Source organism: Brevibacillus sp. FSL K6-0770, assembly GCF_038000275.1.
In the GTDB taxonomy this organism is placed as follows: domain Bacteria; phylum Bacillota; class Bacilli; order Brevibacillales; family Brevibacillaceae; genus Brevibacillus; species Brevibacillus parabrevis.
In genome coordinates, this window is record NZ_JBBOBQ010000001.1 from 5618519 (window position 1) to 5675249 (window position 56731).

Here is a 56731-nt window from a genome sequence, read left to right on the forward strand (position 1 = left end):
CATCGCCTTGCGAGTACGGAGTCAAATCTTCCAGCACTTTCGCATCAGCGAAGGCAGCGATCGAAGCGATCTCTACCATCGTTACATCAGGGTTGTTTCCGGCGGCAACCGAAGCCAGAACTTTGGAGTGGTTATCCTGATACGCGCCCTGGTACGCCGCTTTTACCTTAATATCTTTATGTGACTCGTTGAACTTTTTGACCATGTCCTCAATCGTCTTGCCGCGAACACCGCCGAGCGCATACCAGAAATCGATCTCGACAGGCCCGTTGCTTGCTGCTGTTTCCGTTGCCGGCTTCGTTGTGTTTCCTGTGCTTGCAGCCTGTTCCTTGCCTGTAGAACCGCACCCGGCAAGCACTCCTGACAAGCCTAGAGCTAGTGCACATAGAATCGTTCCTGTCTTTTTCATCGCCTTCATGATTTGGTTTCCTCCCACATGGTTATCTATTATTTGGATTGATAGACAAACGCTTTGATAATGTGGCGCTGGGCCACGAAGAAAATAACGAGAATCGGCAGGATGAGGATCATGTTCCCCGCCATCATGACGTTCCAGAGAGTGCCTCCGTCCGACATGCGCAAGCTGGAAATCCCGACAGGCAATGTGCGTACTTCGTCGCTGTTGGTCATGATCAGCGGCCAAAAGTAGTCATTCCAGTGATAAATAAAGCTGAAAAGTCCAAATGTGACCAGCACTGGCTTCGCCATCGGCACCATGATCGTCCACATGATTTTCCACTCTGACGCATTATCCAGTCGCGCTGCTTCAATGACTTCGTCCGGCACCTGCATGAACGCCTGGCGAAGCAGGAATATCCCGAATGCGCTGGCCGCGTACGGCAGAATCAGCGACCAGAGCGTATTGACCAGCCCCCAGCCGCTCAGCTGCACGTAGATCGGCAAAAAGATAATGTATCCCGGAATCATCAAGGCAACCAGCACAAGCCCAAACAGCAGGTTGCGGCCGGGAAACTGGTAGCGGGCAAAAGCGTACGCCGCAGGTACGGCGGTCAAAAACTGCAAGATCAAGATCGCCACGGCAACTACAATGCTGTTCACCGTAAACATCAGGAACGGCCCTGACTCCCAGGCCTGGACAAAATTGCCCCACTCCCACGTCTCAGGCAACAAGGTCGGCGGAAACTGTCTGACTTCCGACATGTCCTTGAACGCTGTGGAAGCCATCCACAAAAAAGGAAAGACGAACAGCAGCGCCACAACCAACAGCCCGGCCCATTCCACTGTTTTCAAAGAAATTGCACCCACTCGTTTCATGTTGCTCCTCCTTTCTTTCGGGAATCGTCATCGGTAGTGGACGCGTTTGGACATGAACAGGAAGTACAACGCAGTCAAAACTCCTACGATGAGCAAAAGAATGACAGAAGCGGCAGCAGCAAATCCCCCGTTGTAGTAGTCCATTCCTTGCTCATAAATGTAGTAGACCAGCATATTGCTGCTGTTGATCGGCCCGCCTTGGGTCATGATGGCAATCGTATCGAAAGCATGGGACGACGAAATCATGTTGATGATGAACAAAAAGAACATGGTGGGCGACAGCATCGGTATGGTAATGCGGGTCAAAGTCCGCCACCACGGCGAACGATCGAGGGCGGCCGCTTCGTAAATATCCCCCGGAATGCTTTGCAGCCCGGCAATGAAAATCAGCGTGTTGTAGCCCACGCCTTTCCAGACGTTCACGAGGATCAGCGACAACAACGCACTGCTCGGGTCTGTCAGCCACGTGTAGCCTGGCAGCCCGACCGCTTCGAGTACAGCGTTCAATAGCCCGAATTGCGGGTCCATCAGCCACATCCACAACATGGAGACAGAAACAAACGAAATAATGTGCGGACTGAATACGGTAGCTTGGATGATCCCGTACATTTTCGCCTTTTTGTTGAGCCAGAGAGCGAGCAAAAAGGAGATTCCCAAACTGATGCCCACGGTTGCAAAAGTGAAAACGAGCGTATTTGTCAGCACCTGCTGAAATTCCTGGTCAGCAACCAGCTCTGTGTAATTTTGCAGCCCGACCCATTCCATCGCTTCCAGATTAATCAGCGACCAGTCTTGAAAGCTCAAATAAATGATCGAGCCAATCGGGTAAAAAAAGAACAAAATGAAGCAGATCATGGCAGGTGTCAAATACAAGTACGGGCGAAGACGCGTCATCATATCCGGGCGAGATGTTGGCCTGGAAGCTGCTTGTGCCCGCACCTGGCCGGCATCCGGCAGCTCGTGGGCAGTTGCCGCCTTTCGCATCAGTTCACCCCTCCTGCAAGTGCGGATACTTGACCTCGTTCAGCCAGTCGACCCACTTTTTTTCCGCTCACGCGATCAAAGATGTACACATGCGGCTTTGCAACCGTTACGGTAACGTTTGAACCATACTGTCCAATTTCCTCGGTTTCCGTTTTGACGATGACTCTGCCTTTTTCCGTCTCCACGTGAAACAGCGTGTCCGAGCCGAGTATTTCCCGGGAGACGATTTGCCCTTTTGCCGTCCACATCTCTCCCGCAGAAACCGGAGAGACGGAGGCTGGCAACAACACGGCCTTTTCCGGGCGGAATCCCCACAGTTGGTCACTTCTGCCCTCTGCCGGCACAATGTTCATCGGGGGAGAACCGATAAACTGGGCGACGAACAGATTTTCCGGCTCCTGGTACAAGTCCATCGGTGCCGCGACCTGCATGATGTTGCCGTCGCTCATCACGACGATCTGATCGCCCATCGTCATCGCTTCCACCTGGTCGTGCGTCACGTAAATAAACGTGCTGCCCAGTTGCTTGTGCAAACTCGTCAGCTCCACGCGCATCTGGTTCCGCAGCTTCGCGTCCAGGTTGGAGAGCGGCTCGTCCATGAGGAACACCTTTGGCTTTTTCACCATGGCCCGCGCTAGGGCGACACGCTGACGTTGACCGCCGGAGAGCTGGGAAGGCTTTCTTTTAAGAAAGTCCGCCAAGCCGACAATCTCGGCAATTTCCTTCACCAGCACGTCGCAGTCTTTTTTCGACGTTCCCCGGTTTCTCAAGCCGTAGGCGATGTTGTCGTAGACGTTCATCGTCGGATAGAGCGCGTAGTTTTGGAACACCATGGCAACATCGCGCTTTCCCGGAGGCAGAGCGTTCACAGACTGGCTCCCGATGAAAATTTCCCCGTCTGTAGCCGTTTCCAGACCGGCAATCATCCGCAAGGTCGTCGATTTTCCGCACCCGGACGGGCCAACCAGCACCGTAAAGGAGCCGTCGGGAATCACGAGATTAAGCCCCTTGACCACTTTCTGGTTCTGAAACGTTTTTGTTATCTGTTGCAGCACCACTCTTGCCATCTTTTTCATCTTCCTCCTTGCGCCTTGGCAGCCATCATGTCGGTGACAAACGATTCGAAATCGGCGTAGCGGTAATCAGGCGTGGCATAGAGCCACTCTTCCTGCCCGTACCACTCCAGCACCACGGACGAGACGCCACCCGCGACTGCCGCGAGCACATCGTAGCGGCTATCGCCGACCATCATCGCCTGCTCGGGACGACTGCCCATACTGGCGAGCGCTTTGCATACAGGCTCGGCTGACGGTTTTCCTTTGGCGACATCGTCCACGGCCACTACGACTTCGAACAGCTTGTCGATCCCCGCCTGCTTCAGTCCGGCCAGCGCAAATTCCCGCTGCTTGTTGGTGACCACCGCCAGCTGATAGCCTGCCTGCTTTAATTTTTCCAGCCCTTCTTTCACATAAGGAAACAGCCGAACATGTCGGGCGTGGTTCTCACGCACGTAGGCAAAATACTTTTCCAGCACCTCTTGCTTGTCGGGCACGCCTGCCGCTTGTGCGACAGCTGCCAAAAAATCGTCGAACGACTCGCCAAAACGCGCGAGCAGCTCTTCCCGGCTGAAGTGACCCGGTGCGTACTCTTCTGCTGTATAGGCGACTGCATCGATGACTGCATCCCGGCTGTCCAGCAGGGTCCCATCCAGATCAAACAGCAACGCTTGAATCATGCAAAAAACTCTCCTTCCACAAAAGGGGGTTACCGACTGACACAGCAGTCGCTCCATGCTGCAATACTTCCTCCATCTGCTCCCGCTTGCGGATCAAACCACCAGCGATGATTGGAATATCAATCACGCGCTTGTACTCTTCGATATACTCTGGCAGCAGTGCCGGCATCAGCTCGACGGCGTCAGGCTGGGTTTCAGCGAGAGACGACAGCCCGGATTTGAGCGAGTCGCTGTCTACGAGGAACAGGCGCTGGATTGTCAGCAAGCCTTGCTTTTTCGCCAGCTTGACCAGCGTGTTGCGCGTGGTCACAATCCCGTCCGGCTTCACGTAATGCGCCAAAAAGGCGATGCCTTCCCGGTCGTAGCTGATTCCCCCGATTCTTTCGAGGTGAAGGAACACCGGAATCTTTCTGTTTTTGAAAAAGTCTACATAGCCTTTGATGACCCCGATGTTGCCGATGGAGAGCACGGCGGCGCTCACATTGGCCTCTGCCGCTTTTTCCAGGTACTTCGCCTCTTTTACAGAAGCAATCAGCTTGTACTCTTCCAACCTGCCGTGAAACTGCTCCTGATTCATTCGTAAGCCTCCTTTGCGAACGACAAAAAAACCCAACGACATGACAATTGCACAAGCATACTTGAGGAAAGTGCTTGGAAAGGCTGTCGGGGGTTTCTCCATGACTCCAACCGAAGGGGAATGTTCACTTGTCATTTTGAATGGTACTCCTTCAGCGTTAAGACAACTTGAAGCAATTGTTAAAAAAGGGCAAAGATCGTGTAAGGATGCAATTGACGAGAATCATGAAACGGGAGTATGATCCATCTATATTCAAATAATCAAATATTCGAATATACGAAAAGAAGGGTTGCTACCATGAAGTGGGCCGCTAGATTTGAGGGCTACAATACGCAAGCATTCAGAAAAGACTGCGTGTCAGGATTAATCGTAGGCATTATCGCTATTCCGCTCGGCATGGCGTTCGCCATCGCTTCCGGTGTCAAGCCGGAGTACGGGATTTACACCACCATCATCGCAGGGACGCTCATCTCGCTGTTCGGCGGTTCCCGCTATCAGATTGGCGGGCCGACTGGCGCCTTTATCCCGATCCTGTTCGCCATCGTCATGCAGTACGGCTACGCGGATTTGCTGCTCGCGGGCTTGATGGCGGGGATTATGCTCGTCCTGATGGGCGTTTTGCGGCTGGGCGGACTGATCAAATTCATTCCTCGCCCGGTCACAATCGGGTTTACAGCAGGGATTGCCGTCATTATTTTTACCGGGCAGATCGCCAATTTCCTCGGTCTATCGGACATACAACGGCACGAGGACTTTTTGTCCAACATGAAAGAAGTCGTCGTCCACCTGCATACAACCAGCTTCTACAGCCTGGCAACCGCCTGCCTCAGTCTGGCGATTATATTGATTACACCGCGTTTTGTGCGCAATGTGCCTGGCTCGCTCGTCGGTCTGGTCATCTCCAGCGTCATTGCCTTTTTCTTTTTCGCAGGAAAGGTCGCGACGATCGGCTCGACCTTCGGCGAAATTCCGAGCACACTGCCTGGCTTCCATTTTCCCGAAATCACGCTGGAGCGCGTCCAAAAATTACTGAGTCCTGCCCTAATCATTGCTATACTAGGAGCAATAGAGTCTTTACTGTCTGCTGTCGTAGCTGATGGCATGACCCGCAGTCGCCACAACAGCAACAAGGAATTGATCGGGCAAGGCATTGCCAACATCGTGACGCCGCTTTTCGGCGGGATTCCCGCTACGGGCGCGATTGCCCGGACCGCGACCAATATTCGCAGCGGCGCTGCCTCGCCCATGTCCGGCATCATCCACGGGATGGTCGTACTGCTCATCCTCGTGCTGCTGGCGCCTTACGCCTCGCACATTCCACTGGCGAGCATGGCTCCGATCTTGATGCTGGTCGCCTGGAACATGAGTGAGCGCAAGGAATTTGCCCACATCCTCAAAGCAAAAACAAGCGATTCGCTCGTGCTTGTGATCACGTTTGTTTTGACCGTCTTCACCAATCTGACTACCGCTGTCGAGGTAGGACTGGTGCTTGCTGTGCTGCTGTTTATCAAAAGGATGCGCGACAGCCTGCAAGTCGCCAAAGTGCTGCCCGACCCTTCTTTGAAGCACGAAAAAGTCATGCCGCATATGGTGTCGTCCCAGCACGATTGCCCGCAAATCAACATCTACACGATTGAAGGGCCGCTGTTTTTCGGGGACGCCGACTTGTTTGAAAGCTCGCTTGCGAACACGTTGCAGCACCGCCCCAAGGTCTTGTTGCTGCGCATGGGCAAAGTGCCATTTTTGGACATGACAGGCGAAGCCAATTTGTCCCGGACGGTAAAGCAAGCCATGAGTCAGGGAACGACCGTGCTGATCTCGGGCATTCAACCTGCTCCCAAACAAATTTTGCAGCGCACGGGTCTGTATGCAAGCATCGGGGAAACGCACTTTTTCGACCACACCGGAGAGGCAATCGAATATGCGCTTCATCGGCTGGATACGAACAAATGCCTGGGCTGCAAGCACTTTGCGTTCCGGGAATGCACGAGCCTGTCCGACACCCGCATACAGCAGAGCTGCGCCCAACAACAAACATCCACTACGTCCACATGACGAAAAGATCGGAGGAACCTGCTATTGAATTTGGAGCTACAGCAATTTAAAGCGAACTTCTTCAAAGCGCTGGGCCATCCCCTGCGGATTCGGATTCTGGAGCTTTTGGCGGAGGGAGACAAAAACGTGAACGAGCTGCAAACGCTGATCGGCAGTGAAGGCTCGGCCGTTTCCCAGCAGCTGGCCATTTTGCGCAACAACAATATCGTGTACGGAACAAAAGACGGCAACAAAGTCACTTATTCTTTGCGCGACCCGATGATTATCGAGCTTTTGGGCGTCGCCCGGCAAATTTTCAACAACCACCTGATCGATACGATCTCGATGCTGGATCGCTTCAACGAAGAATAGCTTTTCACTCCGGAAAAGCTCCAGAAAAAAAGCCCAGGACCATTCACAGTCCTGGGCATGTTTATGTGATTAGATTAGGAAACAGCCACCAAAGCATCCAGCGCAATCAGCGCTTCTGCCTCAATCGCTTTTGCCATCGCATCGGTATGCGGGTTGTACGAAGCAAGCAAATCGGCATCCGCATAGCCGTCAATCGCCAAAATCGCTCCGGCCTTCATTCCGCGCAATGCCGCGATGACGAACAGGGCGGAATTTTCCATCTCGACCGCGAGTACCCCGGCTTTTTGGTACAGCTTGTGCGGAAACTCCAGAACGCCACTGTAGAACACATCCAGCGTCAGCGTAATTCCCTCTGCTACGGGAAGTCCGGCCTCGTTTGCTTCTGCTGCTGCCACCAGTGCATCCGCCACGCGGCGATTGGCGACTGCCGGGAAACCCGGAGGAACGAGCTGGCTGGTCAGTCCGTCCTGACGCACAACAGCCGAGCTGATGACGAGGCTGCCAGGCTCGATTTCTTTTTGGTACGATCCTGCCGTACCTACGCGAATGATGACCTGCACGCCACCTTTTGCCAACTCCTCAAAACATACGGCAGCACCCGGCGAACCGACGCCGTGGCTGACTACGGCAACCTCCGTGCCTTTCCACGTCCCGGCATAGCTGTGATACTCGCGATTTTCTCCGATGGACCGATGGTTGTCCAGCTTGGCGGCAATCAAGGCAGCCCGTTTTGGATCTCCACATACGATGACGCGCTTCGGCAACTGTTCCGGATCTACTTTCAGGTTCGTAAGCATCTCAATCAAACTCCTTTTTCTCCCATTCGTCTTCGGGAATCGGCAGCGCTTCACCGGAGAACCGCTCTTCGCGGAACGGGTCTGCGATCAGGTGAAAGCCGTTTTGCTCCCAAAATCCGGGGGTGTTTTCCGAAATAAACTCAATGCCTCGCAGCCACTTCACGCTTTTCCAGAAGTACAGGTGCGGCACAGTCAGGCGCAAAGGCCAGCCATGCTTGTCCGTCAGCGGCTCTCCGTCGAAGGAGTGGGCCAACAGCACGTCAGGGCGCATCAAGTCAGCGAGCGGCACGTTCGCCGTATAGTCGTGATCTCCGTGCAGCATGACGTACGATGCCTGCGGCACTACCCCGATTGCCTGCAAAAAGTCGCGGAACCGCACGCCTGTAAACGCATTGTCAAAACGCGACCAGCGCGTCACGCAGTGAATATCGCTGGTCACGGTGACTTGCGGCATCTCCATGATTTGCTCGTAGCTCAGTGTAACTTCGCGATCTACCTCGCCAAACACGCGCAATGTCCATTCCTTCATGTCGTAAACCGGGACTTCTCCCTCATGCAAAATCGGAAAGCGCTCGGTCAAAATTTGTCCTGGCGGAAGCCTTTTTGCCAGTGCCGGGTCGACTGCGGGCACTTTCATCCGTTTGATCCGATCTGCCTTGTTCATGTTGCGTACCCCCTTTTCTTCGCTGACTGTTCTTTGTTAACGGGTGCTCTGCTGATTGTTGCTCGCCGCCTGCATGCGCTCTTTCAGGAAGAACATCGCGGCAACCGTGAGCAAATACGGCAGCATGGAAGTGAATTGCGTTGGCAGCGAGAAGCCTTGCAGACGAATGCTCAGCGCATCCATCAAGCCAAACAAAAAGCTCGACGCCAGTATTCCGATTGGATGGGACTGCCCCATCATCATCGCCACCAAAGCGATAAAGCCGCGTCCGGCGGTCATGCCCTCGGAGAACATCGTCACCTGGCCCAACGAAAGCTGTGCTCCTGCAAGCCCGCACAAAGCGCCGCAGATGACGATAGCCAGCACCTGCAAGCCCGTTACTTTCAACCCGAGGCTGCGAGCCGCAACCGGATTCGATCCGACGGCAAGAACCCGAAAACCAGTGACAGTCTTGTAAAAGAACACATAAAGCGCAATCGCAGCCAAAAACGCGAAATAAACAAGCGGAGAATGCCCGGAAAATACCTCGCCGACACCCGGAATATCTTTGATCACAGGGATGTCCCACTTCGGCAAGCCCGCCATATCTTTATCGTAAAAAGCCCCTTTGACGCCAAAAATCGCCCGCAGCGCAAACGTCGTCAGACCGAGCGCGAGGAAATTGATCGCTACCCCGACGACGATCTCGTTTGCTTTGAGCTTGATCGTCATATAGGCAAACAACAGAGCGAACAAAACACTCGTCGCCGCCGCAATCAAGATCGCCAGAAACAAATTCCCGGTAAAGTGATTGCCAACGATCGCGGAAAAGGCTCCGGCCAGCACCATGCCTTCCAGCCCCACATTAAAAATGCCTACACGCGAGCACAGCGCTCCGCCCAAAGCAGCCAGCAATATCGGTGTCACCATGCGAATGGTAGAACTGACGAGGGACCAATCAAGCAGCTCCATGCGATTCTCCCCCTTTTGCTTTCCGCTGTTTCCACCAGTCGTAGCTGAATTTTGCCGAAATAAACAGGATCAGCACTGCCGAGATGACGCTTGCCAACTCCAACGGCACGTCTGTGTTCCGCTCCACGCCCATCGCTCCAGTCTGAAAAGCAGCCAGCAGGATCGAGGTAAAAATAATCCCGACCGGATGGGAGTTTGCCAAGAGCGTCGCCATCAGGCCCGTCCAGGCGAAGTTCGGTACAGTCAAAGCGCCATCGACAAAACGGTAGTGCGCCCCCAGCACCTCGACCGTCCCTGCCAGGCCCGCCAGACCACCGCTGGCAAACATGCCTGTCAGCATGACGCGGATGCGGTTGATCCCCCCGTATTGAGCGAACAACGGGTTTTGCCCGAGCATTTTCACTTCATAGCCGAACGGCGTAAAGCGGATGACCCAGAACAGGATCAAAGCGCCGACAATGGCAAACAAAAACCCGGCGTGCACGCTCATCCCTGCGAACAGCTTGGGAAGCCAGACGCTCTTGTCCAGCATGACCGTTTGCGCCAAAGCTGCCGAACCAGTCCTGTCCCGAAACGGCTCCGTGACCAGATAGCTGGCAAACAAGACGGCAATGTAGTTGAACAGCAAGGAAGAAATCAGCAGCGGAATCCGAAACCGCGCTTCCATGATGCCCGGCAATAGCCCCCAAAGCCCGCCAACGGCCATTCCCGTCACAATCGCAGCCACCAGCTTCACGATTCCCGGCGCAGGCAAGTAAATGGCTACCAGCGTAGCACTGATAGCGCCAAGCACCATCTGTCCTTCTGCCCCCAGATTGAATACTCCCGCCCGAAAAGCAAGCGACAGCCCCAGGGCGATCAGCATGATCGGTGTTGCTCTCGCCAACGTGGAAACGAAGAAGTAAAAGCTTCCGAATGCTCCCTTCCACATTTCCTGATAGGTGCCCAAGATCGATTCCCCTACCGATGCGATGACGAGCGCCCCGATCAACAGGCCGATGACAATCGCCAAAAGCGGCTGAACCAGTGATTTACACAGCTCTTTGATTGCTGCCATGAACGCTTCCTCCCGCCATTAACACGCTGATTTTTTCCTCGGTTGCCTCTTTGCGCGAAAGCTCTCCGGCGATCCGCCCTTTGTACATCACCAAAATGCGATCCGACAGCGCCAAAATTTCCGACAGCTCGGATGACACCAGCAAAATTCCGTCTCCTGCGTTGCGCTTGTCGATCAGCGCCTGATGGATGTACTCCATCGCTCCGATATCGACACCGCGCGTCGGCTCGGCTGCGATCAAAAACGGGGTTTCATGCCCCAGCTCCCGCGCGACGATCAGCTTCTGCAAATTTCCGCCCGACAAATTCCCGGCAAGCTCCTGAAGCTGCCGCGAACCAGTCTTGATCGCGAATCGCTCCACCCAGCCAGTCACAACCTGGCGAAAAGTTTCCCGCAGTACGATGCCGCGCCGATTGAATGCAGGCTTGCGCTGATAGCCCATCAACGCGTTCTCTTCGACACTTTCCAGCTTGGCGGTTCCCCACATATAACGATCCTCGGGAATATGGGCCAGACCCGCTTCCCGGATTGTCGCCACAGATTTGTTGGTGACGTCCTTGCCGCCCAGCCGCACTGTTCCCTCCTGTGCCGCCCGCAAACCGCTCACGGCTTGCAGCAACTCGGACTGTCCATTGCCAGAAACTCCGGCAATTCCCACGATCTCGCCGTGATGGACGGTAAAGCTGACCCGGTCGAGCAACGTCTGCTTTTCGCGCACCGACAAATTTTCCACCTGCAAAAGCGGTCCCTGCTCCAAAGCGACGCGCTCACTCAGCTCTTGCAGCTCGCGGCCGACCATCAACCGGGCCAAATCGTCCACATTCGTCTGCTCGCGCGCAACCGTACCCGTCACCTTGCCGCCGCGCAGCACCGTGATGCGATCTGCTACCTCCATTACTTCCTGGAGCTTGTGCGTAATCAAAATCACGCTTTTCCCGCTCTCCGCCAGATTGCGAATCGTTTGCAGCAAGTCGCGAACCTCCAGCGGAGTCAACACAGCGGTCGGTTCGTCCAGCACGATGATGTCTGCGCCCTGGTACAGCACTTTCAAAATCTCGACCCGCTGCTGTTCTCCCACCGAGCAATTGGACACTTTTGCCTGTGGATCAATCGGAATACGGAACTTTTCGCTTAGCTCGCGCACTTTTTGCACAGCGTCATGGCGGCGGAAAAACCCGGCCTGCTGCGGTTCGTAGCCAATCACGATGTTTTCGGCCACGCTGAACTCGCCGAACAGCATGAAGTGCTGGTGCACCATCCCGATTCCGTTGCCAATGGCGTCCTGTGGCCCGCGAAAAGCGACCGGCTTGCCGTTTAGCACGATATCGCCGGACGTAGGCTGCTCCATGCCGTACAACATCCTCATCAACGTCGTCTTGCCCGCTCCGTTCTCACCGACGATCGCGTGCACTTCTCCGGCAGCAAGCGAGAACGAGACCTTGTCGTTTGCAATAAAATCTCCGTATTTCTTGGTCATGGCGCGCATTTCCAAACGATAGGTCATCCTTGCTCCCCCTTCTTTACGCTTTCCTTTCGCATATAAGGAAGACCGACTACACAGCCGTAGTCGGTCACAATCAAGCTCTGTGCACTAGCTTTTAGAACGATCCGGCACTTTGCGGGTACCAGCAATGATCTCTTCACTGATCGCTTTTACTTTGTCCACAACTTCCTGGCCGATGAAAGCGTTCAGCGGTGTTTTGCTTTCGTGAGTCACATACGTTACGCCTACGCCTTTTTCTTTCAATCCGTAGTTGACGACACCTGGTTTGAAAGAACCTTCCACAAACGATTTCACAGTTTCATACGCTGCTGCGTCTGTCCCTTTCAGTTGGGACAATACGATGTGCTCAGGGTCAATCGTCGTGCGGTCAACGTCTTGTCCTGCTGTAAAGAAGCCTTTTTCCTTCGCGGCTTCGAATACGCCGAGATCGCCTACCGCAGCTGCTCCGTTGATGAAGTCAGCGCCTTTGGATGCTTGCAGCAGAGCCAGCTCTTTCGCTTTTGCCGGGTCAGTGAAGCTGCCCACGTAGTTTACCAGAAATTCTGCATTCGGATTGGTCGATTTCAAGCCTTCCTGGAATCCGCCTGTCCATTTTTTCAGAAGCGGAATGTCCATTGCGACAACCATGCCGACTTTGTTTGTTTTCGTGGCAAGACCTGCCGCCGCCCCCATCAGGTAAGCTGCTTCCTGCTCGCGGAAAGTAACGCTGCGCACATTTGGCAAATCGACTACTGTATCAATAATCGCGAAGTTGCGATCAGGGTTTTCTGCGGCTACTTTTTTCAGTGCGTCTTCTGCTTCAAAAGAAGAAGTGATGATCAGGTCGTAGTTTTCCGCTACGGCTACGCGCAAGTTCTCTTCGATCGCACCATGGTCAGTCGACTCGATGCTTTTTACTTCCGCGCCAAATTCTTGTCCTGCTTTTTTCGCGCCCTCGTCCATTTGCTGGAAGAATGGGTTCACGCCGATTTTTTCCGGCAAAATCAAGGCAACGCGTTTCTTCGCTGCACCTTCTTGTCCTGCCGCTTGCTCTTTCGGCTTATCAGTCGATGCGTTCCCGGCAGGTGCATTCCCGCCTGCTGAACAACCCGCAGCCAAAACAGCAAAAGTAGTCAATGCCAACAACAACTTCTTCATGGTGTCTCTCTCCCCTATCTGAACGTTCTCCGTTTTCTCTATCCTAACCATAATGTACGGTTTTTCGACAAAAAGATCAATACTAAACACGAATATTTCACATTAAAATTATTTTATCGTTCGTTATTCCTCCTCTATCCATCCTCCCCTTCTAACGAAAAAAAACTCTTCCCGAAGGAAGAGTTTGCGTCCGAAGCCGTCCTCTTCCTCATCTGTCAAAACCCCGGTACAGGTTTTGCAGGAATTGGCACCTTTCTGTACATGTCTCGCATGTCCAGTGGTTGCCGGGCTTCATAGGGCCAGTCCCTCCGCCGCTCTCGATAAGGTAGATCATCTATTGAGTTACAATGAACTTATTCTAGCAGAACGCTCTGAAAAAGCAATTGTTTTTTCAGATTGTTTCCGCCAGTTTGTTTATTTCGTTTGAAAGGTTTGCTGGAGTCGATGCGACAGGTTGCTAAGCTCACCCAGCTCTTCGGTAATTTCCCGCACCTTTTGATGCTGATTTTCTGCGGTGGCAAAAAGCTCTTCCAGGTTGGCAACCGATTGTTCGGTGACGGCCGTAATCGTCGACATCTCCATCGCCACTTCGCCTGAACGCATTTTGACCCGGTTCATGCTGGAACCGACATGCTCGGCCGCTTGCAGGAATGCCACCATGCCGGAGCGCACTGCCTCGATCGAAGCCACCGTTTTTACAGCCAGCTCCTGTCCTTTGGCTACAGACGCCTCTCCGTTGCTGATTTGCTGCACAGCGTTCTCGCTCTCCTGATGGAGCGATTTGAGAATTTCCGTAATCTCCTGGGTAGCGGTCGCGCTTTGCTCAGCCAGCTTGCGCACTTCGTCAGCTACTACAGCGAAACCGCGTCCATGCTCGCCAGCCCGCGCTGACTCGATGGCGGCGTTGAGCGCCAAAAGATTCGTTTGCGTAGCAATCTGGTTGATCGCTCCCACGATTTCTTCTACCCGGTTCGCCTGGCGATTGAGCTGGTGAATCGTCGCAGCAGCCACATTGACCGCAGACACGATCTGTTCCATTTGCTGCGAAAGCTCGTTCATCATGCCCACACTGTCTTTCAGGCGCTGGTTGTTTTGATCGGACTCGCTCTTCATCGCATTCGTCTGCGTCGTTACCGCCACGATCTCCTGGTCGATCGACTGCACCTCTTCTTCGATCTTCACAGTCGAATTGGCCTGCGATTCCATGCCAGTCGCAACTTCGCGAAACGCAATCATCATCTCGTCCGTATTGCGTTTCGTTCCTTCGGCATGCTCGTGCACATGCTCTGTCGTGCGGTCAATCTGCCCCGTCATCTGTTGAATATGTACGAGCATTTCTCCCAGACGGCGTTCTTTTTCCTCTGCTTCCTGTCGGGCGATATTCGCCTTGCTGAGAGAAGCTTGTCCAGCCAGACAGAGGTACGTTACAGCCCCCATCATCATAAGGATCGCTACAATCCGCAGCACCAGATTCAGTTCCGTGAAGTCGCCGCTAAAAATTTCGTAGGAGCCTGTATAAAAGCCGACCAAAGTCACAACAATCTGCGCGATTCCCGCCGACACTACCAGCTTCCAGTCGAGGTAGGCTGCCAAAAATCCCATGACAATGAATGCGAGAAAAGTTACCTCTGGATAGGTAGTAAAGTGATCGAATGAGATCGCGTAAAACATGAGTCCAATCGCTACCAGGTAACGAATGACATGACTGTCCCTTTTGATGAAGTAAAACGGTGACACAATGAGGGTGACCAGCAATCCGAGGGACGTCACTTTCCAGAAGTTTGCATCGACCTGATAAGCAATCAGTCCCGCCATCCACAGGTGGTTCCATAGGATAAAAATCATAAAGCCTTCTTTGTCCGTCAAGGTGTTACGAACCAATTGAATCATAAGTGCCCCCCTTTTCCTGTTACTTATGTATCGGATTCTTTAACCATTATATCGCGTGCAGATTGACTAATTTGTGAAAAAAGTGAGAACAGCCAAAACGATTGGAGAATAGGCTACTATCATCTCCCCTTATTTTAAGCTATTTGGAAAGGAACTGGAACTGTGGAAGAACAACTCAATCTGTTGCCAGCCACTGTGCTGACGCGGACCATCAACCGTCCGAACACCACGATTTACTACCCGCAGCTGGCAGGGCTGGCCAACCAGCAGGCGGAAAAAGACATCAACCGGGCCATTTTGCAAACGGTGCAAGGCTTGATCCACGAGCAGCAACGAGTGCAGGTGCCGGGAAATACACAGATGCAAGGCAGCTTTGAAATCAAAACGAATGAACGCGGCATTTTCAGCGTGACACTCAGCAACTACGCGTACACCCCGCAAATGGCTCACGGAATGACTTTTCTCGGGTCTGTAACAGCCAATACCCAGACAGGCAAGCTCTACACCTTGCGCGATCTGTTCAAGCCCGGCAGCGACTACGTCACGGTCCTGTCGGAAAACATCAAGCGACAAATCAAAGAGCGCGATATTCCTACTTTAGGTAATTTTACCACAATCAAGCCAGATCAGGACTTCTATCTCGCAGACAAATCACTTGTTATTTATTTCCAATTGTATGAAATCACGCCTTATTACGTCGGGTTTCCGATGTTCCCGATCTCCGTCTACGACTTGCAGTCGATTATAGACGAATCTGGCCCGCTCGGCATTTTGTCCGCCAGTTAAAAGTAGTGAACAACTGAACGCAAAATCGTGTGTACACAAAGCTGAGCGACGGGGAACGACTGTCATCAGCTTTGTTTTTTGTTCGGAAAAATGCCTTTTTTACATTCGAATAAACATTTACTTATATGTCATTACCTGCTACTATTTTATTTGTACATATTTACTTAAGCAATCAAGCGCATCGTATCGAACCAGTTTTTTCTGGAGGTCTGATATTCATGCAACACTACGGTCACAAGATCGGCCAAACTGCCAGAGTTTTCAGTAAAACCTTGAATGGAATCATGTCGCCCATGGGATTATATAGCTCGCAATGGAGCATCATTCTCTGCCTGCACTACCGCAGCTCGCTGACGCAGGTGCAGTTGAGCAATTACTTGAACGTGGAGGCCCCTACCATTACGCGGACATTGACCCGGCTGGAGGAAATGGGCTGGATCATCCGCTCCGAGGGTGACGACAAGCGCGAACGGTACGTCTCGCTCTCGCCAGCCGCCATCGAGCGCTTCCCCGAGTGGCTGCAAGCTGCCCGCGATCTGGAAGACGTCGCCCTGCGCGATTTGGATGAGAGCGAGTTGGCTGTCTTTAATCGGGTGCTGAAAAAGATGACGGAAAACTTGAATACGATTGCATAAAAGGGCCTCTACCTAAACACATCGCTGTTCAGGTAGAAGCCCTTCTTCTTTTATTAGCTCATCCGTTTGACCATGCTGCGCGCCATCCAGACGCCTGCCGCTCCCGCCTGCGCCAAGCCGCGTGTGATTCCCGCGCCGTCGCCACCGCAGAACAGTCCTTTGATCTCTGTTTCAAACTCCTCTGTAAGCTTCGGACGAGCCGAGTAAAATTTTGCCTCCACCCCGTAAAACAGCGTGTGCTCCGAGGCGATTCCCGGCGTAACCTTGTCGAGCGCCTCTACCATTTCTATCAAGCTTTTCATCGTGTTGTACGGCAAGACCAGTCCCAGGTCGCCCGGTACCGCTTCCTTCAAGGTCGGCTCCAGGAAGCCTTCCCTGATCCGCGCTTCAGTCGAGCGGCGCGCCCGCAAAATATCGCCGTACTTTTGCACGATGACGCCGCCGTTGGACAAATCGTTTGCCCGTTTGCATATTTCCCGCGCGTATTCATTCGGCTTGTCAAAAGGCTCTGTAAACGTGTGGGATACGAGCAACGCGAAGTTCGTATTCGGCGAGCCGAGAGCCGGGTCCTTGTAGGAGTGACCATTTGCCGCCATCACCCCGCTGTGGTTTTCCACGACCACGTGCCCGGACGGATTGCTGCAAAACGTGCGAACCCGTGTGCCGACAGACGTGTTGAAAATGAATTTGCCCTCGTACAGATGCTCGTTGATCTCGCGCATCACGACATCTGATGTCTCTACGCGCACCCCGACGTCCACCTGATTGTTGTACATTTTCAGGCGGCGTTTTTTCAAAATGCTGGTCAGCCAGGCGGAACCGTCCCGTCCAGGGCCGATCACGACAAAATCGCTTTCGTATTCTTCCCCGTTTTTCAGGACAACCCCTTTGACCCGATGGGCTCCGTCTTCCTTGACCGTCAAAATATCCTCGACCTCTGTCTTGAACATCATGTCGATCCGTTCCTTCAAGTATTCAAAAATCGACTGCAAAATCTCCAGGTTTTGCTCTGTGCCCAAATGGCGAACCTGAGCGCGCAACAGCTTGAGCCCTGCCGCATATCCGCGCTGTTCAATGCTTTTGATCGTCTCTGTCGTCGGATCGGTAATCGTCTCGGTCGCGCCGTGCTCCAGATTGATTTCGTCTACGTATTTGATCAAGCCGAGCACAGTCGAAGGATTGAGGTAATCCGTCATCCATCCGCCGAACTCCGTCGTAATGTTGAATTTGCCGTCACTGTAAGCGCCTGCTCCACCAAACCCGCTGGTGATCGAACAGGCCGGAAGACAGCCTGCGTAATCCTTTTTCCCGGCAGGAGGCGGGCAGAGCTTGATTTTCTCTTCCAAAATCGGGCAGCGTCTGCTGTAAATATCGTGGCCTTTATCTATGAGCAGCACCTTCGCATTCGGCGCTTTTCGCGTCAGTTCATAGCATGTAAAAATTCCGGCTGGTCCTGCTCCTACTACAATGGCATCGTATTTTTTCATCTGCAATTCCTCCCTGTAAACACGTTTGAATACTTGGTTTTTATCAAGCATGAGTCACTCTTGCGCAGTCTCCCCTGAGTTGTTGTATGGACGACAACACAAAAAATTCCCGGCCGACGAATAAGGTATGTCAAAAAACAACCTCATTCGTAGCCGGGAATTTACGGTTCCCTGTAGAGACCCTCAAACCATATTTTCGAGGATATACGAATTTATTAAGGATTCATCAAGCCAGTTCATCTTGCTAACAACCATATGTATAGTAGCGCATAATCTGAATCAAGTCAATATACGATCACCCATTTATTCGTGTTTACAATTTTTTAACATGAAAACAGCTTGTTTGAAACGGTTACATTCAGCAAAAACCGAACATTATATCCGAACGTTCGTAATTTCCAAGGAACTCCCCCAAAAAACTTGGAAGGAAACGACATAAAAAGATAGAATATGTAGAATTTTAAGAGATATTTTCGTATTACTACACTCATACAAAAAGGATGGGGCTTGCCCATGCGGGATTATCGTTATTACCAGTCTGCCTTTGCAGGGATTCCAAAGCCATTCGCTTTCGTCGACCTGGACCTTTTGGAGCAAAATGCCGAGCAGATCGCTTTGCAAAGCAATGGAAAGCCGATTCGGATTGCCAGCAAGTCAATCCGCAGTGTCGCCCTTCTCAAGCATCTGTTGCAGTTCGATGACTGCTTTTCCGGGCTTATGTGCTTCTCGGCTCCCGAAGCGCTCCATTTGTGCGCGGCAGGCTTTGACGATTTGCTCCTGGGGTATCCCGTCTGGGAAAAAAGCTGGCTGCTCGCCATTGGCGAACAGATCAGGCAAGGCCGTACCATCACTTTGATGATCGATTCCGTCTCCCATGTGGAACATCTGGAACAAATCGCCCGCGAGCAAGACGTGATTTTTCCCGTCTGCCTGGATATAGACATGTCGTCCGATATGTTGGGCTTGCATTTCGGCGTTTGGCGCTCTCCTCTGCGTTCTCTGGAGTCGGCCGTTGCGCTTGCTTCCCGCGTCGCTTCCTCCAAGCATCTCCGCCTGGAAGGAATCATGGGCTACGAAGCGCAAATTGCAGGCGTCGGCGATCGCTATCCCCGGCGATTTATGAAGAACAGCCTGATTCGACTGCTGAAACAACGATCGGTAAAGGAGGTGGCACATCGCAGAGCGGAACTGATGAAGGCACTTACGGCAATGGGAATCTCGCTGCGCTTCGTCAACGGCGGAGGGACAGGAAGCTTGCACCATACGGGAAAAGAAGACGCCGTTACAGAACTCACGGCTGGCTCCGGCTTCTTTTCTCCCGGACTTTTTGATTACTATCAGGACTTTCATTTCCAGCCAGCAGCCGGCTTTGCCCTGGAAATCATCCGCAAGCCGACCGAGCATATTTACACTTGCGCAGGCGGCGGCTATATCGCTTCCGGTTCGGCCGGAGCGGACCGATTGCCCAAACCGTATTTGCCGCAAGGTGTCCGGCTCATTTCCAACGAAGGCGCCGGAGAAGTGCAAACCCCCATCCAGTATCGCGGGTTGGAAACATTGGAATTGGGTGACCCCGTCTTCTTTCGCCATGCCAAAGCGGGCGAGCTGTGCGAGCGCTTTTCGCGGCTCTATTGTGTCTCAGGAGGAAACGTTGTTGATGAAGTGACGACATACCGGGGGGATGGACTATGCTCACTGTAAGCAAAAAAACAAACCGCTGGAGCAACTGGACAGGAAACGTTCAGAGCCAGCCGCGGCACATTGCCATGCCGCAATCTTTGGATGAGGTCATCTCCGTCGTCCGCGCCTGCAAAGCTGACGGAACGCGCATCCGCGTCGTTGGTTCCGGGCATTCTTTTACCAGACTCGTCCAGACCGAGGAATGCCTGCTTTCCCTGGATCGCTTGCAAGGAATCGTCCACGTCGACCAAGAGCAGCAAACCGTGGAAGTCTGGGCGGGAACGAAGCTCAAGACGCTTGGCGCGCTGCTCCATCAGGCGGGCTATTCCCAGGAAAATCTCGGCGATATCAACGCCCAGTCCATCGCAGGTGCCGTCAGCACCGGAACGCATGGCACGGGCATTCAATTCGGAAGCGTCTCGACACAAGTCGTCGGATTGACGGTCGTTACCGCATCAGGCGAAGTGCTGGAGGTGTCAGAGCAGTCACATCCCGATCTGTTCAAAGCGATGCAAGTCTCCCTTGGATTGCTCGGCATCATCGTTCGAGTCAAACTTCGCGTCCTGCCTGCTTACCGCCTTCGCTACCAAAGCCATCGCATGCCGCTTGATGAATGCTTGTCTTCCCTCGATACATTCAAGCAATCGCACCGTCATTTCGAATTTTACACCTTCCCGTACTCCGATACCGTCCAGGTCAAATTCATGAATGAAACCTCTGAGCCATCCAGTGCGAATCAGCAATGGAGCTACATGAAAAAAATGGTGGTGGAAAACGGTCTGTTCTGGCTGCTTTCGGAGAGCTGCCGTCTGCGCCCGACGCTTACCCAATCCGTGAGCAAGCTGTCGGCGCAAAGCGTCCCGAACGTCAACGAAAGCGGCTATAGCCACGAGCTGTTTGCCACGCCGCGTCTGGTCCGTTTTTACGAGATGGAGTATTGCATTCCCGCCGAGCATATGGGCGAAGCCATCAAGGAAATGCGGCAAGCCATCGAGCAAGAACGCTTTGCCGTGCACTTTCCGCTGGAATGCCGCTACGTGAAACAGGACGATATTTGGCTCAGTCCCGCTTACGAACGAGACAGCGCCTTTATCGCCGTGCACATGTACAAAGGCATGCCATATGAAGCGTACTTCGCGCGCATGGAGCAAATTTTCCGCCGCTTTGGCGGTCGCCCGCATTGGGGAAAAATGCACAACATGACGGCAGAACATCTGCATCAGGTGTACCCGCGCCTGCCCGACTTCCTCGCGATCCGCGCTCAGCTTGATCCTGACGGCATGTTCGTCAATCCGTATTTGTCTGAACTGTTTGGGCTGACCTGAATCTGATCCAAAGAACCAGCCATACCCGACACGACACGCAAAAATGCCCCGCCACGGCAACTGGCAGGGCATTTCATTTTGACCGATCGTCTAGCCTTGGGTCGGAATATCCGGCTTGATTTTCTTGTTGCGGCCATAGCGCAAATAGTAGTAGAGATAGAACAGCGCCAAAGCGCCGATCCCGTAAAACAACCCTACCCGCTGCGTCGGATCAAACGCCGGGAAGATGAGGATGAACGTGCACAAAGCCAGACACAACAGCGGCATCACCGGGTAAAACGGCGCCACGAACTGCAAGTCTTCAAGCTTGCCGCCTTCCTGCAAATATTTCCGGCGGAAGTTGAATTGGGACAGGGCAATGCCCATCCAGGTAAACGTGACCGCGATCCCGGAAACAGACATCAGCAAAACGTACACGGTATCAGCCGCGATCACGCTGGTCAGAAGCGACAAAAGCGAGAAGGCCAGAGTCGCAAGCAAGCTGTTCAGTGGAACGCTCCGCTTGGTCAGCTTGCCGAATGCCGGATGCGCCATCCCGCTGTGCGACAATGCCCAGAGCAAACGGGTAGCGGCGTACAGGCAAGAGTTTCCGACAGATAAAAGCGCTGTCAAAATGACGAAGTTCATAATATCCGCCGCAAACGGAATGCCTACCGAATCAAATACGGTCACGAACGGGCTTTCCAGCAACCCCAGCTCGCTGGATGGGAAAAGAGCGGACAAGATCATGACCGAAGCCACATAGAACACCAAAATGCGGAAAACGACATTGCGGATGGCCCGCGGGATGTTTTTGTGCGGATTTTCCGTTTCTCCGGCAGCGATCCCGATCAGTTCCGAGCCTTGATACGAAAACACGACGTTCATCATCGTGACGAAGACAATCGCAAACCCGAACGGAAACAGCCCGCCATCCGCGGAAAAGTTGGAGAAGAACGGAGCTTCCCTGCCCTCCATACTGACTATACCGAAAATAGCACCTAGTCCGACAATAATGAAGATAAGAACGGCCAACACTTTGATGCCCGCAAACCAGTATTCCGTTTCCGCAAATCCTTTGGTCGTCAGAGCGTTGAAGGTAAAGAGCAAAAGGATAAAGAGCGCGCACCAAATCCAGATCGGCGTATCCGGGAACCATCGCTGCATAACCATGCCGGCCGCAGTAAACTCCACGCCAGCCGTCGTCGCTGAACCGAGCCAGTACATCCATCCGAGTGTAAAGCCGCTTGCCGGGCCAATGTACTTCGTCGCATACGTTTGAAAAGAACCTGTTACGGGCATTTTCACGGAAAGCTCACCCAGGCAGGTCATCACCAGGTACAGCAGAATGCCCCCGACGACAAACGCGACGAGCGCTCCGCCCGGCCCCGCCTGATTGATCGTATACCCGGCATTCAGAAAAAGCCCCGTTCCGATTACTCCGCCAAGCGACAGCATAAAAAGATGGCGGCTTTTCATCGAGCGTTGCAGTTGTTTGTCCTTGTCATTCCCAGCGTTCATATAATCCCTCTCTTTCCCCAGCTCGTGAGTGGAAAATAGATGTGTAAAAAGTAAGCCGGGAAGGAACTGCCTGCGTTAGAAGCGCAGGGACAGGCAGCTCAATCCTCCATCTTGCTTGCGGAACTCGGACATATCCAGCTCGATTACTTGGTAGCCAGCATCCGTGATCTGTTTTTTCGTGCTGTCGAAGCCTTTTGGAATGATTACATGGTCATTGATGTGGATGCAGTTGGCGGAATACTCCACTTCTTTTTCCACTACCAGATGCTTGTAGTCTTTGAACACTTCGGAGTCGATAAATTCGCCTGCGAGTACGAGCGTGTCGTTACCCAGGTAAGCAATGCCCGTTTTCAGGTGGAAAAACTCCTTCAGCGGAACGATTGTAACCTCATAGCCGTATTTGGAGAGGATTTCCCGGAACTGAATCGCGCCTTCCTCGTTCGTACGCGTGGACAGGCCCACATAGAAATGATTTTCTACCTGCATGACATCTCCGCCGTCAAGGAAGCCCGGAGCCTGAATGTATTCAATCGTGTCATAGAAACGCGGGAGCACTTGTTTCATGTCCTCAATCTCACCGTTGCGGCTGTCCGCGCCAGGGTTGGTGATGACCGCGCACTTTTCGGTCAGAACCGCTGTATCTTCTACGAAAGTGGAATCCGGGAAACGCTCGTCCGCTTCCAAAACGGTCACTTCCAGACCCGCTTGCTTCAGCGCCTCTACATAAGCAGCATGCTGCTCCAAAGCAAGAGCGAAATCCGGCTTGCCCAGATCGGAAGTCGTCAGACCGTTCACGTAGCTCTGCCCCGGTTTTCTTACAATCGCACGAGAAAATTTCATGATAAAATCTCCCTTCTGTTTTGAAATCTCGTCAGTGGAACAAATGTTTCAGCGGCGATGATGCATCGCTTCGTTTTACTGTCGATTATTCCGTATTGTGGAACGACTTCTACAATACAAAATTACACTCCTAATGTAAAATAGTTTTAAATTTTTTGTCAATGAATTTTTGTCTGCATGAAATGATGTTGATTCGTCCGAATAATTCTGATAGATTGATCTCATAAAAAGCTGGCGAAGCATCTGACAAATCGTCATTCGCAAAATGAAAGCCAGGAGGGAAACAACTTGGTACAATCGATTGACCGGGCGATGAGCATCATTTTGGTCCTGACATCTGACGAAAGCAAGACGCACTGGTCTATCTCAGAAATCGCAGAGAAGACATCTCTCCCCATCAGTACAGTCCACCGCCTGATCAGCAGTCTCATGAAGTACGGGCTGATTCAGCAGATCCCGGAAACCAAGCAGTACAAGCTTGGCATCACCTGGATGGAAATCGGTCTGCGCATCCTGGACAAAATCGACATGCGGGCAGTCTCCCGAACCGTTATGGAGCAGTTGGCGGCAGATGTGCGCGAGTCGGTCTACCTGAATATTCCGGATGGGCATGACGCCATCGTGCTTGAACGGGTGGAAAGCTCCATGACTGTCAGAAGCATCGACAATCTGGGAGAGCGCATCCCGCTGCACATCGGCGCGGCCAACAAAACGATTTTGGCGAACATGGAGCCTCGGGAAGCGGAACGAACCGTCATGGCACTGATTCCTGATCCTGAGCAGCAGCGTGAATTTATGAAGCAGCTCCCCGCCATCCGCGAAAATGGTTACGCTGTCAGCTACGGGGAGAAAACGGAAGGAACCGCCTCCATCGCCGCGCCCATCATCGGCTATAACCAGCGAGTGGTCGGCGCCCTGAGCATCGGTGTTCCCACTTATCGGATCACAGAGGAGCTATTGGCTACCTTGATCGATCGCGCCAAGCAAAGCGCCAAGGAAATTTCCAAAAGAATCGGAGCAACTCCGTAATTTTTTTGCCCACTAAACGGAAATGGTTTTCACTATACGGAAAACGGAGGCATACCCCATGCAAAAATGGCAAACAAAAGAGCAACTCGTCGATCTTCTGTGCAATTTGGTGAACATCCCGAGCATTACCGGATCGCCTGCTGAGAAAGAATTGCCTGGCTACATCGTCGAGCAGCTGCGTTTATTGCCTTACTACCAGGCGAATCCCGACCACGTTCAGGCCAATCCGACCGAGGATGGACGTCATTTTGTCACGGCGCTCGTCAAAAAACCGGGCGTTCGCGACACCGTCATTTTGGTAAGCCACTTCGATGTAGTCGATGTGGAGGATTACGGCGGCTGGATGAAGCATGCCTTTGATCCGAAGACGCTCACTCCGCTGTTTCAGCAAAACCAGGCGGACATGCCTGCCGATGTGCAGCAAGACTTGCGTTCCGGCAACTGGCTGTTCGGACGCGGGACGATGGACATGAAATGCGGCTTGACCCTGCACATGTCCATGATCGAGCAAGCTTGCGCGGGCGAGTTTGACGGCAACATCCTCTTGCTGACGGTTCCGGACGAAGAAGTAAACTCCGTCGGCATGCGGGCAGCTGTTCCTCGTCTTTTGGAAATTGCCCAACAGTTTGATTTGCACTACACGACCGTGCTTAACTCCGAGCCGATGTTCACCCGCTATCCGGGCGACCAGAACACCTACGTGTACACAGGCTCCATCGGAAAGGTCCTGCCAGGCTTCCTCTGCTACGGAAAAGAAACGCATGTAGGCGAGCCTTTTGCCGGGTTGAACGGGAACTACATGGCATCGCAAATTACGTGCGAGCTGGAGCTGAACACTTCTTTTTGCGAAGTCGTGGACGGCGAAGCTTCTCCGCCGCCTACCAACCTGATCCAGAAAGATTTGAAAAAAGAATACTCGGTGCAAATCCCGCATCGTGCCGTGACGCTCTTCAACCTGTTCCTGCTGGAAAAACAAATGGAGGAAGTCGTGGAGCCGCTGCTTGGCGCAGCCCGCAATGTAGCGGAACGCATCCGCGAAAACTACCTTCGCCACGCCAGCCAGTTCGCCAATTTCGCTCCGTTCAGCCCGCGCGACCTGACGATCTCTGTGATGACCTATGAGGATCTGTACGCCTACGCCTTGAAAACGCACGGAGAAGACAAGCTGCGCCAGCTGGAGGCAGATGTCATCGCTAACCGCCAAGACAAGGACGACCGCGACACGACAATCGAGCTGGTCGATCAGCTGGCGATTTTGTGCAAAGAGCTGTCCCCGATGATGATTTTGTTCTTTGCCCCACCTTTCTACCCGGCCGTCAGCTCGCGCAACCATCCGTTGATCCAGCAAACGGTCGCAGAGATGGAAGCATACGCGCGCGAACAGCATCAAGTGACCTTGCTCAAGCAAAACTACTTCGGCGGAATCTCCGACCTCAGCTACGTCGGCCTGCAATACCCGGCCGCGTCGATGCAGCCGCTGGTCGCCAACATGCCGCTGTGGGACAACGGCTACTCGATTCCGCTCCAGGAGCTGGAAGCCTTCGACGTCCCTGTCATGAACCTCGGCCCCGTCGGCCGCGATGCGCACCAATGGACGGAGCGCCTGGACGTTGATTATGCGTTCGATACATTGAAAGACATGCTGCCGAAATGCATTCAGTCCTTGTTGCGGAATGGGCGGGCAAGCGAGTAACTAACACATCAATAGAAAAAAGGCTCTTACGGCGAGGCATGAAGCATGGCTGTCGCGTAAGGGCCTTTGTTTTTTATTGGAAAATGCTTTTTTCTGCCTACCTCCCCACTTTTTCTTTATAATGAAGAAAAGCTATCGCAAAGGAGAGCGGGACATGAATTTTGAAGCAAAAGAAAAAGGGTTCGTCACCCATTTATCATATGGCGATCTGCACGTCTCTGGCGATGAGGCGTACGGCTTTCGCCCTTACCAGCTGCTCGTTTCTTCCATTGCCGTTTGCAGTGGCGGCGTCCTGCGCAAAGTGTTGGACAAAATGCGCATGCCCTGCACCGATATGAAAATCACAGCAGACGTCACACGCAATGAAGCAGAAGCAAACCGCGTTGAAAAAATTCACCTTCACTTCATCATTACCGGAGAAAACTTGAAGGAAGAAAAAGTGCAAAAGGCCGTCGATGCCGCCAGCAAAAACTGCCCGATGGTACAGTCGGTAAAAGGCAGCATCGTCGTCACCGAGTCATTCGAACTTGTGCCACTTGTACCGTAATCCGCTAACTCCACGCTATTCCATTTGAAATGAGAGGTCATCATGGGCGACAACCACGCAGCGACAACCTTTTTCCTCTTGAAAAGCATCCGGCAAATCGCTTTGCCTCCGAATCAAGCATGGTCGCTTCCCGGCTGCCCGGAACACGCCTTGCTCATGATTACGGAAGGCAGCGGATATTGGCAGGGCGACGACACCGCTAGTGCCCCGCCCCTGTCTTCCGGGAGTGTACGATTTTTCGCACCGGAAGCTGCCGATTCCATCGTAGCTGGGCGTGATGCTTCCCTGTCTTTTTTCGCCCTCTTTTTTGACGCGCTGCAACAAGACGCGAGGCAACATAACAGCTATGCACCGGATGGCCTGTGGCACCCTCCGGCCGACAGCTATCATATCCAGTCCCTGCATGCCTGCCTGGAGCTGGCCCGCGCCTTGCTTGCCGACCATGAGCACAAGCACGAGGTAGCGAATCCACTGGATATGTTGCAAAATCAGATTCGTTTTCAGCAGCTGTTGCTCACGATCTGGGAGGCCCCTGCCGCGCAAGCAGTCGTGGAATCGTCGCACCCCATCGACCAGACCCTCTCCTACATCCATGAACATTACGCACAATCGCTCTCGCTGGCTGATCTGGCCAACAAGGCCGGGCTTACGCCTCGCTACTACACGGAGCTATTCAAAAAGAACGTAGGAAAAAGCCCGATTGAATACTTGACCGGGTATCGGATGGATCAGGCAAAAAAGCTGTTGTGGGACTCGAAAAAGCGTTTGCGTGAGGTAGCGCAGCTTGTCGGATACGAGGATGAGTTTTACTTCAGCAGACGGTTCAAGCAACAGGTTGGCGTCTCTCCGACTGTCTTTGTCAAAATGAGTCAGCGGCAAATCGCCCCTGTCACTTTCCAGTACACCGAGTATTTGATGGCTCTCGGCATCAAGCCTGTGGGGGCGCAGGAAGACCAAGTCTCTCACATGCGGGAACAGCTCCGGCTACAAGAGGCGTCAGATATCATTTCGCTGTCCAAAGCTTGCCCGGATTTGATCAAGCCACTGCAACCGTCCTTTATTTTGACCGATTATCCAAAAGATTGTGCGGCCTTCTCCTCGATTGCCCCTACGTGCGCACTGTCCTGGACGGATGACGACGTCTTTGGTCATTTGCAGCAAATTGCCGACCTGTTCGGGCAAAAAGACAAAGCGCTGCTCTGGTTCAAGCAGCATGAGCAAAAAGTGCAGAAAACGAAGCGATACGTGGACGCACGCATCGGCAAAGAGGAGACGGTGTCGATCCTGAATGTCCGTCCGGCGCACACCTTTGCTTACGGCGTTCGCAATCTCGGGCACGTCTTGTACAAATCGCTGAAGCTGACGCCGCCCCCGATCATTCAGGACAACATCAAGCGCGATCCGAATTTTTGGGCCGTTCCCGTACAGGAACATCAACTGAACGCTTACGCTGCCGATTGGCTGTTCGTCCACATTTTTGACGACGACCTGTCGCGCGCTCATTTTCAAGCCCTGACCCAGCGCAAAGAGTGGCAAAGCATTCCTGCCGTACAAAAAGGACAAGTCGTGCTGCTTGGCCCCGTCTGGTTCGCGTATGATCCCCTGTCGCTTGACGCCCAATTGGACGAAGCGATTCAGCTGTTGGAGCAGCAGAAAACTTCCTGACCGCCGGATTGTCCAAAGAAAACCGGAATATCCTCCATGGATGAGTCAAACGGTTCACGGTAAGATGAAGCTTGTTGTTGAGAATCATTTTCATTCAGGAGGGTATTCATGAAACGATCTCGCATACAAGCGTGTCTGTCCGGCATTATGCTCTTTGCCCTGCTTCTTTTGACAGCATGCTCCCAAACAGCTCCAAGCCAGTCCGAGCAGCAAACCGCTTCACCAGCACCTGCTTCTGAGCCTGCCAAAAAAGAGACGCGTGTCATCAAGCACGCAAAAGGCGAAGCAACGATTCCGGTCAAGCCAGAGCGCGTCATTGCCTTGCAATACTTGAGCAATATGCTCGTCCTCGGTGTAAAACCGATTGGCGCGGTGCAAGGTCACATGGAAGGGGCTGACATGGCCCCGTTCGTAAAAGGCATCGAAGTGGTAGGCGATTACGATTCCTACAATCTCGAAAAAATCTTGGAGATGCAGCCCGATCTGATTGTGACCGACACTGAGGTAGAGCAGCAAGTTTTTGAGAAGCTGCAAAAAATCGCTCCTGTAGTCGCGATCGATTTCGATAAAACCGACTTCATCGGCCACACGAAGCAAGTTGCTGACGTCCTCGGAAGACAAAAAGAGGGCGAAGAGTGGATCGCCAAGCATAACGCCAAAGTCGAAGAAGCCCGCAAGCTGGTGCAGGCCAAAATCGGCAAGAACGAAACAGTCGCAGCCTTGAACGTCCGCGCAAAAGTAATCAAAATGTACGGCGCGCGCAATATGGGGCACGTCCTGTACAACTCGCTCCAACTGACGCCGCCCGCTCCGATCAAGGCCGAGCTGGACAAAGACCCTAACTTCTGGTCCAAAGACATTTCCATGGAGCTGCTGCCAGAGTATGCGGCCGACCATATTTTCCTGATGCTGTTCCCGGGCGAAGATGCCGCTTCCTACTTGAAAGAAATCGAAAGCAGCAACCTGTGGAAAAACCTCCCGGCTGTGAAAAACAATCATGTGTATATCGTCGATGTAGACAGATGGCTTGGCTACGATCCGATTTTGATTGAAAAACAGCTGGATGAAGCTGTGGAATATTTGACAGGCGCGAAAAAGCCTTAAAGTACCTCGCTGAACTGGGTGTGACGCCCGGGACGCGCAAAAAACGAAAGGACCCCCAGCCCGTGAAAAAGATTCACAGGGCCGACGGGTCCTTTTTCTTGTTATAAAATCGGTGACAACAGCCGTGTCAATGATTCCTGCATCCGCGAACGGAGCGGACGGTTCAAATACTCTTCCATCGTCATTTCCCGGCAATCCTCCAGATCAGCCTCGAACAGCTCCTCCAGTTGCTTGGCCATCTGCGAATCGTACAGGAACACGTTCGTCTCAAAATTCAGCTTGAAGCTGCGAATATCCACATTCGCTGTCCCTACAGAAGAAAGCTGCGTGTCCACCACCATCGTCTTGGCGTGCATGAAGCCTTTTTCATACAAATAGCAGCGGACACCGCTTTTCAACAGCTCCCCCAAATAAGAGTGGGTCGCCCAGAAAACCATCAGGTGGTCGGGCCTGCCTGGCACCATCACGCGCACGTCCACTCCTGACATCGCCGCCATCTTCAGCGCTGTCAGCATGCTGTCGTCCGGAATGAAGTACGGTGTTTGCAAGTAAATCTTTTTCCGCGCCTTGTAGATCATTTTCAGAAACGCGTGCTTGATTTGCTGTTTCTCCGAATTTGGCCCGCTGGACACGATCTGGCAACCAATCGTCCCTTGCGGCTCATTCATTTCCGGGAAATAGGCAAACGACTCCTGTATTCGCTTGGGAGCGGACAAATTCCAGTCCAGGAAAAAGCGGGCCTGAAGCATGTAGACGGCTTTCCCCTCGATTAGCAGGTGGGTGTCTCGCCAATACCCCAGCTTTTTGTCCTTGCCCAAATATTCATCCCCAATGTTGAAGCCGCCGATATAGCCGCTTTTCCCGTCGATGATCGTCAGCTTGCGGTGATTGCGGAAGTTGACCCGGAAATTAAGGAACGGGATCGACGAAGGGAAAAAGGAGACGACCTCCCCGCCCGCTTCCACCAGCGGCCGGAAAAACCGCGAAGGGACGCCTGCCGACCCTACTGCATCGTACAGCAGCCTGACTTCTACGCCTTCGCGCGCTTTCTTCGTCAACAGCTGCACGAGCTGTGTTCCGAGTTCATCATCATTGAAAATATAATAGAGCAAATGAACGTGCTCTTTTGCCTCTGCGATCTGCTTGAACATAAGGTCGAACAAGCTGTGCCCCTCGGCAAACACCTGAATGGCGTTATCCTGCGTATAGTAAGCACCGTCGCTCACCACGTTCATGAAAATCATGTCCCGATGCCGTTCCATCGCCAGATCGTTCACTTGCAGCTCGCCTTGTTCCAGAAGCTTTTTCTGCTTGTCGACAGCCGCCCGAAAATGCGAGAACTCTCCCTGGCGGAGCCGATACAGCTTTTTCTTGCTCAGTCTTTGCCCAAAAATCAAATAGAAGAGAAACCCGATACCCGGCAAAAACAGGAGAACCATCAGCCAAGCCCAGGTAGCCGCAATGTTGCGCCTCTCCATGAAGATGAGAACAGCGGCCAAAACCAGGTTCCCTGCCGTAATGACCGCCACAATTTGCTCCAGCAACAACATCACATCACATCCGCCTCAAAGGATATGCTCCCATCATACACCATTTGTGATCGGGATTCATCCTGGCTCCCGGGTCAAGTCGGCTACTGTCCCAAAAGCTTCCCGCTTTTCATGATGCATGTGTCGTCCAGATACACATCCGGGTCTTTGACCACCAGATCGATATGCACTCCCGCCACAATCGTGCCGCCGAATGTGTTGTTGCTGCCAAACGCAACGTGAATCGTTCCGTACACTTTTTCGTCTTCCAGCACGACTCCCGTAATTCGTGCCTTGTCATTCGTTCCGATCCCAAATTCGCCGAGCAGACGGCCGTCTTGATCGCCCAAAATTTGCAGCAGTCGCTCAGCCGATGCGCCTTCTGCCTGCGTGATCCGCCCTTTTTCAATCGTCAACAAAAGGGGCGAGTCGATTTTGCCAATCCCGGCGATCGAGCCGTCCACGAGGATTTGTCCCTCTGCCGTTCCTTCCAGCGGTGCCACATACGCTTCTCCGGAAGGCAGGTTGCCCGATTCACCCGGATTGACATACATGCCTGTGCTCGGCACGCCATTGCGTCCGGCGATGGAAAAAGTGAGCGATTTTCCTGCCTTTTCAATCCGCACGGTACTGGCTGCGGTCAGCAGCTCGGTCACTTTCTCTGTCAGCACTTTCACTTGTGCATAGTCGGCAGAAATCGCTCCTTCGAGGAACATGTCTGCGGTGATGCCTGGCATGGTGGCAAGTCTCGTCCCGTTTGCCGCTGCTTCTTTGCGCGCTTTGGTGTGCGTCAAGGAATGCTCGGTCACACACACGACCACGTCGGCACTCTTCATCGCCGCTGCTACCGCCACAGGCGGCTCCTGCCCGGACTTTTCACGCTCTGTCATCACTATCAGCACTGACTCTGCTCCAAGCTGCTTGCCGGCTTCCCATAGCGCCTCGCCAAGCTCCCGCTTCGGTTCGTCCGCGACTACCAGAAAAGACTCGTTTGCTTTTAACGCCATGCAATTGGTCAAAATGCCCTTGCTCGTCTCGATCAGCTTCACCGTTCATCATCCTTTTCCTGACATCTCTTTATTCATTATGTCCATCACGAACCTGCAAACCTTTTTGACTTCGCGTTCTTTTCCACCCACTCCTGCCTGGCAGACAACTGGCGAAATTTTCTTGATTTTTTGGCTGAATTTAGTATGATGGATGTACAAATAAAAACGCAAAAGACAATGGGGTCTTTTTCTGCGCTTGCGTCAAGCGCCGGGAAGGGCCCTGTTTTTTTGCCTTTGGTCCACTTCCCGAAAAAATGATAGCGTTTTCATTTGGCAAATCGACGAAACTACAGAAAGAAGAGGGGATGACAACTATGTCTCACACACTGGCAAAACGCAGCTTTTGGTGGCTGACACTGCTGATGATCGCTGTTCTGCTCGCGACTACTGTGTCCGCACAGGCTGCCACACCAGCCGCGCAAGCGCTCGACAAGGGGAAATGGGCGCCTGCAACTTATCAGGCTGTCAACGCATTGATTGAGAAAAACGGCATGCAAAATCCTGCCTACAACGCTGCAAAAAAACCGTACGCCGTTTTTGACTGGGACAATACAAGCATCATGCACGACACAGAGGAAGCTCTCTTCGTCTACCAGATCAACCACCTCGCCTACAAAATGACGCCGGAACAATTCGGCAAAGTCATCCGCACCAATGTGCCAGAAGGACCTTTTTCCGATTCGTACAAAAACGTGGACGGCAAGCAAGTGACGCTCGACGCGATCGCAAGCGACCTGGTTGCCGACTACACGTACCTGTACCAAAATTACAAAGGCTTTAAAGGAACGAAGACATTGGAGGAAGTGAAAGCAACGGAGCAATTCGCTGACTTCAAGACAAAGCTGTTTTTCCTGTACGAAGCGATCAACGATACACACAGCAACTCCGTCGGCTATCCATGGGTGCTCTACCTGTTCACCAACATGACGATCGACGAAGTTCATCAGCTTGCCGAGACTTCCAATGACGTCAGTCTGGGCATGGCGATTGAAAAAGTGACCTGGACAAGCCCGAAAGCATTGGCTGGCAAAGCTGGCGTGGTCACCGCTTCTCACACAACAGGACTGCGCCTGACTTCGGAAGTGGCAAACCTGATGAACACTCTGCGCGCCAACGGTATCGACGTGTACGTCGTATCGGCATCGCTTGAGGACGTTGTCCGCGTATTTGCCACTCTGCCAAAATACGGATACAACCTGCCAACTGAAAACATTATCGGCATGCGCTTGAAGACAGAGAATGGCCTGATCACGAACGTGTACCAGCCAAACTATCCAATTACTGTCGGTCACGGCAAAACAGAAGTCATCCAAAGCGTACTCGCGAAAAAGTACGGCTACGGCCCAATCCTGATCGCAGGCGACAGCAACGGCGATTTTGAAATGATGACCGAGCTGGACAGCGTACAACTGTCACTGGTCGTAAACCGCGTCAAAGGCGGCAAAATCGGTCAGCAAGCAGCGAAAGCAGCCGAACAGCTTGGAAAAGCCAACCCAACAGTTGTGCTGCAAGGCCGTGACGAAAACACAGGCATGTGGATTCCGAGCGAGACTACGATCAAGCTGGGCGAAAAAGAGCCAAAACTGATCAGCAAATAAGAACCGAAAGCCCGAAAAACCGCCCTGCCAGTAGGGGCGGCTTTTCTTTGCATTCCCACGAAAAAAGCCCCGCCAAATCCGGATGGCAGGGCTTCCTTCTTCTTTAGCACGCGCGCTTACTGCACAGCTACTTTCATAACCGCGCGAACAGAGTCAGCCGATTTGTCCAGTGCCGCCTTCTCGGAGGCAGTCAAATCCAGCTCGATGACTTTTTCGATGCCGTTTCCACCCAGGAGAGTAGGCACGCCCAGGTACAGGTCGTGGTAGCCGTACTCGCCTTCCAGATATGCGATGGATGGCAAAATGCGCTTCTTGTCTTTCAGGATCGCTTCTGCCATTTCCACCAGGGCAGCGGCAGGCGCGTAGTAGGCGGAGCCGTTTCCGAGCAGGGCGACGATCTCACCGCCGCCTTTGCGCGTGCGCTCGACGATGGCATCGAGGCGATTTTGCGGGATCAATTTGTCCAGCGGGATGCCGCCAGCGTAAGAGTAACGCAAGAGCGGAACCATGTCGTCACCGTGTCCGCCCAGTACGAAGCCTGTGACGTCTTCTACAGAAACGTTCAGCTCCATGGCCACGAAGGTGCGGAAACGGGCGGTGTCGAGTACACCGGATTGACCGATGACGCGGTGTTTCGGGAAGCCGGACGTTTTGAAGAACGTGTACGTCATCGCATCAACCGGGTTGGACAAGATGAGTACGATGGAGTTCGGCGCGTAAATTTTCACTTGCTCCGCTACAGAACGCATGATGGCAGCGTTTGTTGCCACCAGGTCGTCGCGGGACATGCCCGGCTTGCGGGCAATCCCTGCGGTGATGATGACGATATCGGAGCCTTGAATGTCTTTGTAATCGGATGTGCCTGTGATTGAGGAATCAAAACCGAGAACCGGCGAAGATTCCATCATATCCAGCGCTTTTCCTTTGGTCGGATTCTCCAGCTGCGGGATATCCACCAACACGATGTCAGCCAACTCTTTTTGCGCCATGATGAACGCAGTGGTCGCTCCGGTAAAGCCGCTTCCGATGACGGCTACTTTTTTTCTGCGGAATGTCATGGTAGTTCCTCCTCGGGTCATTTTCCACGTATCTTACAAGACCAGCTTCACACCGCTTGCTTTTTGCTCCAGCATTTTGGAGAGAATCGTGCCGATATGTGCTCCCGCCTCAACGGGCGATGTGCCTTGACGGTGAATGTTGGAGATAACGGTACGCTCGGACTCTACCATCCCTTTGCGCGGACGATAGCACATGTAGGCACTCATCGAGTGCGCCGTGACCAGACCGGGACGTTCGCCGATCAACATGACCAATACTTCCGGCTCCAAAACTTCGCCGATATGGTCCATGCTTGCTACGCGGCCGCCTTTGACAAAGAACGGTGTGCCGCAGCTAAGCCCGTAGCTTTTCAAAGAGTCCAGCAAGGACGGCAGCACATCTTTCAGGTTGGCGTCCACCGCGCTGGCGCTCAGACCGTCAGACACGACGATTTGCACCTGCGGTTTCTTTTGGCAACGCTCTTGCAGCAGGCGTACTCCCTCATCTGTGAGAATGCGTCCCATGTCCGGGCGTTTCAAATAGTTCTCGGTGTTGTCGTACTGCGTTTCCACTGTGAACAGGGAGAATTGGTCGAGCACTTCCTGGCGGACTTCGCCGTATACGGCATCAACGGCTGCCGCGTGATCGCGACGCAATTGCAGCATCGTTTTGGTCAATGGTCGGACGCCTGTACGCCATACGCCAATCCGGGCTGGCGTACTTGTCAACAGCTCATCGAGTCCTTCTTTCCATTGCGGATTCGGGATTTGTGCCGTTCTCTCCGGCTCCTCCGATACGTCGGACTGGAAAGCTGCTGCCCCATTCACTTCCACGCTTGGCTGTGCGCCTGGTTGCATGCTTGCTTCAACCACTTCATCCACGGCCTGTTCCACCGCTTGCGCAGGAGCTTTTTCTCCCAGCTCAGACAGTTTCTTTTGCAGTTCTGCCACTACTTTGTCTACTAAAAAATCCAATTGTTGTTCCATCCGTCATACACCCCCTCTTCTTACATGAAGATTGTCGGATCGCCCGCTCTTGCCGTCAGCTTGCCGTTTTCCATGATCCCCATTTTCTCCAGCCATTTTTCAAAGGCAGGCGCCGGGCGCAGGCCGAGAACTTCGCGGAACGCAGCGATATCGTGGAAGCTGGTCGATTGATAGTTCAGCATGACGTCGTCCGCCATGGCTACCCCGATGACAAAGTTGACCCCTGCCGCCGAGAGCAAAATACCCAAGTTGTCCATATCGTTCTGGTCAACCTTCATATGGTTCGTATAGCATACGTCACAACCCATTGGCAGCCCGTGCAGCTTGCCCATGTAGTGGTCTTCCAAACCTGCCCGGATGACCTGGCGGCTGTCGTACAAATATTCCGGTCCGATGAAGCCGACAACCGTATTGACGATAAACGGGTTGTACTTGCGAGCCAATCCGTAGCAGCGGGATTCCATCGTCACCTGGTCGATGCCGAAATGCGCCTCGGAAGAAAGCTCGGAGCCTTGCCCCGTCTCGAAATACCAGAAGTTCGGCCCGTAGGACGTACCTTCTTTGCGCATCAGCTCATCTGCTTCATCCAACAGCTTGACGTCGATACCGAAAGCGTTGTTGCCTTTTTCGCTGCCTGCGAGTGATTGGAAAATCAGGTCGGCAGGCGCACCTTGACGGATTGCCCGCATTTGGGTAGTGACGTGCGCCAGAACACAGTTTTGCGTCGGGATCTCCCACTTGTTCATCACTTCTTTGGTCATCGTGAGAATATCTTTGACGCTGTCTGCCGTATCGATAACCGGGTTGATCCCGATAACCGCGTCGCCAATTCCGTAGCTAAGCCCCTCGTACAGCGCTGCCTTGATCCCTTGCACGTTGTCCGACGGATGGTTTGGCTGTACCCGTGCGGCCAGTACGCCTGGCTGGCCAATCGCTGTGTTGCAGTGGGTCACATTGCGAATTTTCGCCGCCGCTGTGATCAGGTCGAGGTTGCTCATCAGCTTTGCTGTTGCGGCGATCATTTCACTGGACAAGCCGCGGCTGATCCGCTTGATGTCGTTCTCGCCCGCATTGTGGCTCAAAATGTACTCGCGCAACTCGGCAACGCTCCAGTTTTTGATCTCGTTGTAAATTTTCTCGTTAATCCCCTCTTCAATGACACGAGAGACCTCGTCTTCCTCTGGAGGAAGCATGGGGTTGTTGCGGATGTCGGCCAAAGTCAAGTCAGCCAAAACCTGCTTGGCAGCTACGCGTTCCCGTGAATCGGAAGCAGCGATCCCAGCCAGCTGGTCTCCTGATTTGTCTTCGTTTGCCTTCGCGAAAATTTCTTTCAAATCGCGAAATTGATAGGTCTGTCCAAGCACAGTCGTTTTCGTGTTCATTTTGTCCACCCCTTTATACGTTACGCCTTCTCGTCAAAAGCGAGGGTTTTTACCACGACCGGGATAATCGTTCCCGAAATCGGCTCGCCCAGGTCGATATAATCGCCATACTCTACCCGCACCTGATCGATGCAAATAATTTCCGGTGCGCCCTTGCAACGCAGCGCCAGCGCCTGCCCCAATGCTTTTGCCATATCTGTCTCGCAGATCACGACCATCGTCTGGCTCTCGGCAAAATAGTGCCGATACTGATCGGACAGCTCCTGGGATATCGTTTGCAGCAACGCATACGAGCAATAGCCGATGCCCGAGATCGCGAGTGCGAACGGGATTCCTGTCGTTTTATCAAAAAGCCGTTCCCCCAGCTGGTAAATCGCCGCCACTTCCTGATGAAGCTGCGCCGGGTTCGCCAACTGCTCCTGGGTAAGCTCCAGCTTGAGAATCGGAATGTTTTTGATCGGGAGCAGCTCAGGCTTGATATGCACAGTCGATCCGCTGATCTCCGTACTTTGCATGCCTGCTCCGATAACCGTAGCCCGCACCGTCTGTTCCGGATCGAGCCAGTTAACCGCGTACGTCCCTTTTTCCCGCTCCTGCTGCAACACGTAACCGAGCAGCGGGCCAAAATCGCCGTAGCGACTCACATCTGCCATGCTTCTTACGGGAGCGCCTTCCATCAGCTTCCCGACCCCGCCGGAAACGGTCAGCTCCTCCACCGGGAAATCGCCGCGCAATTGAGGCCCTACTACCAGCAAGCCCGATATTTGCCGCTCTTTTCCCGTCAAGTAATCCAGCATGCTGCACGCCATCTGCCGCGCCACTTCCGAAATCTCGGCCAGACTGATTCTTTGACCGACCGTGATGCGCAAGCCTTTCGCAGAAAGCCATGCCTGGATGTTCGGCGACACGTACGTAACCATATCTTGCTGGTCCAGGCGAATCAGCCTGCCTCCGACGTGAAAAGTCACCGTCGCAATCGCTCGGCCGCGCTGGAAGTAAGCAGCATTCGCCGTCCCGCCGCCAATATCGACATTGACGATCGTTCCCTGGATCGTTTGCGAGCGTTTTTCCGCCCCCGCGCCTTTGCCTGCCAGCACGCCTTCAAGGTCCGCTCCCGCAGTTGCTACCACGAAATCGCCGGATCGCTCCGCCAGCAGATGAACGATGTGCTGCGCGTTTTTCTTGCTGGCTGTCTCTCCGGTAATGATCACGGCGCCTGACTTGATGGACGACAGACTGATTTGGGCCTTTCTGTACTCCTCTTGCAAAATCGCACCGATTCCTTCAGCGTCAATCTCGTCAAACCCGATCAACGGGGTGGAATGCACCTCACTCGCATACAGCAGCTGCCGCTCCACGATCTGGTAGCGCGGCAGCGAAAACGTGCTGGACATGCGCCCCAACCGCAATCGGCTGACGATCATTTTCGTTGTGCTGGTTCCGACATCGATGCCGACGCTTTGGATCCACTGTTCATCCATAATGAACCTCCTTGAACCATTGGCGTGCCAGACGAGGCAAGCAAAAAGACGCTTGAACAGCCGAAATAATCGCTTCCGGTCTGATACAAGCGCCTTTGCTTCTCTTGCTATCTACTTGTTGCGTTCGTTTCTTTTTATGAAAAAACTGCTCAGAGACATTACCCCTGAGTCAAAATCGTTTGCTCGCCTGAAAGAATTTCTTCCGCCAGCTTCACAAGTGGCATGCGCCGTTGCATGCTTACTTGCTGCATCCATTTGTAAGCGGCCTCCTCCTCTAGGGAGAGCGCGCTCATCAGCTTGCCTTTGGCTTTTTCCACTGCTTTGCGATCCTCGATCTTTTGTTTCAGATCACTAATATCTTTCTTCAGCGACACCACTTTTTCCTTTTGGCTGAGCGCAATCTCGACCGCAGGAATCAGGTCATCTTCGGATACAGGCTTTACCAGATACGCCGTTACCCCGGCTTTGCGCGCATCCAGGACAAGTTCCTTCTGGCTGTACGCGGTCAAAAGAAGGATGGAGCAGTCCGAAAAGGTGCGGATGATCCCACTCGCCTTGATCCCATTCAGGCCCGGCATTTTGACGTCCATGATGATGAGGTCGGGCTTGTGGCGATGAGCGAGTTCGACTGCCTCTTCCCCGTTTTTCGCCTCGGCCACTACCTGATACCCTTCGTTTTCGAGCATCTCGCGCAAGTCCATGCGGATGATCGGCTCGTCATCAACCACCATAATCTTCGGCTGTGTCATCTTCATCCTCCTTTTGGATCGGATAGAGAATGGTAACTTCCGTTCCGTTGCCTGTGTTGCGGAAATGCATGGTTCCTTCCAGGTCTTCCCTGACGAGCGTATCGACGATTTTCAGGCCAAGGTGTCCCTTTTTATGAATATGCTCCATATCCTCGATTCCCACTCCGTCATCCGTAACAGACAGGCTGACGAAATCGTCTTTCGAGACGAGCGCAATCGAGATGCGCCCTTCATGAAGCTCGCGGAATCCGTGAATCATGCAATTTTGAATCAGCTCCGTGACAATTAAAGCAAAAGATGTCGCCTTGTTGGACGGAAGGTACACGGATTCCCCCGTCACGACGACGTGTATGGCTTGCTCTGAACGTCTCATCGAGGAGACGATAATTTTCGATATTTTGGTGAGAATCTCTTTGAAATCGATCTGTTCCAGACCATCTTGCGCCAAATATTCGTGAATAATGGCGATGCTGTTAATCCGGTTGATGCTCTCCCGGTATACTTTCTCAATCTCGTTTGACTGCGACCGGCGCATTTGCAGGCGCAGCAGGCTTGAAATAGTTTGCAAATTGTTTTTCACGCGATGGTGAATCTCTTTGATGACAGCCGACTTGATCATCAGCTGCTTCTCTTTTTCGCGGATGTCCGAAATGTCCCGGAGCAAAATAATGCCCCCGATGATGTCGAGCTTGCGAACGGACGAAACCGCTTTCATCATGATAAAATGCTTCCCTTTTGACAACTCATCCTGAATGTAGCCGCCATGGCGCACGAAATTTTCCGGGGAAACTCTCCAGGAAAAAATGCGTTCGATGCTCTCTCCCTTTTCCGGCCGATCAAAGCCGATCATGGAGAGCAGCTTGTGGGCACGCCCGTTGGCATACGTAATGATTCCGCTCTGATCAAACAAAATCATGCCCTCATGCAGAAGCGAAGAAATCGGCATGTCAGGCACAGCAAACTGAATCAGTGTCTCGCTGAGATGCTCGGTCGTTTCCTTGAGCATTTCGACGTTTTTTTCTTGTTCTACCTGCTTGGAAATGTCTTGCTCGGTAATCAGCGTGCCAATCGTCTTGCCCTCGGCGTTTGTGATCGGTACGACGCTTTGACGCATGACGACCTGCTCTTGCGATACACCTCTGGAGCCAATGACCGGCTTGCCTGTAGTCAGGCAGTACATGACGGCTGGCTCGTTGATCGCAGTCGCCAAATGGCCTACGACTGAACCGCTGTACATGGAACGCGCCGTGCCCGGCTTGGCCTGCGCAACAACCAAAGCAGCACTTCGATCTACGGTCGGGCAGTCGATGAACATGTCTGCCTGCGACAGATCGGCAAAAATTTGCAGTTTGGAAGCAAGGTCCTCCACGATCTGGATGTCGTCCTCACTCAATATCGTAGACGATTTGCACAGTTCCCGTATGGATTGCATGCGAACCTCTTTTCACCTGCTAGGAGTTTGATATTGACTTCATTTTCTCACAGACTCGCTACGGCGGAAAGAGGCTTATTCGCTGACAATTTCTTGCAAATACGCACGCAATTCCGGCACTCCCTCGCTCGTGTAGGAAGACGTCGGGAATATTCTCGCGTCGCCCAGAGACTGGCGCAAGTAGCCCTCCGCTCGTTGTACATCGGCATCGGGATGGTCGACTTTCGTGATGACCCCTACGCAAGCTTGGGGAAAGCCTTGCGCGAAACCTGGGGGAAAGTAGTTGCGGTCGCGAGTGGCATCCTGAACCATCACGACGATGGTCGCCTCCAGCGAGGTAGCCATCAGCGTGCGGTAAAACATCGGATTTTCGCTATACTCGCCCGGCGTGTCAATCACCCAGTCCCGATATTCAAGCGCCTGAGTCTTCCTGGCTGGCTGTTCATCGTTGAACAGCGCTTTGACCAGAGAAGACTTGCCCGCTTCGATAGCACCGATGATCATGACACGGCCTGTCATGATTTCGTCACCAGCGCCGGTGTGAACCGCAGTTTTTCACTCAACACCTGATTGACCGCATCCACTGCCATCTGCACAGCAGAAACATCCCCAACGACAATCAGTGAGCCTGTGAAGCGATCGAGAAATCCAAGCTCGACACCCGCAGCCTTTGTCGCGATATCCGCAGCAATAATGGCTGTTTCTGTCGGTGTCAGGGTCAAAATGCCGATTGCCCCGGCTTCCTTGATCCCCAGCTTGGTGTAAAGCATAGGGTCAGGATTTGCGATCACATGAGCCAACGTGACCTGTTTTCCTGGCACAAATTCCTGTATGACTCGCGAACGTTCCTGTTCCATCGCTATTCCTCTCCTCCTGCGGCCCCCGGCACTTCAAACGAATCCACGATACCTACGATGATCGCATCGATCGGCACGCTGTTGCCCGTGAAAAGAATCCGGGCAGGCGTTCCTCGTGAAACGATGACCTGCTCGCCGATCCCAGCCCCGATCCGGTCTGCTGCGATCACGGTTTGCCCGCTCTCTTCGCCGCGCCAGTCAATCGGCTGAACAACCATCAGCTTCAAATTTTCCATGCCGTTTTCCTTTTGGGTTGCCCAAACGCTGCCGATCACTTTTCCCAAAAACATGCGATCACCCTTTTCCTAAGTAGCTGACCGTAATGCCGCGCTCCCTCATGCTGTCGTAAGCCAAAGGAGAGACAATCGCTCCTTTTTTCACATGCAAGGTCGTATCCCGAAGTTCCGGTTGGGATTTGATCCAGTCAGCCGTAAGCAGCTTGCCGGAAAAAACCGCCTCTGCCTCGTCCAACGCAGTCAATGTCGGCTGTTCAGGCTTTGCCTCCGCTTTTGGCAACTGCGCTTTCAGCTTGGAGACTACGCGATCGGCCAAACGTTTTTGTTCCGCAAACTCTACGCCCAGCTCTTTCATCGCTTCCACGTGGCGCTCGAACAGCTTTTCATAGGCTGGCGTCAGCGTCAATGTTTGCAGGGTGCGACGGTCGGCACGCTTGATGCCCGGCACATCGGAGCCTGCAATGACGAACTTGCCTGTCACGAGTGCGGAAAAGACGATTTCTGCCTTGATCGTGCCTTTCAACCCGGATGCGATTCTTGCCGCATTGTCCAGATCGATTTCCGGGATGACGATACCAGCGTAATCTTTTGGCACTTCCAATGGCGCAGGAGCGTACTCATCCGCAGTCAGGACTTTGCCTGCTCCCCCGCATTCGATCTTGTGCATTCCCAGCCAGGACGAGGTTTCCCCGTCCAGGAAGAGAATGTCGTGGCAGATGCCGTGGTTTTTCAACTGGATAAAATGATCCTGAAACGCCTCATGAGCCTGGCTGTCGCAAAAGACATACAGGACACGAGGTGCTTCAGGTTTCTTTTCTGTATTCATCGACAGCAAAATTTCTTTTGTAATCGATGCCACCATTTCTCTGATGTCCATCAAAGCTCTACCTCCGTTAGCCGGAGTAAAACTGGCCGTTTTTGCCGATCACTTTTACCCGGTCGCCCGTTTTCAAATTGGCGGCATTCCCTTCATCCAAATCGACGTGGAAATCGAGTGCGAACTGTGGATGTACGCGAACAACTACATCCGGATAGATGACAGGGCGGTCACTCTGCGTCGCAAGGATCAGCGTGTCGCCATCCTTCACTTCGTATTGCTCGGCATCCGCAGGCGACATATGAACGTGCCGCTTGGCTACAATTACACCTTTGTCGAGTACAACTGTGCCTTTTGCTGTTACGAGTACCAGACCCGGTGTTCCTTCAATATCTCCGGACATCCGCACAGGAGCGTGCACACCGAGCGCAAAACCGTCAGTACGAGAGATTTCCACTTGTGTCGCGCCACGCGCTGGCCCCAGAATCCGCACTCCGTGAATGCTGCCTTTTGGCCCGACGATTGTCACGGTTTCCTGGCAAGCAAACTGACCAGGCTGCGACAGATCGCGCATTGGCGTCAACTGATGTCCTGCTCCAAAAAGCTTTTCTACATCGGTTGGCGACAAATGAACGTGGCGATTCGATACACCAAGGGGAATTTCCCGCACTGCCTCGGCAGTCTGATTGGTGGAAGGTTGCTGTTGTTGTTCTTCAAAAGATTTCACTTGAATCCCTCTTCCTTTCAAGAAATCTGCCGCTGCTGGTGTGATTTTATCCCCTTTCTCAATGAGAAAGGGGTTTGGGATGCCTGTCTTATGCATTGCTCTCAAAGATGCTTCTGTAATAACTGCCATAGGGGATTACCCTTCGAGCTTAGGCAGGATCAATTCAATGTCTCCGTGTGGACGTGGGATAACGTGTACAGATACGAGCTCTCCTACTTTTTCGGCAGCAGCGGCGCCTGCGTCCGTGGAAGCTTTTACTGCACCTACGTCACCACGTACCATGACTGTTACGAGACCGCCACCTACGTGTACTTTGCCAATCAATTTAACGTTAGCTGCTTTTACCATTGCGTCAGCAGCTTCAACTGCTCCTACCAAACCTTTTGTTTCTACCATTCCCAATGCGGACATTTCTCCAGCCATGTTTTCGTTCCTCCTTAATTATATGGACAAATTTTTAACGTTTTAGGACGTCATTTCAGTTAAAACAGATTTAATGATGTTTTTGATCTCATCCCGGCTCAGGCCGACATTCATGGACGAGACAGCTTGCAGCACAGCTTCTTCCGCCTGTGTCGTTGCAGCAGCTTGCACTGGCGTGGACTCAGGCATTTCTCTCACGCCAAAAGCGACGCGCTTGATGTTGAAGAGATGCTTCGGACCGATGTTGTCGGATGTGATGTTGTTCCCGAAAGAACCGCATCCGAGTGTAAAGGATGGCTGCACGCCAGTCGTTGCTCCGATTCCCCCGAAAGTCGTTCCGGTATTGACCGGGATGCGGGAAGCCGGCATCGCTTGACCGTAGGATGCAATCACATTGTCATCCTGCGCGTGAATCCCAGCGGTGTGCCCCAATCCGCCATGCGTCAAAAGCTCCCGGCAGCGGGCAAACGCTTCGTTGTCTCCCGAAACGGTGTAGAGAGCGAGGATCGGTGCCAATTTTTCCACCGACATCGGATACTCTTTGCCTACTCCGGTTTCTTCCGCGATCAGCACTCGTGTTTCGGCAGGAATCGAGATGCCTGCCATTTGCGCGATCACATGCGGGGAACGTCCAACGATTTTGGCGTTGAGCGAGCCGTTCACCATAATAATGGCGGCTACTTTGGCCTTCTCGTTTTCGTCCAGGAAGTACGCTCCTTCGCGCTTCAAGGCAGCAATCATCTGGTGTTTGACCGATTCCTCGATCACCAGTGCCTGCTCGGAGGCGCAAATGGTGCCGTAGTCGAAGGTTTTGCTCTGCACAATGCGCTTGGCAGCAGCAGCGAGGTCAGCGCTGTGGTGGATGTAGACCGGAACGTTTCCTGGTCCGACACCGTAAGCAGGCTTTCCGGAGCTGTATGCAGCCCGCACCATTGGCGTACCGCCAGTCGCGAGGATCACATTGGTCAGCTTGTGCTTCATCAGCTCATTCGTCGCTGGAAGCGTCGGCTTGGAGACGCAGTGGATCAAGCCTTCCGGCGCCCCAGCCTGCACAGCCGCCTGTGCCATCAGTCGCGCTGCTTCCAGCGTGCACTTGGCTGCCGACGGATGCGGACTGAATACGATTGCGTTTCTCGCTTTGAGCGCGATCATCGACTTGAAAATAACGGTCGATGTCGGGTTGGTGGATGGTACGATCCCGGCGACGATTCCTACCGGCTGTGCCACTTCCCACACTTTGTTTTCCTCGTCTTTGCGAACGATGCCGACGGTTTTCACGTCTTTGATGGAAGCATAAACATCTTGGGAAGCAAACAAGTTTTTCATCCGTTTGTCCGGGACGTTTCCGAAGCCTGTCTCCTCAACCGCAAGAGCCGCCAAACGCTCGGCATTCTCAACCCCAGCCTTGGACATGGCAGTGATGATCCGATCGATTTGCTCTTGCGTGTAAGTAGCGAGCTTCGCCTGCGCTTCCTTCGCTTGGGCGAGGTACGTACGCACTTCCTGAATGGAATACAAATCAGCGTCGAGTGTCATTATGCTTTGTCACCTCCGCCTTGTTGCTTTTCTTCAATCAGGCGAATGAGGTCTTCTTTCTTCGCCGTATTGATGTCATTGGTCGAGAGCGGGAAATCAGCAAACGAGCGAGCCAGCTTGCGCAGATCGTTGATCGATTGCTCTGCCAGCGTCGGCTCTGCCTTTGCCTGTGCAGGCTGCGGCTTCGCTTCTTCCTGCGCTTCCGAACGCATCAGATTTTTAATCATTTTCGGAACATTTTCATCAGGACGCGGTATGACGTGGGAGTGCAGCAAGCGTCCAACGCGTTTTGCCGCCTCAGCGCCAGCGTCAACAGCCGCCTGAACCGAAGAGACATCTCCGATTACGTAGACCGTTACGATCCCGCCGTCCGCGCCTTCATATGTGGCGACCTTGACGTCTGCCGCTTTGGCAGCAGCATCAGCGGCCGCAATAAGAGCGGGCAAGCCAAGTGTTTCAATCATGCCCAGTGAGTATGCATGAGCGCGCATTTACATTTCCTCCCCTTCAAGAGGGAAAATCCCTTTTATCGTTTGACTGGCTGTCGGGCAACGCTTCTTACAGCGTCGGCAAAAGCATCTGCTGCGGCAGTGCATGCCGATTGGCTTCCAGTAAGCAACGCTCCCCCAAAGTTCGTTTCCGTGGGCGGGCCAAAAAACTGCACCATCTGCACATCTGCTGCTTTGAGGGCGGCGTCAATACCGTACATGGCCTCAAGCGGCGGAGCGATCAGATAGGCGAGCGGCTCCCCTTCCCTGATTCCGGCGAGCCCAGACAAGTAGCTGCCCGTCCGCGACACGACATGTGCGTAATACGCATGCGTCCCCTCTTCATTTAACGAGTAAAAGCAAGCTCCACTCTCCATGAATGCAACGGCTGCATCGATACCGCTCTCTACCTCCGATGGCGTCGCTCCACCGATCATCCCGATGAACTCGCCGGACAACGGACCAGACGCATTTCCAGATCCTGCATAAAACGACTTGGCGTAAATCACTTCTACAGCTGCCTTTTTCGTCGCCTCATCAATGGCCGTATAGCCCACATCATCAATGGTGGATGTAAGCATCCCCACACTGCGAATATGGGAAGGCAGGTTCAGCTTCTCCGCAAATTGTGGATCGACGTTGGGAATCATTCGGATCGCAAGCGGCGTCGCTCGAATTGGTTTTTCCATGCGTGTCACACTCCTTTCAGACAACTTCCCTTTTCAAAACGCAAAAAAAGGTGCCTAAACACGAAAGAACAAGACTCGTGTTCAAGGGCACCTTTGCCTTTTGTCTATTCACTTGTTTGGATAAGAATCACGCCAATTCTGCGATCTTATTCCTGCTTCTAATGTATGACAAGGCAGGAAAAAATGCAAGCGTTTTCGGTATTCCACGACTTTTCCATATTCCGGTCATTTGGCGGACACAAGCCCTGACTATTCTTGGTGTGTAGCCGGGACAGGTAAGCCTGCAAGCCGGCGCAATGAGCACGATACAACCGAAACCCAAGGAGGAATTTTTTATGAACTGAGACAGGCGATAAAATGACCTTGAACTACGAATCGCATTTCCCTTTTTCTTTTTGCCTAATGCTTGGCGTTCAGAACGAAACTTACGCTTCATGTACTTATTTTGTTTGCCATTACCAAAGAAACGTACCTTTTCATCATCTGTTACAGCGTAAAGGGGAAGGTGAGAGTGCGTAAGCTTACACTTAATTACAAAAATTTACATTTAAGGAATAAACCAATGCAAGGTTTAGTTATTTAGTAAAATGGATATTGTAGAACGGGACGTGTCAGTGAGAATCTGGCACTTTTATTTTTTGTTCAAAAAGAGAACGTACGATCTTGTTTGGGAGGGATTTTTTGTTCAGGCCTACTAACTTATCAAATCAAAAGTTTTTGGATGCATTTCTAGCTCAAGAAGACAATCAGCAACTATGCCAAAGAGTGATTGCTTCACCGGACGATACGCAGAAGAGAAATGATGAATTGAATAGTAGGATTCAGGAGTTTTACGCTGAGCTTCAACTAATCAAATATATTTCATCACTCATCCGTTTTACAGCTATCGAGTTAGCTGTTCGTACTCAAAAGATAGGAAAGGTATTCCAACCTACAGATGAAATTGAAAGGGTGATAGACAGCTTTGTTAGTGACACTGGCAAAAGTGAGTGGGAAAACAAAGCTAAGTGGGAGGATGTAATAGCTGACAAACGAGTTTTGGATGCTGTTCAAACTCTCACAGAAAAGGAAAGGGAGATACTTGCACTTCTATATTTGAGGAATCTCAAAGAGGTGGAGGCTGCGACCCTGTTAGGCACAAGCCAGCAAGCAGTTTCTAAAACAAAGAAACGAGCGTTACTGAAGCTTAGAAAACAGCTATTGGGAGGCGAAAATACATGAGCCTGTTAACGCTGGTAAAGCGAGCGCAAAATAATGATGAAAGTGCAATGGTAGAGATCATAGAAAGATTTGAGCCAAAGATTCGCAAGTCGTTGAAATTCACGGATATAGGTGTACGTGAGGACATACGTCAAGAAATAGTCTTTCGGATGATTAGAGCTGTCAAAACCTATAGCACAAAAAATTGCTTATGATAAGCAAAGAAAAAATTTTGAGATCGGGTTGTTATTTTTTACCTTCGATTCACTTTAATGAATACCAAGTTAATCACCGCGCGGAAAATTGCTTGGAATAAATTTTCGGAGGAAGATAAATTATGGCACGTACAAAATTGAAACAATACGTTGATACGATTACTGTTGACCAAGACGACCTTGATGATCTTGCCGAAGCTATGTCGGACGTTCTCAAATACGGTGTAATCCAAATGGATGATAATAAACTGGCGAATATGGCTTCACTTACGGCGTCTGTAATTGGGATCGTATTTAATCTTGTCCGACCTCTCAGTATCGCGGTAGGTGTTGTTGGTTTGGTTGCATCCTTATCACCGAATTTGAAGAAACAATTAGAAGATAATATTCGGATTGCGATCGACGATATGCATGATACTCGTCGTTTCATGAAACGAAATGGATACAGAAAGGCTAAGTTGGAATTCCCATTTATGGACTATGAAGACATTCGACTAATCACAGGTAAAGGAAATATTCTTCGACTACAGGATAAAAATGGTCGTTGGGAACAACCGTAATTAATACAAAAGGAGATATTCGGTTCAATAGCCGAATATCTCCTTTTGATCTTAATATTACAGGGAGTAATAAGTTGCATGGTGTCAAATTATTTTTTTTTTTGCTGAATTGAACACTTCGTGGATTTCTAAGTCAGGATTATTTTCAATTTTATAAACAGGGATATCGTCAGATGATGATTTTCCGTAAAATATCATGTATGTAGTACCAGAGAGATAAATTGTCCCGATATCCTGTTTATTTGCATAAACATCAATGGTATACGTATGAACATTTTCTTTTACTTCTTTTGCACCAGAGTTATTTGCATCAGATTCGCTTTTAATTCTGCGAAGTTCCATTTTGGAAAAATCATTGAGTACTTTTTGAATCTCTTTTGGGTCAGTAATTTCTACTTTTTCATTTTCTTCATGGTTATGAATAGTAAGCGAGGTTATCTTTTGCTTATCAAATAAGGCTAGCTCATCAAATGCCCAGACTTTCAATCCAGGAAAATAGACGAGGTTACTGAGTGCAATAATTCCGATGAGAGATAAAATAAGGATATAAAATTTTTTCAAGGGTGACATCTCCTTTATAAGTGCATCCCCTCAACAAAAAAGGAAATGCATACTTTTATGGAAAATGAACATACAATTTGAATTATCACTTAATATTACCATATTATGTAAATTATGCAAATGCCCCATTTTACCTAAATCGTAATTTCAAAAAGAACGAAGATGATCTGTTTAGGCATAGAGAAAAAGGCCCAAAATGCATGAGCCAGGAAAATGACAGAAAGCCGTAAGCGTCAAATAGCCCCCACCTTGTTGCTGGTCTATGCTGGGGTCAAGAGTTGAACACGCGGCAAGTTAGCGGTAACGACGGCGACCAAGGCAGCAAACTATCCAGGGTTTCTGGATTTTTCAGAACGGGAAGCTGCGGGAGTTGTTCGAATAGGTACGTCAAGTACTTGAACGGGTTCAGTCCATTCTCCTTGGCTGTTTCGATGACACTGTAGATGATTGCGCTCGCCTTTGCACCGCGAGGCGTATTGGCGAACAGCTAGTTCTTTCGTCCGATCACAAACGGCTTCATCGACCGCTCGCTGCGGTTGTTGTCAATCTCGAGCCGCCCATCCTGCAAAAACGTCGTCAGCTTGTCCCACTAATTCAGGCTGTAGGCAATCGCCTGCCCCAGCAGACTTTTGGGAAGCATTCGGGGGCGTTACTGACGCAACCATGCCAAATAAGCGTCCAAAATGGGCTTGCTTCGCTCCATTCGGACGGTATAACGTTCCTCTGGTGTCACGTCCTTCAGTTCCCGCTCAATGGCAAAGAGCTGGTTGCAGAATTGAAGCCCTTGCTGAACTGCTGTTTCGTCTTTGTCTGGGGAGGCGGGCAGCGCCTTCAACGCCTCGTCAAACTTGCGACGCGCATGCGCCCAGCATCCAACGAGGGGTGACATCCTTCACCTTGTGGTAACCGGCATAGCCGTCCACGTGAAGATAGCCGCCAAACCCCGCCAGAAAGTTCCGGGGATGCTCACCGCCGCGCGTTGTCCGGTAATCGTAGAGCAGATGGGCGGCCCCATGCGGACAAACTGCTGCTCCTGTCTGTACAACGGTTGGCTGTCCACGTACTTCTGCATCACTTTACCAAACGAAGCGGTGTCCTTCTATTTTTCAAGCAGTACATCCAATTGATCTTAAATCTAAGCTGTACCTAAAGTTAAGCCGATTTTCGCACTGCGAAAGTTGAGTACTGTAAAAACCAAAAAAACTTAGACAAGCTTCGACAAAACCAATACTATTTTACCTTACTGGAAGCTAGTTAAATTCTATGAAATAGGACAAAATGTCGAATTTAGTAGATAACTAAATATTTACATTTTTGGGTTTTCATAAGAAAATCCTTGTGTACATCTAAATTGAATATTACAGAAGTGAATATTCGCATGAAAAATATATCTATTCGTGATTACACACCAACGCCAAGCAAGAATAGTACTCCTCAGAGTTCTAAAGCTATTAGCCCTACTACTAGTACTCCACCTCGAAATGATGTAGCATCTACGCCAGCAAAACCGAAAAGTGACTCGGTTCAAATTAGCCCAGCCGCTCAACAAGCTTATAAGAAAGAACTAGAAAAACCTACAGTGCAAACCCGTGTAAATGCTGAAAGTACATCTGCTGGCGGTGGTAGCTCGTCAAAACCTACGAACGATAAAGAAGCCCATGGATATAGTCCAAGCGGTAATCAACACACAAACAGCTCCTCGTCAAACTCTAAAGCCGACAAAGATAAAGAAGCCTATGGCATGAATTATAAAGGGGTTGGTGTAGCTGCTGCTGTTGGTGCTGGCAGAGAGATCTACAAGAGTACGCAAATATATAATGAAAAGTCAAAAACTGCACAGGCTGCATCTAAAATAAATCAGAACCTTGGTCCACGTGTACCAAAACCTGATACGGTAGGATCAGGAATTAGAGGGGGCTTAGTTGGAGTAGGGGTTTACATAGGAGCAGAAACCATTGTAAAACCTCTCGTGAAAGATTTAGAGAATGCTTACAAACAAAACGGCGTAAAGGGTGTCGGACTGGAGCTTCTCAATAAGTCCATCATAACTACTCCAATTCATGCTAATGAAACTCTCGATAATAAAACATCTTTTAGAGAAGAAAGAAGGGAAAAAGAAAGAGAAAGACCTGAGAAAACTGAAAGCTCACGCCGCTCTTCCGATAGAATGGATAAAATGATAACATAGGATAAATATTCTGGGACAAGAAAGGATTCAGCATGATAAGCGTATTCTTGAAAAAATTTTTTTATGCTATGTCAATCGCTTTGCTTGTTCACTTTGTTACTACATTTTATGAATACTTAACGAAACAACATAATTTAAAGATTTTGTTCAACATAAGATACTTTATCATTTACGTAGCCATAAGTTTTGTCATTAGCACAATTTTTACAGTCTACCATTTTTGGGAGTAAATACAAAAAACAATTCCGGGACGCTGGTACAGAGCGGCTCGGTTGGCACCACCTTCCGCCTGACGCTCGCTCTGCCCTCTGGCGGAAACTCATGAGTGAAAGCAATCTGCTCTCCGAAAAGCTCCCCCGCCCGCTGAAAGTCGCGCATATATCGCACGTATAAAAAGGAAGCAGCGCGTCTGATCGACGGTGCTGCTTCCCTTTTTATACGTGCGATCCTTCTGGCAGATGGGAACGAATGAGGTCCATGAAAATTTCCAGCGCCCGCGTCTGAAATTCGTTCGATTTCGTCACCAGCGAAAAGTCCCGCGTCACGGGCGTTCCCGCTATTTTCAGCGTACAGAGCGTGCCGAGCTGACGTTCTTTGCGAATCGCCCAATACGAGAGCAGACTGATCCCCAAGCCAGCCTCGACCGATTCCTTAATGACTTGGGTACTGCCAAACTCCATTCGCTTCTGTGGCTGAAACTGGAGCTGACGAAACATTTTTTCCGCCGCCTCCCTCGTTCCTGAGCCTTCCTCCCGCACGATCCAGGTTTCCTCCATCAAATCATGGATGCTGACTTCTTGTTTGCTCGCCAGCCGATGACCGGGAGAGATAATCACGTACATGCGATCGTCGGCAAAAGGCTCGATGCACATTTTGTCATTGACGTACTCCCCTTCGACGATCCCTACATCAAGCTGCCGGGTTGCCACCAGATCCACAATCACGGTTGAATTGTGAATCGTGATCGTCGGAGTGATCAGCGGATAGTCCTTGCGCAGCTTGGCGATCACATGTGGCAGGACGTACTCGCCATACGTATAGCTGGCGCCAATCGTCAAATGCCCGCTCGGCGTGTTCATCAAGTCATCGACGAGGCTTTGCATGCGCGTATACAGCCCCAATATTTCCCGGGCATGGTGGTAAACAATTTCGCCCGCCTTGTTCAACCGGACGTATTTGTTGCTGCGCTCCAACAGTTTGGTTCCGATCGTCCGCTCCAACGACAAAATGTATTGGCTAACCGCAGGCTGGGTCATGTGCAATTCCTCTGCGGCCCGCGAAAAGTTTTGCCTGTCTGCCACCGTGACAAACACACGCAATTGCTGATCCACGCAAGCCTCCCTCCCTCGATTGTCTCTACTATACAAAATTACTTATTGTCATTATATCAATCATTTATTTTTCTTATTGTAACAGTTGTTTTATGCTTTGGTTGTCAAAACTTTTCAAGGAGTGATTGCAATGGCTTCCCCGCTTAACGAAAGCGCGCCATTGAACGACAGCCATCATCCATCTGCTCAATCCAAAAGCAAGCATACAAACACTCCCGCCTCGCTTCCGCTGTGGATAGCGGGCGTCGCCTTTACGTTTCTCGTTGCCGTGCTCGGCTACGGTTTGGCTCAAGTTCCCGGCTTTGACCGGGTCGGGCCACTCGCCTGTGCCATCCTGATTGCGGTCGCGTATCGCCAGTTTTGGGGCTATCCGGAGGCGTTGCGCGCTGGCATTCAGTTCTCGGCAAAACGCTTGCTGCGGCTCGCCATCATCTTGTACGGTCTCAAGCTGAATGTCGATGTCGTTTTGCACCAAGGTTTAGGCTTGCTCGTCTACGACGCCGGAGTCATCGTATTCGCTATCGCGCTTACTGTGCTGCTCGCCAAATGGCTGAAAGCCGACGCCTCCCTCTCCCTCTTGCTCGGCGTCGGGACAGGAGTCTGTGGAGCGGCAGCGATTGCCGCCGTTTCCCCGATCATTCAGGCCAAAGAGGAAGACACCGCCATCGGCGTAGGCATTATCGCCTTGGTCGGAACCATTTTTGCGATTCTCTACACGGTGCTTCGCCCGTTTTTGCCGCTGACTGCCATTGATTACGGCATGTGGTCCGGCATCAGCTTGCACGAAATCGCCCACGTTGCACTCGCTGCTGCTCCCGCCGGGCAGGATGGTCTGGCGATCGGGCTTTTAGCCAAGCTGGGCCGCGTCCTCCTCCTGGTTCCGCTCTGTTTTCTCCTGATGTTCTGGATGAAACGCAGCGGCAAACTGCAAGGAGAAGCAAAAGTCGAGTTCCCCTGGTTTTTGATCGGCTTTCTCGTCATGAGCCTGTTTGGAAGCTATGTGCTGGGAAAACAAATTCCCGTCTCCGAGTCCTTCAACACCGGAGTAGCCCACGTGACCACCTTCGTCCTCACGATGGCAATGGTCGGTCTTGGGCTGAACGTCAATCTGCGTGCCCTGCGCACGAAAGCAGCGAAACCGCTGATTGCCATGTCGATCACCTCCGTGCTTTTGTCACTGCTCTCTTACGTGTTGATTTAACTGTGGAACAATCATGTCGCCTTGCGCACAGCGAGGCGATTTTTTTGTGGATAAGGACAAAGCTTATCCCCATATGTTGATAACAGTGTGTACATCTCATCTGGAGGCGTCGATATGTCGAGTTGTTCTTTCAAGACACGTCCGAACATCCTGTTGATCATCGTCGACCAGGAACGGTTTCCGCCAGCGTACGAGGAGAGCAGCTTGCGCACATGGCGCGAGGAAGCTCTGCCTGCCCACTCGTTTTTGCGCAGGCACGGCATGGAGTTCAAGCGCCACTATGCAGGCGCAACAGCCTGCTCGCCTAGCAGAACGACGCTGTTCACAGGCCAATACCCTTCTCTGCACGGGGTCACGCAGACGAGCGGCGTCGCCAAACGCTCCCCGGACAGCGACATGTTTTGGCTCGATCCCAACACCGTGCCGACGATGGGCGACTACTTCCGTGCGGCGGGCTATCGAACGTATTACAAAGGCAAATGGCACATTTCCGACGGCGATATTTGGATACCGGGCACGCATGTCCCTGTTCTGAGCTACGACTCCGTCACAGGGATTCCCGATCCGCAAAAAGAAAGCTTGTACTGGCTGGCGGATCGGCTGGACGGATACGGCTTTTCCGGCTGGATCGGCCCTGAACCGCACGGCAGAGCGCCACACAATTCCGGCTCCTCCGCTGCCATCGGTGTAAACGGGCGAGACGTCGTGTACGGCAGCGAGATGATCCATCTGTTGTTTTGGCTCGAACAGGAGAAACAACAGTTGGCGCACCCTGAGGAGTATCAGCCATGGTTTGTCGTCGCCTCTTTCGTCAATCCACACGATATCGCTCTTTATGGGGATATCTCCGCTCAAGTTCCGCTTTTTCGCTTTCATGTGGATGACTCCATCCCCGACATTCCGCCTTCGCCGACGCAAAACGAATCTTTGTTGACGAAACCTCGCTGCCAGGCGAGCTACCGCGATGTTTATCCACAAGCATTCCAGCCCATCTCTGACGACGACTTTTACCGCCGTCTGTACTTTCAATTGCAAAAAAACGCCGACCAGCAGGTCATGCGCGTGCTACAGGCGTTGACGGCGACATCGTTTTACCCGGAAACGCTCGTTGTCTTCACAGCGGACCACGGAGAACTGCTCGGCGCCCACGGCAATCTCCATCAAAAATGGTATTGCGCCTACGAAGAAGCCATCCACATTCCGCTCATTATCCACAATCCGTTGCTTTTTCCACAGTCGCTGTCTACTGAAATGCTGACAAGCCATGTGGATATCCTCCCGACCTTGCTCGGCTGCGTGCAAGTCGACGTGCCCGCACTCGCCGAACAATTGCAGCTGACTCACAGCGAAACCCGCCCTTTCGTGGGAAATAATTTTTCATCGCTGATTGTCAGTGGCGGCGAGATACAGCCAGATGATTTCGGCCCGCTTTACTTCATGTCAGAGGATGATGTGACAAAAGGCCAGCATCAAGTCAGTCTGCTCGGTCAGCCTTACCACTCTGTCATCGAGCCTAACTTGTTGGAAAGCGTAATAGCTTACTTGCCCACAGATGGGCATTGGGAGCTGTGGAAATACTCCCGTTATTTTGCTGCACCCTCTGCACCGGGCCAGCCTCCCCCGCCGATCGAACCGGAATACGAATTGTACAATCTCACGACAGACCCGTGGGAAATGCACAACCTCGCCTTCCCTGCCCTGTCCACTCCCTATGTCGAACAAGTCCGCACTCAATTAGAGCTTTTGCTCGATGAGCAGCGGCAAGCCAAACGCCTGACCCCTTTTTCAGCAGTAGATAACCAAACAAAAAAGCTCCCCGGATAAGGGAGCTTTTGCACGTTATTCACACTATTCCTGGGAAGTCAGCACCGCTTCCAAAGCAGCAATCGCTTCGTTTTCGTCTACGCCATCAGCAATCAGCGTAATTTCCTCGCCTTTGGCGATCGCCGAAGCCATGATGCCCATGATGCTCTTTCCGTTGACCGTCTTCTCGTTTTTGACAATCTTGATCTCGCTGGAAAACGTCGTGGCTGTTTTCACGAAGTTGGCCGCTGGTCTGGCGTGCAAGCCGTGCGCCAGTTGAACGACGATTTTTTTCTCCACCATAATGATCTTGCCTCCTTAGATGCCATCTTTCATGATCGTTGTTTTGACGAACGCCTCTACTTGCGCGGACGTACTCATTTGCAAAATGGTGTCGATGTGCTTTTCCATTTCTTCTCGGGAAAGAAGACTCAGCTGCTTGCGGGCGGGCAAAATGCTGCTCGCACTCATGCTGAACTCATCGAGGCCGAGTCCCAACAGAATCGGTACGGCAACAGGATCGCCTGCCATCTCGCCGCACATTCCTACCCATTTTCCTTCCTTGTGCCCGGCTTGAATCACATTGCGCAAAAGCCGCAGGACAGCCGGATGGTAAGGTTGGTACAAATACGCAACCCGCTCGTTCATTCGATCGGCTGCCATCGTATATTGAATCAGGTCATTGGTGCCGATGCTGAAAAAGTCCACTTCACGCGCGAATACATCTGCCATCATGGCAGCAGCAGGGATCTCAATCATGATACCCACTTCGAAGCGATCGGATACAGCTACACCGCTATTTTGCAGGGCGTGCTTTTCTTCTTCCAGGATCGCTTTCGCCTGACGGAACTCCTCCAGTGTCGCAATCATCGGAAACATGATTTTCAGGTTGCCATGCACCCCGGCGCGAAGCAAGGCGCGCAGTTGCGTGCGGAAAAGCTCCTGTCTGTCCAGACACAGGCGGATCGCGCGATAGCCCAGAAACGGATTCATCTCTTCCGGCATGTCCAGATAGGACAGATGCTTGTCTCCGCCGATGTCCAGCGTGCGAATGACAACAGGCTTGTCTCCCATGCTCGTCAGCACTTGTTTGTACGCAACATACTGCTCTTCCTCGGTCGGGAAATCATCCCGGCCCATGTACAAAAATTCGGTGCGGAACAGCCCGACTCCTTCTGCGCCGTTCGCCAGCGCTCCTGCCACATCTGCCGGACTTCCGATATTGGCTGCCAGCTCCACGTGATGCTGGTCCGCCGTAACCGTCTGGTTGTGAACGAGTTTTGCCAGCTCGGCCTTTTGCTCTGCGTCTTCTGCTTGCTTGCGCGTATAGTGCGCGACCTCTTCTTCGCTCGGAGCGATGATGACGACACCTTCATGCCCGTCCACA

Annotated in this window: 58 protein-coding genes, 2 pseudogenes and 2 riboswitches (2 of these 62 cut by a window edge); of the genes and pseudogenes, 18 read left to right on the plus strand and 42 right to left on the minus strand. The window is 52.1% G+C overall.

Annotated features, from left to right (window positions below; translation table 11 throughout):
- The 6 genes in view from NST23_RS26705 to NST23_RS26730 are tightly spaced (at most 29 nt apart) and all read right to left on the minus strand, a layout consistent with a single transcriptional unit that may run on beyond the window.
- Nucleotides 1–418, minus strand: the start of a protein-coding gene (locus NST23_RS26705) for an ABC transporter substrate-binding protein (RefSeq protein ID WP_122962518.1). The gene continues 914 nt to the left of window position 1, outside the view; the window shows 418 of its 1332 coding nt (coding positions 1–418); it begins with the start codon at nt 416–418; its stop codon lies beyond the left edge, outside the window.
- A gap of 29 nt (nt 419–447) precedes the next feature.
- Entirely contained in the window at nt 448–1275 is an 828-nt protein-coding gene (locus NST23_RS26710) for a carbohydrate ABC transporter permease (protein ID WP_122962517.1), read from the minus strand.
- 27 nt (nt 1276–1302) lie between these two features.
- Entirely contained in the window at nt 1303–2259 is a 957-nt protein-coding gene (locus tag NST23_RS26715; RefSeq protein WP_217022088.1) for a carbohydrate ABC transporter permease, read from the minus strand.
- A complete protein-coding gene (locus tag NST23_RS26720) occupies nt 2259–3326 on the minus strand; it encodes an ABC transporter ATP-binding protein (RefSeq protein WP_217022087.1) in 1068 nt (355 codons plus the stop codon). The genes NST23_RS26715 and NST23_RS26720 overlap by 1 nt, the downstream gene beginning before the upstream one ends.
- Before the next feature lie 5 nt (nt 3327–3331).
- Entirely contained in the window at nt 3332–3994 is a 663-nt protein-coding gene (locus NST23_RS26725) for an HAD family hydrolase (protein WP_173596331.1), read from the minus strand.
- A complete protein-coding gene (locus tag NST23_RS26730) occupies nt 3972–4571 on the minus strand; it encodes a glycerol-3-phosphate responsive antiterminator (RefSeq protein ID WP_122962514.1) in 600 nt (199 codons plus the stop codon). Before NST23_RS26730 ends, NST23_RS26725 begins: the two co-directional genes overlap by 23 nt.
- Before the next feature lie 297 nt (nt 4572–4868).
- On the opposite strand from NST23_RS26730, the gene NST23_RS26735 reads away from it, so the two are divergent.
- Both NST23_RS26735 and NST23_RS26740 read left to right on the plus strand, forming a co-directional pair.
- Nucleotides 4869–6626 (plus strand): SulP family inorganic anion transporter, encoded by a 1758-nt coding sequence (locus NST23_RS26735; RefSeq protein ID WP_122962513.1) that lies wholly within the window; start codon nt 4869–4871, stop codon nt 6624–6626.
- A 24-nt stretch (nt 6627–6650) separates the two neighbouring features.
- Nucleotides 6651–6977, plus strand: a complete 327-nt coding sequence (locus NST23_RS26740) for an ArsR/SmtB family transcription factor (protein ID WP_122962512.1) — start codon at nt 6651–6653, stop codon at nt 6975–6977.
- Between the two features lie 74 nt (nt 6978–7051).
- Here the strand turns inward: NST23_RS26740 and NST23_RS26745 are convergent, their stop codons facing one another.
- From NST23_RS26745 to NST23_RS26775, 7 genes are all read right to left on the minus strand, one after another.
- Nucleotides 7052–7774 (minus strand): nucleoside phosphorylase, encoded by a 723-nt coding sequence (locus NST23_RS26745; RefSeq protein ID WP_122962511.1) that lies wholly within the window; start codon nt 7772–7774, stop codon nt 7052–7054.
- Between the two features lies 1 nt (nt 7775).
- Nucleotides 7776–8438: a sulfite oxidase-like oxidoreductase gene (locus NST23_RS26750; RefSeq protein WP_122962510.1), complete on the minus strand. Its 663-nt coding sequence runs from the start codon at nt 8436–8438 to the stop codon at nt 7776–7778.
- Between the two features lie 36 nt (nt 8439–8474).
- Nucleotides 8475–9389 carry an ABC transporter permease gene (locus NST23_RS26755; RefSeq protein WP_122962509.1) on the minus strand — a complete coding sequence of 305 codons (915 nt, stop codon included), beginning with the start codon at nt 9387–9389 and terminating at the stop codon, nt 8475–8477.
- Nucleotides 9376–10446, minus strand: coding sequence for an ABC transporter permease (locus tag NST23_RS26760; RefSeq protein ID WP_122962508.1), 1071 nt, complete (start codon nt 10444–10446; stop codon nt 9376–9378). Before NST23_RS26760 ends, NST23_RS26755 begins: the two co-directional genes overlap by 14 nt.
- Nucleotides 10421–11950, minus strand: a complete 1530-nt coding sequence (locus NST23_RS26765) for an ABC transporter ATP-binding protein (protein ID WP_122962507.1) — start codon at nt 11948–11950, stop codon at nt 10421–10423. The genes NST23_RS26760 and NST23_RS26765 overlap by 26 nt, the downstream gene beginning before the upstream one ends.
- A gap of 87 nt (nt 11951–12037) precedes the next feature.
- Nucleotides 12038–13087, minus strand: a complete 1050-nt coding sequence (locus NST23_RS26770) for a BMP family lipoprotein (RefSeq protein ID WP_173599070.1) — start codon at nt 13085–13087, stop codon at nt 12038–12040.
- 205 nt (nt 13088–13292) lie between these two features.
- Nucleotides 13293–13414, minus strand: a riboswitch (SAM riboswitch).
- Nucleotides 13415–13501: 87 nt separating this feature from the next.
- On the minus strand, nt 13502–14977 hold the full coding sequence (locus NST23_RS26775; RefSeq protein ID WP_122962505.1) for a methyl-accepting chemotaxis protein: 1476 nt from the start codon (nt 14975–14977) through the stop codon (nt 13502–13504).
- 162 nt (nt 14978–15139) lie between these two features.
- Here NST23_RS26775 and NST23_RS26780 point away from each other — a divergent pair, with 162 nt between their 5' ends.
- On the plus strand, nt 15140–15763 hold the full coding sequence (locus NST23_RS26780; protein ID WP_122962504.1) for a DUF3298 and DUF4163 domain-containing protein: 624 nt from the start codon (nt 15140–15142) through the stop codon (nt 15761–15763).
- A gap of 218 nt (nt 15764–15981) precedes the next feature.
- The gene (locus tag NST23_RS26785; RefSeq protein WP_063228891.1) at nt 15982–16398 is read left to right on the plus strand and encodes a MarR family winged helix-turn-helix transcriptional regulator; all 417 of its coding nucleotides are present in this window, start codon (nt 15982–15984) and stop codon (nt 16396–16398) included.
- A 53-nt stretch (nt 16399–16451) separates the two neighbouring features.
- Here NST23_RS26785 and NST23_RS26790 read toward each other — a convergent pair whose 3' ends face one another.
- Nucleotides 16452–17885: an NAD(P)/FAD-dependent oxidoreductase gene (locus tag NST23_RS26790; protein ID WP_173596325.1), complete on the minus strand. Its 1434-nt coding sequence runs from the start codon at nt 17883–17885 to the stop codon at nt 16452–16454.
- Nucleotides 17886–18015: 130 nt separating this feature from the next.
- Nucleotides 18016–18115, minus strand: a riboswitch (purine riboswitch).
- Between the two features lie 283 nt (nt 18116–18398).
- Between NST23_RS26790 and NST23_RS26795 the strand changes: the two genes are divergently transcribed.
- Together NST23_RS26795 and NST23_RS26800 are read left to right on the plus strand one after the other, a co-directional pair.
- Nucleotides 18399–19586: an amino acid deaminase/aldolase gene (locus NST23_RS26795; protein ID WP_340964968.1), complete on the plus strand. Its 1188-nt coding sequence runs from the start codon at nt 18399–18401 to the stop codon at nt 19584–19586.
- Nucleotides 19574–20890: a D-arabinono-1,4-lactone oxidase gene (locus NST23_RS26800; RefSeq protein ID WP_340964970.1), complete on the plus strand. Its 1317-nt coding sequence runs from the start codon at nt 19574–19576 to the stop codon at nt 20888–20890. The genes NST23_RS26795 and NST23_RS26800 overlap by 13 nt, the downstream gene beginning before the upstream one ends.
- A gap of 90 nt (nt 20891–20980) precedes the next feature.
- Here the strand turns inward: NST23_RS26800 and NST23_RS26805 are convergent, their stop codons facing one another.
- Both NST23_RS26805 and NST23_RS26810 read right to left on the minus strand, forming a co-directional pair.
- Complete coding sequence (locus tag NST23_RS26805; RefSeq protein WP_122962500.1) at nt 20981–22390, minus strand: amino acid permease; 1410 nt, start codon at nt 22388–22390, stop codon at nt 20981–20983.
- A gap of 75 nt (nt 22391–22465) precedes the next feature.
- Nucleotides 22466–23230 (minus strand): dimethylarginine dimethylaminohydrolase family protein, encoded by a 765-nt coding sequence (locus NST23_RS26810; protein WP_063228884.1) that lies wholly within the window; start codon nt 23228–23230, stop codon nt 22466–22468.
- A gap of 288 nt (nt 23231–23518) precedes the next feature.
- On the opposite strand from NST23_RS26810, the gene NST23_RS26815 reads away from it, so the two are divergent.
- The 5 genes from NST23_RS26815 to NST23_RS26835 all read left to right on the plus strand — a co-directional run bounded on the left by NST23_RS26815 (nt 23519) and on the right by NST23_RS26835 (nt 29268).
- Nucleotides 23519–24259: an IclR family transcriptional regulator gene (locus tag NST23_RS26815; protein ID WP_173599075.1), complete on the plus strand. Its 741-nt coding sequence runs from the start codon at nt 23519–23521 to the stop codon at nt 24257–24259.
- 58 nt (nt 24260–24317) lie between these two features.
- Nucleotides 24318–25952: a M20/M25/M40 family metallo-hydrolase gene (locus NST23_RS26820; RefSeq protein WP_340964973.1), complete on the plus strand. Its 1635-nt coding sequence runs from the start codon at nt 24318–24320 to the stop codon at nt 25950–25952.
- A 154-nt stretch (nt 25953–26106) separates the two neighbouring features.
- Entirely contained in the window at nt 26107–26499 is a 393-nt protein-coding gene (locus NST23_RS26825) for an OsmC family protein (protein ID WP_340964976.1), read from the plus strand.
- Nucleotides 26500–26541: 42 nt separating this feature from the next.
- Nucleotides 26542–28164 carry an AraC family transcriptional regulator gene (locus NST23_RS26830; protein WP_445662497.1) on the plus strand — a complete coding sequence of 541 codons (1623 nt, stop codon included), beginning with the start codon at nt 26542–26544 and terminating at the stop codon, nt 28162–28164.
- A gap of 108 nt (nt 28165–28272) precedes the next feature.
- On the plus strand, nt 28273–29268 hold the full coding sequence (locus tag NST23_RS26835; protein ID WP_173596322.1) for an ABC transporter substrate-binding protein: 996 nt from the start codon (nt 28273–28275) through the stop codon (nt 29266–29268).
- A gap of 101 nt (nt 29269–29369) precedes the next feature.
- Here NST23_RS26835 and cls read toward each other — a convergent pair whose 3' ends face one another.
- Together cls and NST23_RS26845 are read right to left on the minus strand one after the other, a co-directional pair.
- Complete coding sequence (gene cls / locus NST23_RS26840) at nt 29370–30818, minus strand: cardiolipin synthase (protein ID WP_122962495.1); 1449 nt, start codon at nt 30816–30818, stop codon at nt 29370–29372.
- An 83-nt stretch (nt 30819–30901) separates the two neighbouring features.
- Nucleotides 30902–31846: an aminopeptidase gene (locus NST23_RS26845; protein WP_340964979.1), complete on the minus strand. Its 945-nt coding sequence runs from the start codon at nt 31844–31846 to the stop codon at nt 30902–30904.
- A gap of 314 nt (nt 31847–32160) precedes the next feature.
- On the opposite strand from NST23_RS26845, the gene NST23_RS26850 reads away from it, so the two are divergent.
- Entirely contained in the window at nt 32161–33444 is a 1284-nt protein-coding gene (locus tag NST23_RS26850) for a haloacid dehalogenase-like hydrolase (protein ID WP_063228874.1), read from the plus strand.
- Between the two features lie 116 nt (nt 33445–33560).
- On the opposite strand, the gene mdh is transcribed toward NST23_RS26850, so the two are convergent.
- The 16 genes and pseudogenes from mdh to NST23_RS26930 all read right to left on the minus strand — a co-directional run.
- Complete coding sequence (gene mdh, locus NST23_RS26855) at nt 33561–34502, minus strand: malate dehydrogenase (protein WP_122962493.1); 942 nt, start codon at nt 34500–34502, stop codon at nt 33561–33563.
- Nucleotides 34503–34535: 33 nt separating this feature from the next.
- Nucleotides 34536–35468 carry an ethanolamine ammonia-lyase subunit EutC gene (gene eutC / locus NST23_RS26860; RefSeq protein WP_173599541.1) on the minus strand — a complete coding sequence of 311 codons (933 nt, stop codon included), beginning with the start codon at nt 35466–35468 and terminating at the stop codon, nt 34536–34538.
- A gap of 20 nt (nt 35469–35488) precedes the next feature.
- Nucleotides 35489–36850 (minus strand): ethanolamine ammonia-lyase subunit EutB, encoded by a 1362-nt coding sequence (locus NST23_RS26865; RefSeq protein WP_122962491.1) that lies wholly within the window; start codon nt 36848–36850, stop codon nt 35489–35491.
- 20 nt (nt 36851–36870) lie between these two features.
- Nucleotides 36871–38331, minus strand: a complete 1461-nt coding sequence (locus tag NST23_RS26870; protein ID WP_122962490.1) for an ethanolamine ammonia-lyase reactivating factor EutA — start codon at nt 38329–38331, stop codon at nt 36871–36873.
- Between the two features lie 158 nt (nt 38332–38489).
- Nucleotides 38490–39086: an ANTAR domain-containing response regulator gene (locus NST23_RS26875; protein ID WP_425266752.1), complete on the minus strand. Its 597-nt coding sequence runs from the start codon at nt 39084–39086 to the stop codon at nt 38490–38492.
- Nucleotides 39052–40512: a sensor histidine kinase gene (locus NST23_RS26880; protein ID WP_063228868.1), complete on the minus strand. Its 1461-nt coding sequence runs from the start codon at nt 40510–40512 to the stop codon at nt 39052–39054. Before NST23_RS26880 ends, NST23_RS26875 begins: the two co-directional genes overlap by 35 nt.
- Nucleotides 40513–40587: 75 nt before the next feature.
- The gene (locus tag NST23_RS26885) at nt 40588–41031 is read right to left on the minus strand and encodes a EutP/PduV family microcompartment system protein (RefSeq protein WP_063228867.1); all 444 of its coding nucleotides are present in this window, start codon (nt 41029–41031) and stop codon (nt 40588–40590) included.
- Nucleotides 41028–41369: an ethanolamine utilization microcompartment protein EutS gene (gene eutS, locus NST23_RS26890; protein ID WP_063228866.1), complete on the minus strand. Its 342-nt coding sequence runs from the start codon at nt 41367–41369 to the stop codon at nt 41028–41030. Before eutS ends, NST23_RS26885 begins: the two co-directional genes overlap by 4 nt.
- 2 nt (nt 41370–41371) lie before the next feature.
- Nucleotides 41372–41659: a EutN/CcmL family microcompartment protein gene (locus NST23_RS26895; RefSeq protein ID WP_063228865.1), complete on the minus strand. Its 288-nt coding sequence runs from the start codon at nt 41657–41659 to the stop codon at nt 41372–41374.
- Nucleotides 41660–41663: 4 nt separating this feature from the next.
- Nucleotides 41664–42482 carry a hypothetical protein gene (locus NST23_RS26900; RefSeq protein WP_173596318.1) on the minus strand — a complete coding sequence of 273 codons (819 nt, stop codon included), beginning with the start codon at nt 42480–42482 and terminating at the stop codon, nt 41664–41666.
- Between the two features lie 16 nt (nt 42483–42498).
- A complete protein-coding gene (pduL, locus tag NST23_RS26905) occupies nt 42499–43278 on the minus strand; it encodes a phosphate propanoyltransferase (RefSeq protein ID WP_063228863.1) in 780 nt (259 codons plus the stop codon).
- Nucleotides 43279–43284: 6 nt separating this feature from the next.
- Nucleotides 43285–43572, minus strand: a complete 288-nt coding sequence (gene eutM, locus NST23_RS26910; RefSeq protein ID WP_005827515.1) for an ethanolamine utilization microcompartment protein EutM — start codon at nt 43570–43572, stop codon at nt 43285–43287.
- A 42-nt stretch (nt 43573–43614) separates the two neighbouring features.
- On the minus strand, nt 43615–45108 hold the full coding sequence (locus NST23_RS26915) for an acetaldehyde dehydrogenase (acetylating) (protein ID WP_173596317.1): 1494 nt from the start codon (nt 45106–45108) through the stop codon (nt 43615–43617).
- Nucleotides 45108–45599 (minus strand): BMC domain-containing protein, encoded by a 492-nt coding sequence (locus NST23_RS26920; RefSeq protein ID WP_063228861.1) that lies wholly within the window; start codon nt 45597–45599, stop codon nt 45108–45110. Before NST23_RS26920 ends, NST23_RS26915 begins: the two co-directional genes overlap by 1 nt.
- Before the next feature lie 35 nt (nt 45600–45634).
- The gene (gene eutL, locus NST23_RS26925) at nt 45635–46285 is read right to left on the minus strand and encodes an ethanolamine utilization microcompartment protein EutL (RefSeq protein WP_063228860.1); all 651 of its coding nucleotides are present in this window, start codon (nt 46283–46285) and stop codon (nt 45635–45637) included.
- Nucleotides 46286–46655: 370 nt separating this feature from the next.
- Nucleotides 46656–46790: pseudogene (locus tag NST23_RS26930) on the minus strand (RNA-guided endonuclease TnpB family protein); the annotation flags it as partial.
- A 176-nt stretch (nt 46791–46966) separates the two neighbouring features.
- On the opposite strand from NST23_RS26930, the gene NST23_RS26935 reads away from it, so the two are divergent.
- The 3 genes from NST23_RS26935 to NST23_RS26945 all read left to right on the plus strand — a co-directional run bounded on the left by NST23_RS26935 (nt 46967) and on the right by NST23_RS26945 (nt 48260).
- Nucleotides 46967–47506, plus strand: coding sequence for a sigma-70 family RNA polymerase sigma factor (locus tag NST23_RS26935; protein ID WP_167470229.1), 540 nt, complete (start codon nt 46967–46969; stop codon nt 47504–47506).
- Nucleotides 47503–47700, plus strand: a complete 198-nt coding sequence (locus tag NST23_RS26940) for a helix-turn-helix domain-containing protein (protein WP_122962485.1) — start codon at nt 47503–47505, stop codon at nt 47698–47700. The genes NST23_RS26935 and NST23_RS26940 overlap by 4 nt, the downstream gene beginning before the upstream one ends.
- Before the next feature lie 122 nt (nt 47701–47822).
- Entirely contained in the window at nt 47823–48260 is a 438-nt protein-coding gene (locus tag NST23_RS26945) for a hypothetical protein (protein ID WP_122962484.1), read from the plus strand.
- Between the two features lie 84 nt (nt 48261–48344).
- Here NST23_RS26945 and NST23_RS26950 read toward each other — a convergent pair whose 3' ends face one another.
- From NST23_RS26950 to NST23_RS28555, 5 genes and pseudogenes are all read right to left on the minus strand, one after another.
- Nucleotides 48345–48821, minus strand: a complete 477-nt coding sequence (locus NST23_RS26950; protein ID WP_122962483.1) for a hypothetical protein — start codon at nt 48819–48821, stop codon at nt 48345–48347.
- 271 nt (nt 48822–49092) lie between these two features.
- Nucleotides 49093–49212 (minus strand): hypothetical protein, encoded by a 120-nt coding sequence (locus tag NST23_RS28540; protein ID WP_370641085.1) that lies wholly within the window; start codon nt 49210–49212, stop codon nt 49093–49095.
- 96 nt (nt 49213–49308) lie between these two features.
- Complete coding sequence (locus NST23_RS28545; RefSeq protein WP_445662507.1) at nt 49309–49389, minus strand: IS66 family transposase; 81 nt, start codon at nt 49387–49389, stop codon at nt 49309–49311.
- A gap of 81 nt (nt 49390–49470) precedes the next feature.
- A pseudogene (locus NST23_RS28550) lies at nt 49471–49771 on the minus strand (IS66 family transposase).
- A complete protein-coding gene (locus tag NST23_RS28555; protein ID WP_425592737.1) occupies nt 49714–49881 on the minus strand; it encodes a hypothetical protein in 168 nt (55 codons plus the stop codon). Before NST23_RS28555 ends, NST23_RS28550 begins: the two are co-directional and overlap by 58 nt.
- A gap of 318 nt (nt 49882–50199) precedes the next feature.
- Here NST23_RS28555 and NST23_RS26960 point away from each other — a divergent pair, with 318 nt between their 5' ends.
- Nucleotides 50200–51009 (plus strand): hypothetical protein, encoded by an 810-nt coding sequence (locus NST23_RS26960; RefSeq protein WP_141254108.1) that lies wholly within the window; start codon nt 50200–50202, stop codon nt 51007–51009.
- A 434-nt stretch (nt 51010–51443) separates the two neighbouring features.
- Here NST23_RS26960 and NST23_RS26965 read toward each other — a convergent pair whose 3' ends face one another.
- Nucleotides 51444–52340 (minus strand): LysR family transcriptional regulator, encoded by an 897-nt coding sequence (locus tag NST23_RS26965; RefSeq protein ID WP_063228853.1) that lies wholly within the window; start codon nt 52338–52340, stop codon nt 51444–51446.
- Nucleotides 52341–52470: 130 nt separating this feature from the next.
- Here NST23_RS26965 and NST23_RS26970 point away from each other — a divergent pair, with 130 nt between their 5' ends.
- On the plus strand, nt 52471–53541 hold the full coding sequence (locus NST23_RS26970) for a YeiH family protein (RefSeq protein ID WP_217022075.1): 1071 nt from the start codon (nt 52471–52473) through the stop codon (nt 53539–53541).
- Nucleotides 53542–53655: 114 nt separating this feature from the next.
- On the plus strand, nt 53656–55365 hold the full coding sequence (locus tag NST23_RS26975; protein WP_217022074.1) for a sulfatase-like hydrolase/transferase: 1710 nt from the start codon (nt 53656–53658) through the stop codon (nt 55363–55365).
- 24 nt (nt 55366–55389) lie between these two features.
- Here the strand turns inward: NST23_RS26975 and NST23_RS26980 are convergent, their stop codons facing one another.
- A complete protein-coding gene (locus NST23_RS26980; RefSeq protein ID WP_122962479.1) occupies nt 55390–55647 on the minus strand; it encodes an HPr family phosphocarrier protein in 258 nt (85 codons plus the stop codon).
- Nucleotides 55648–55662: 15 nt separating this feature from the next.
- Nucleotides 55663–56731, minus strand: partial view of a phosphoenolpyruvate--protein phosphotransferase gene (gene ptsP, locus NST23_RS26985; protein WP_217022073.1) — the 3' portion only. Its footprint extends 659 nt past the window's final position; 1069 of the gene's 1728 nt are visible here — the last part of the coding sequence; the start codon falls outside the window, past its right edge — the gene reads right to left on this strand; its stop codon occupies nt 55663–55665.

Excerpts from the sequence above, each read along its gene's own strand:
- NST23_RS26870 (WP_122962490.1), bottom strand. The coding sequence starts at position 38,331 with ATGGATGAACAGTGGATCCAAAGCGTCGGCATCGATGTCGGAACCAGC.
- NST23_RS26795 (WP_340964968.1), top strand. The coding sequence starts at position 18,399 with ATGCGGGATTATCGTTATTACCAGTCTGCCTTTGCAGGGATTCCAAAG.
- NST23_RS26880 (WP_063228868.1), bottom strand. The coding sequence starts at position 40,512 with ATGCAATCCATACGGGAACTGTGCAAATCGTCTACGATATTGAGTGAG.
- NST23_RS26915 (WP_173596317.1), bottom strand. The coding sequence starts at position 45,108 with ATGACACTCGACGCTGATTTGTATTCCATTCAGGAAGTGCGTACGTAC.
- cls (WP_122962495.1), bottom strand. The coding sequence starts at position 30,818 with ATGTTGTTGCTGGAGCAAATTGTGGCGGTCATTACGGCAGGGAACCTG.
- eutL (WP_063228860.1), bottom strand. The coding sequence starts at position 46,285 with ATGGAAAAACCAATTCGAGCGACGCCGCTTGCGATCCGAATGATTCCC.
- NST23_RS26765 (WP_122962507.1), bottom strand. The coding sequence starts at position 11,950 with ATGACCTATCGTTTGGAAATGCGCGCCATGACCAAGAAATACGGAGAT.
- NST23_RS26830 (WP_445662497.1), top strand. The coding sequence starts at position 26,542 with ATGGGCGACAACCACGCAGCGACAACCTTTTTCCTCTTGAAAAGCATC.
- NST23_RS26975 (WP_217022074.1), top strand. The coding sequence starts at position 53,656 with ATGTCGAGTTGTTCTTTCAAGACACGTCCGAACATCCTGTTGATCATC.
- NST23_RS26775 (WP_122962505.1), bottom strand. The coding sequence starts at position 14,977 with ATGATTCAATTGGTTCGTAACACCTTGACGGACAAAGAAGGCTTTATG.
- NST23_RS26800 (WP_340964970.1), top strand. The coding sequence starts at position 19,574 with ATGCTCACTGTAAGCAAAAAAACAAACCGCTGGAGCAACTGGACAGGA.
- eutS (WP_063228866.1), bottom strand. The coding sequence starts at position 41,369 with ATGGAACAGGAACGTTCGCGAGTCATACAGGAATTTGTGCCAGGAAAA.
- NST23_RS26790 (WP_173596325.1), bottom strand. The coding sequence starts at position 17,885 with ATGAAAAAATACGATGCCATTGTAGTAGGAGCAGGACCAGCCGGAATT.
- mdh (WP_122962493.1), bottom strand. The coding sequence starts at position 34,502 with ATGACATTCCGCAGAAAAAAAGTAGCCGTCATCGGAAGCGGCTTTACC.
- NST23_RS26865 (WP_122962491.1), bottom strand. The coding sequence starts at position 36,850 with ATGAACACGAAAACGACTGTGCTTGGACAGACCTATCAATTTCGCGAT.
- NST23_RS26885 (WP_063228867.1), bottom strand. The coding sequence starts at position 41,031 with ATGACAGGCCGTGTCATGATCATCGGTGCTATCGAAGCGGGCAAGTCT.
- NST23_RS26735 (WP_122962513.1), top strand. The coding sequence starts at position 4,869 with ATGAAGTGGGCCGCTAGATTTGAGGGCTACAATACGCAAGCATTCAGA.
- NST23_RS26715 (WP_217022088.1), bottom strand. The coding sequence starts at position 2,259 with ATGCGAAAGGCGGCAACTGCCCACGAGCTGCCGGATGCCGGCCAGGTG.
- NST23_RS26850 (WP_063228874.1), top strand. The coding sequence starts at position 32,161 with ATGTCTCACACACTGGCAAAACGCAGCTTTTGGTGGCTGACACTGCTG.
- NST23_RS26940 (WP_122962485.1), top strand. The coding sequence starts at position 47,503 with ATGAGCCTGTTAACGCTGGTAAAGCGAGCGCAAAATAATGATGAAAGT.
- NST23_RS26900 (WP_173596318.1), bottom strand. The coding sequence starts at position 42,482 with ATGGACATCAGAGAAATGGTGGCATCGATTACAAAAGAAATTTTGCTG.
- NST23_RS26710 (WP_122962517.1), bottom strand. The coding sequence starts at position 1,275 with ATGAAACGAGTGGGTGCAATTTCTTTGAAAACAGTGGAATGGGCCGGG.
- NST23_RS26725 (WP_173596331.1), bottom strand. The coding sequence starts at position 3,994 with ATGATTCAAGCGTTGCTGTTTGATCTGGATGGGACCCTGCTGGACAGC.
- NST23_RS26745 (WP_122962511.1), bottom strand. The coding sequence starts at position 7,774 with ATGCTTACGAACCTGAAAGTAGATCCGGAACAGTTGCCGAAGCGCGTC.
- NST23_RS26980 (WP_122962479.1), bottom strand. The coding sequence starts at position 55,647 with ATGGTGGAGAAAAAAATCGTCGTTCAACTGGCGCACGGCTTGCACGCC.
- NST23_RS26960 (WP_141254108.1), top strand. The coding sequence starts at position 50,200 with ATGAAAAATATATCTATTCGTGATTACACACCAACGCCAAGCAAGAAT.
- NST23_RS26785 (WP_063228891.1), top strand. The coding sequence starts at position 15,982 with ATGCAACACTACGGTCACAAGATCGGCCAAACTGCCAGAGTTTTCAGT.
- NST23_RS26920 (WP_063228861.1), bottom strand. The coding sequence starts at position 45,599 with ATGCGCGCTCATGCATACTCACTGGGCATGATTGAAACACTTGGCTTG.
- eutC (WP_173599541.1), bottom strand. The coding sequence starts at position 35,468 with ATGGAACAACAATTGGATTTTTTAGTAGACAAAGTAGTGGCAGAACTG.
- NST23_RS26755 (WP_122962509.1), bottom strand. The coding sequence starts at position 9,389 with ATGGAGCTGCTTGATTGGTCCCTCGTCAGTTCTACCATTCGCATGGTG.
- NST23_RS26720 (WP_217022087.1), bottom strand. The coding sequence starts at position 3,326 with ATGGCAAGAGTGGTGCTGCAACAGATAACAAAAACGTTTCAGAACCAG.
- NST23_RS26750 (WP_122962510.1), bottom strand. The coding sequence starts at position 8,438 with ATGAACAAGGCAGATCGGATCAAACGGATGAAAGTGCCCGCAGTCGAC.
- NST23_RS26875 (WP_425266752.1), bottom strand. The coding sequence starts at position 39,086 with ATGAAGATGACACAGCCGAAGATTATGGTGGTTGATGACGAGCCGATC.
- NST23_RS26810 (WP_063228884.1), bottom strand. The coding sequence starts at position 23,230 with ATGAAATTTTCTCGTGCGATTGTAAGAAAACCGGGGCAGAGCTACGTG.
- NST23_RS26835 (WP_173596322.1), top strand. The coding sequence starts at position 28,273 with ATGAAACGATCTCGCATACAAGCGTGTCTGTCCGGCATTATGCTCTTT.
- NST23_RS26770 (WP_173599070.1), bottom strand. The coding sequence starts at position 13,087 with ATGAAGAAGTTGTTGTTGGCATTGACTACTTTTGCTGTTTTGGCTGCG.
- NST23_RS26805 (WP_122962500.1), bottom strand. The coding sequence starts at position 22,390 with ATGAACGCTGGGAATGACAAGGACAAACAACTGCAACGCTCGATGAAA.
- NST23_RS26760 (WP_122962508.1), bottom strand. The coding sequence starts at position 10,446 with ATGGCAGCAATCAAAGAGCTGTGTAAATCACTGGTTCAGCCGCTTTTG.
- NST23_RS26825 (WP_340964976.1), top strand. The coding sequence starts at position 26,107 with ATGAATTTTGAAGCAAAAGAAAAAGGGTTCGTCACCCATTTATCATAT.
- NST23_RS26895 (WP_063228865.1), bottom strand. The coding sequence starts at position 41,659 with ATGTTTTTGGGAAAAGTGATCGGCAGCGTTTGGGCAACCCAAAAGGAA.
- NST23_RS26730 (WP_122962514.1), bottom strand. The coding sequence starts at position 4,571 with ATGAATCAGGAGCAGTTTCACGGCAGGTTGGAAGAGTACAAGCTGATT.
- NST23_RS26820 (WP_340964973.1), top strand. The coding sequence starts at position 24,318 with ATGCAAAAATGGCAAACAAAAGAGCAACTCGTCGATCTTCTGTGCAAT.
- eutM (WP_005827515.1), bottom strand. The coding sequence starts at position 43,572 with ATGGCTGGAGAAATGTCCGCATTGGGAATGGTAGAAACAAAAGGTTTG.
- NST23_RS26945 (WP_122962484.1), top strand. The coding sequence starts at position 47,823 with ATGGCACGTACAAAATTGAAACAATACGTTGATACGATTACTGTTGAC.
- pduL (WP_063228863.1), bottom strand. The coding sequence starts at position 43,278 with ATGGCAGTTATTACAGAAGCATCTTTGAGAGCAATGCATAAGACAGGC.
- NST23_RS26970 (WP_217022075.1), top strand. The coding sequence starts at position 52,471 with ATGGCTTCCCCGCTTAACGAAAGCGCGCCATTGAACGACAGCCATCAT.